The organism is uncultured Winogradskyella sp. (assembly GCF_947498345.1).
Lineage (GTDB): Bacteria > Bacteroidota > Bacteroidia > Flavobacteriales > Flavobacteriaceae > Winogradskyella.
This window is the reverse complement of the sequence record NZ_CANMJY010000013.1, coordinates 57,672-109,488: the sequence shown is the minus strand read 5'-3', so window position 1 is coordinate 109,488 and position 51,817 is coordinate 57,672. Positions and strand designations below refer to the sequence as shown.

Sequence of the window (51,817 nt, the reverse complement as noted above, 5' to 3'; positions counted from 1 at the left end):
CTGAATTGCCAGAAAACCTAACGGTTGGCGGTTCTCTTTACCTACGAGGGACACAGATATCTGAATTGCCAGAAAACAACAAATTTGAAAATCAAGATGTTTCTATTTTAAGCTGGAAGAAAGGTAAATATATAAAGGTTGATGATATGTTTTGTGAAGTAATAAATAAGCGCGGGAAGGTATGGAAGTGTAAAAAAATAAATAAAAAGCAACACTTTTATATTGTTACAGACGGTAACGGAAAGTATTCTCATGGGGAAACAGTAAAAGAAGCTAAAGATGACTTACTATACAAAATCAGTAACCGTAATAAAGATGACTTCAAACACCTAAGTTTTAATAGTGTGCTTTCATTTGAAAAGATGATTGAATGTTATCGAGTTATTACAGGGGCTTGTGGTTTTGGTGTAAAAGACTTTGTAGAAAATAATAAAATTGAGAAAAGAGATTACTCTATTCGAGAAATTATAACCATAACTAAAGATAGTTATGGTGGATCTTCTTTTTCAAACTTCTTTAGTTTATAAATCCTGTAGAATTAAGAGGTTGATTTTTAAATATAGATCGGAGCTAAGTCGGCAAATCGTTTTAGACGACTTCATCAACCTCTCTTTTTAAATAACCGTCAAATAAAAGAGTAATATAAATTATCATGAACGAAATAATAAAACGATTACTTAAGAAATGGGTTATTAAAAATTTCAAGGAAGAAATTAGATCTGAAACTAAAATTATTAACAAAGTAAAACATGTTAAAACCATTTTAGTTAAAAAAGGCAAAATTCGTGAGTGGAGAAGTTACGATGAAAATCATAATAGGATAGACCTTATTAAATAACTGTAGTATATATGTCATCATTAACTAAAAAGCATTTAGAATTAGCGCAAACCCTTTTTGAAGAAGTAAGGGTGAAAACAAAAAAAGATTTAGGTATTGATTTAAGCAATCATTTTAAAGAAGCTTTTATATCTGGCTCAGTATATACAAGCTTACACCTAGAAAAGTAATTTAATACTGTAGTAAAGATGAAAAGAGAATTAGAACTTTTGTTAGAGTCATGGACTGATGAAGCAAGGGAATTAGAGAGTAAAAACCGAGGGCTATATGAGGAAGGAAAATTGATAGGGTTGCTCGGTTGCATTAGAAATTTAAAAGACTTGTTAAATCAGTAAACCTGTAGTTTAAAGATGAAGATATTAGAATTATTTGCAGGTGATAGGTCAATTGGAAAAGAGGCTGAAAAACAAGGTTATAAGGTTTTTTCAGTTGACTGGCAAAAGTTTGATGACATAGATTTAACTATGGATATAGAATGGATGCGCCCTAGCGATGTACCTTTCATTCCTGATGTAGTTTGGTCTTCTTTTGATTGCACTACCTACACAATAGCAGCAATATCTCATCATAGAAATAACAGAATTGAGCCTAAATCTGATTATGCTTGGAAGTGTGACAGGGTTAATCAGCATGTAATTGCTATGATTGATTACTGGTTAGAGATAAATCCAAACTTAATCTTTTGGTTTGAAAACCCAAGAGGTGTGTTAAGACACATGCCTTTTATGCAAAGATTTAATAGAGAAACGGTTTGGTATTGTAAGTATGGTGATGATAGAGCAAAGCCAACTGATATTTGGACTAATTGTGTTACCTGGATTCCAAGGCCAATGTGTCGTAATTATAAATACAATAAGGAAACAGGCGAAATAATTGATAAGCATTGCCATCATGCAAGCGCAAGACGTGGAGCAAAAACAGGAACACAAGGTAGAAAAGGAAGTTTTGAACGCTCTAAAATTCCTAATCAATTATGTACTGAGATCATAAAAGCAACAAACGAACAACTAACAATAGCTCAGGCTATTTAATCTGTAGTGAACGTGAACTTGACAAATGGCAGTCTTTTTAGTGGTGCAGGAGGATTTGAATTAGGTGCTGAGTGGAATGGAATTGAAACTATTTGGAATTGTGAAATAATTGAAGAAAGAAGGAAGCTCTTAAAATTAAGGTTTCCAAAAGCAAAACAATATGAAGACATTATTCAACTTAGAGAGCCAGAATACGCAGATATCATCTGCGGAGGATTCCCTTGCCAAGACATTTCCATCGCTCAACAAACTAATGGAGGCGCAAAAGGAATTAAGGGAAACAGATCTGGGTTGTGGTCTGAAATGTATCGCATTTGTGGGTTACTTAGACCAAAATACATACTCGCTGAAAACAGCTCAATGCTCGTTAATAGAGGACTTGAACAAGTCTTATGCGACCTTTCCAAAATCGGGTATGATGCAGAGTGGAGATGTTTACGAGGTTTCGACTTCGGATTACCGGATAAAAGGGAACGAATTTACATTATTGCCTACCCCAAGCAAGAGCGATGGACTCGTAATAATGAAATCACTCGCTGCTTTCGAGAAATATTACCGAAACGATCACCAGGACAAATTGCTTTATCAATGCCAATTAAACGGTTTCAGCGCAGAGAAAACTTGTCAGGTATACGAATGGATAATGAGTTTTCCAAAGAATTGGACAAAAATAGAATAGAAGCTATGGGAAATGCAGTTAAGCCAATTATAGCGAGCTATTTATATAAATGTATAATCGAACATTACCGTTCACAATTAGTGTAGTTATGGCAACAAAAAAAGAACACGAAATAGCAGAAAAAATCATAAAGACCCTAAAAGACGCTGGATATTCCTATGATGAAATGATACCGGTAATCCGATTGGCAAGGGAAAAATTTAGAAGATTAAAACAACTTAATAAACTGTAGTAACCATGAATAAAATTGATAAGATCATACTGAAGATAGTTATTTGGATTTATTGGTTTGAGTGTGTGACAAACAATTTTATTGATGAAGCTATGGAGAAAATTAAAAAGAAATTAAACCTATAGGATATGGACGCAATATTTTATTTAAGCCAATTAAATTTTTGCATGCTTATATATATAATTTGGAAACTAAATAAGAAATCTAAATAGACTGTAGTTATGCCAATATTATTTTCAGCAGATAAGTCAGTAGAAAAAGACCTAAATCATTTTGAAGGGAAACCAACAATATTGATTTACATAGCAGGTAACACTAAATCAGAAAAAACGGAGATTGAAGTGCAAATGCCTATTAATTGGAAAATGAAAGATTTAATAGAAGTGATTAAAGAGTCATTGCATCAAGTCGATGGTATTGTTTCATCAGTTCATGTTAAGTCGGCTAAACTAGATTACTCTAAGTTAAATTAAACTGTAGCTAAAAATGACTGAAGGAAAATTAATATTAGATGCTTGCTGTGGAAGTAAAATGTTTTGGTTTGATAAAAACAACCAGGACGTGCTTTTTATTGATAAGAGATTTGAAACTCTCTCGGCTAAGGATAGAGATAAAACTAGAATCATTGAAGTTAAGCCAGATGTAGTGGCCGACTTTACAGATTTACCAATTAGTGATAAAACTTTCTACATGGTTGTATTTGATCCACCACATTTAAAGACTTTGGGTAAAACCTCATGGATGGCTAAAAAGTATGGTAAGCTAGAAGGAAATTGGAAAGAAATGTTGGCTAAAGGCTTTGATGAATGTATGAGAGTTCTTAAACCAAATGGAACATTAATATTTAAGTGGAATGAATCTGAAGTAAAAGCAAATGAAGTTTTGAGTTTGATTCCTTATAAACCACTTTTTGGACACACAACAGGTCGTCAAAGTAAAACGATTTGGATGGCATTTATGAAAACAACAAGTACAAAATTAGTGTAAATAACGAAAACTATGGCGAAAATTATAAAATCACCTAACGGTGTTGAATTTGAAAAGGGACAAAAAGTATTCTCTTTTGGTGATCCTACAACTTTTGGTTTTGTTGAAAGTTGGGATTTGGTAAATAAATGTTGGAGGCTAGAAAAAGAAAAAAATGTTGAAGGTGCTTATTTCTGGTTGACAGAAGATGAGCCACAAGCAAAAGCAACTGTCTAAAATTAGTGTAGCTAAAAAGCCCTCACCGAAATGAGAGCTTAATACATAAAGTCCTAGCATAAGAGCTAGTCTTTAAACGTGGAAATTCAAAGATATAAAATCTGAGTTAGGACTTATTAAAATAGAGGAAGCTGAAAATCTTAAGAGTAGGCATATTTTAATAAAGTCGTCGAAAGACGCATAAGTATTATGAAAAAAGTATTTGGATTACTAATGATTTTTGCAATTGCACTTAGCTCTTGTAGTAAAGATGAGCCTATTGAAGAGCAAAACATGAGTGAATTTAAAATTGACGAAAACCAATCATTTGAAATTTACTATCAAGATTCAGTTGAGGGTTATTCTGGTTCATCTGTTTTGTGTGCAAACAAAGATTTTTCTGAAGGCAGAAGCGTAGTAGATGGAAAATATTACAAAGTAGTAGAAGTTAATGGAACTCTTCTTGTGTTCCCTACGTCTAAAACAGAGGCTTTGATTTGGTGTGAAAAAAATGGGGTACATTTTTAATTATCTGATGAATGCTTTTATTCATTTAAAAGCATTCTTTTAAACTGTAGTTATCAAAACCGTATTAAAGTATAGTTAAGGTAGTTTTTCGAGTAAAAGATTCATAGCTTTAGCGTTTTGATTTAAAAACCTTGTTATAAAAAATAGTCCTATAGCAAGCAGTATTCCAACACCTATAAATCCATATAATATAATTGAACTGTCAAACTCTTCTGTTTTTTCTCTGTCCTTAGATTTTATCACTTCTTCTGTCATGCGTTCTAAACGCTCTGTAACTTCAATTAAGGAACTTATACAATCTATCTGCTCTATCTGACCTGAATTGTCGTAAACAGTTCTTAAAGTTGTCCCTTGTCGATTTACAGTGTATATAGTAGTGTCTTTGTAGGTTATTTTAGGGACAGTGTATCTTACCGTATCGCCTGCACGTTTTATTGTTCGCTCCTCAACTTCTGAGATCGTTCTATCCTCTTTATTCTTTATAGCTTTTTTTTGTATATCACAACTATTGAATAGTAGTATTATTGCTAATGGTAGCCAAGTTGGAACTCTTTTACTCATAATTTAAATAAACCCAGTAAAGTATCTTTATATATACGCCAATTATATGCACTTACATAATTTCCGTGTGGTGCTTGAAACCTTCCTATTGTTTTGTCTATTCCTTTTAGAAGCTTAGTTATCTTATAAATCTTTTCTTTAGTTTCTTCTGAAGGATTTAAAACATAGGATGCTCTAAGTTCTTTTAGTTTTTTAGAATATTTATAATATGTTGTTTCTTTCATATTGGTATTTTACGGTTCAAAATAAATAAATTTGCAGAACCGCTATTACAATAAAAATAATAATCATATCTACATATGAATAACGCTTCTTTGTGATTCTATTTATCAGATTTTTCATCATTCGAATAATTAGATATTAGTGTGTTTAAATCATTAGATATTTCTGGTTTACGTATATAACAGTATCCAGAAAACTCAATTAATATTTTTTCTTTATCTGTCATAAATTAATCCCAATCTGAGCCGTTTCTTGATATAATGTCTTTTTTCATAATACTTCTTTTAAGGTTTTATTTCCAACTTTATACCCATTTTCTTTTTTCCATTTAAAAACAAAAGCCTCATATAAATTAGGGTAATTTTCTAATATCATATCAAAAATTACTTTATCGTTTGGCTCGTCAGTAAATATATCACCGTTAGTGTTTGTAAAGCAATATATTTCATCTTCAAAATAATGCTCCGAATAAGGCTTAGAACAATTACCACAAATACAACTTTTATTAGCTTTTACCATACAATAAATATACAAAATAAAAACGTCAAAACCCTTGTTTTATATAGGTATTTTGGTTATTTTTATAGTCCTTGCAAGGAAGCCTTAAACATTCGAAGAATAAGCAATGAAGCCCTTTTAATTAAGGGTTTTATTTTTTAACTACAATTACAGCTCTCACTATCTGTTATTACAAGTTCTGCTCTTTTTTCTTTTCCTAATGCTAAATGAAAAGCTTTCATAGTATTTCTACTATTAGTTATATCATTATAACCATCATTATTAAGGTCTTTTAATTTTAATCCTAACGCAATGCAACCGTTAAGTTGATACCAGAAGTTAGAAGCATGAAACTTACACTCAGCTCTATTGGGTACATTTTTAAGTTCCCATAAATCTTTTTGAAATCTAGGTGACCATTCTAAAACAACAGGATAGCGCCCTTTAGGCACACAACTTACATTACTTTGATTATTTCGCCATCCGCGCTCTAAACTAATAGCTGAAAACAAAGGTTTATTATTTTCATCGTACACAGTGCATTTACCTAATGTTTGGTTTCGGTCTTGCCAATCCCTAACAATTTTAATTGTTTTCATTTTGTCCTTCTTTAAAAACTGCATCCCATCCTTTTTTAAACTTTGGATGCCATACAACCATTATTACTGTATCTTTCTCAAACTCACAAGAATGCACAACACCCTCTGGTATGACTATTGAATTTGGGTATTCTACATCAAATGTTCCATAATCTTCTATATGCACTCGCATTTTACCACCTTCATTCATTATAGTCATATGCTCTTTGCGCTTTTTGTGATAATGAGGGTCAAAAACACTATTTTCTTTTGCTTTGTAAAGACAAGCTGAAGAGTTTTCTGATTCGGGCATATTAATAATACACCATTCATCTTCCCCTTTTGGAAATTTTGTCCAATTTTTTGGTATCTCATCTATTTCAACTTCTTGAAACCCTTTCATACCAGCCATCATTCTAAGTTTCAAATTAGTTCTATAAACATATATTTTACTTTGTGATCTCATTTGCCCATTCCTAGTAATTTTTGCTGAATTACACTATATAGATTATTAAGTTTGGAATTACTATCTGTTACTGTTTCTTTAATATTAGTAACACCTACCTTTACCTCCTTGTCATGTTCTTGCTTGTCCTTTAAAGTATTAGTTAACTCTAATAGAATTTTAAGTGTTTCCTTATCTTGCTCTCTTATGTAAGTTTCTCGGGCTTCAATTTTTTTATCCTTTAGATTTATATAGTAAATAAGTACTACAATTATTGCTAATAGTACACCTATTATTGTTATGTCTCTAGCTGTTAATAAATCTTTCGCAATCTCTGCCTGTGCTGTGTTTAACATTGTTTATTGTTTTTAAACATTACCACCCTCATAGTATTGTTTAATAGCAAGTTATTTTTTATTTTCTGTTCCTTTATACTGAAATAAATAATAAACAGCACCACCTACAGCTGTTCCCATTAGTCCAACTACATATGTCATTAATTGCTGGTTTTCTTGTGGTACAGGAAACGTAAATAATGCAACTCCAAATAAAAAAAAGCATATCAAAATAATCAACGCCACTACATTAGATGTCTTTGCATGATACCATTTTATTGTATCTTTATTTTTTTCTTCCATATTTATTAATCAAAAGGAAATACATTACTAACTTTATTTTCTGTACTTATTCCGTTGTCTATATCATTAACAGCTCTTTTGTCTTCATCATCTCTTTTTGGTAATGAAGCACCAACATGTGTTTTTAGGTTTTCCCATATATCTGTAGCTTCCCACAACTGTATTCCATCTGTTATAATAGGCGTATTATTAACACTATAACTTCTTAGGTTTTCGGGTATTAATTTGTTTCTATCCGCTTGACCACCTCCGTTTTGCCCTATTTCCCATTGATCGTAACTTTCGCTAGGTCTATAAGGTGTAATGTTGCCCTCAACATAGATTTTCATACCATTACCAACCGTTTTAGCCCTTAACCATCTACGGCTTTTTAATTCTGTGTTTTCTACATTTGGGTTTACTATACCACCTGAAGTAGTGTTTTCTATAGCTATATTATTAATCACATTAACATGATAGATACCTGCATCTGGGCTAGGGTCATTATTTGTATAAGATGGCCCATTAGTAAAATCATAATGAATATTATTAATATGCTCGTAATAACAATCCCATGTAGGTGCTTCATTAACAGGTGTAGATACTGAAGGGTTACGTTGTGCTGTACCTATCCAAGCATTTCTAAACCAACTAATGTCTGTTGCGCCTCTTGAAACTAAAACAGTTTTATTACTTCCACCATAAGAGTTTGTAAACAAGCAGTTTTGAATCGTTACGTTAGAAATTTCTATTCTTGGTGGTCTTCCTGGTTGTCCGTCATAATTTGCTAAATCTAAATTACCATCCGATGACCATGCAAAAGAGCAGTGATCGAAAACAATATTTTTACCGCTATTAACCCATACATTATCTTGATTATTTCCGCTTCTGTAGCTTGTAGAGCGTCTAAATCTAATATGCTGTATAATAACTTCATCGGTGTCTATTTCTAATATGGGCCTATCTCTTGTTTCTCTACTTAGTATTATACCGTTACCAGGTGCGGTTTGACCTAATATGGTAATGTAAGGATCTGTTATTTTTATTGTAGTGCCAACTATGTCTATTCTACCACTTACCTCGAAAACCACTTGTCGTTTTCCTGTTGACTCTAAAGCTTCTCTAAGAGAACCTTCTCCACTATCATTAAGATTTGTAACTGGTATTAATCTACCACCTGTCCCACCAACTGTATTTTTCCCATAACCATATATAACTAAATCTGGACCTATAATAGGGTCATCCTTTACGGGGTCGTCTACAATAGTATCATTGTTTTCAATGGCTTTTAAACGCAACTTGATAGAATCCAACTCTATCTTTAATAAGTCATACTTTTGAAGCTGTAGTTTTAAATTATTTATCTCTAATTGTTGAGAAGCTAATTTTTTATTAATAACTACTAAGGCTTCGGAATAATCGTTAGTTTCAGAAAAAAGTTTACTAAATAACTCTACCTCGTATTGTTTGAGTTTTGACAACTCTTCTAATACTTCTTTGTTTTGTGCTGGAACTACATATAAAAATGCAATTGCTAAAATTGTTATTAGTTTTTTCATTACTCTTTTTTTTTATTAGTATATCCAATTTGTGCCATTGTAAGTTACTTTTGCGTATGTTGAACCACCACCTGACGCGGTTGCTCCATATGTCGGGGAACTTGCATCTGTTATGGCTGCTACTGTACCAGATTGTATGCCTGTTGGTAGGTTTGAAAATGTATATTCGGGTACTTTTACAAAATCTGTTTGTTCTGTTAAACTTCCAGTACCTTGATAAACTTCTAACTCAATAGTTTTTAGCATCTGTGTACTTGGCTCTAAGGATGATGTAATACGTGGTATGGTTGCGTGGTTTATGTATAGCATCTTAGTGCCTTTTGATGTTTGGCTTAATCGATTTAACTTCATAAACTCATTTCCTGTCCCTGTTGATATTTGCATATCTATTTCTGATCCTGCTTCGTTAAAGAAGTTTATTTTAATAGTACCTGAATCATCATAAACTCTAAACTTTAAATAAAACTTATCTACACTATCAGAGTCTTCAAATGTAAAGGTGTATTTATACCAAGTTTCAGCAGTTGGATTATTGTTTACACCGAATCTAATATCACCAGAGTTTAATGATGTAAGCTTGAAAATACCTTCTTTCAAAACAAAATCTCCTCTATCTGCAAAAAAGTAGTTGCCTGATAAAGTTGTTCTATAATTGTTGTTGTATGAATTAATGATATCTGTCTTTAAATCGTAGAATAAAGCTTGTAATTGACCATTAATTGAGTTCCCTGTCAATTCTAGGTTTTCACATAGTATATTTTCTATAAAATACTTTATAGAAGGATTTTCACATAAAAGAGTGTTATTATTTATTTGAAGCTTATTAAGCCATTTTATAGAGTTACCTAATGTTAGGAATGAGCTTTCTACTGTTAACGGGTCGCTCTTAATAGTGATGTTATTATTGTTTAAAAATGAATCAGTATCGTATTGATTGTTATAATTGAATGAGAATAAAGAGCCAACTTGTTTAATATAATCAAATGTAAAATCATTATTCCTTATACTAATTTTATTTGTGATCTGCGCTGAAGAGTTTGGTACTAACCCGTATATGTCAATAGTATTGTTTTCAAATATAAAATCTGAGTTAGCTGCTATTTCATAAAAGTTATTCCATGTATCACTAGATGTTTTACTTACCGCTGTTAAAAAATCTGATTCTATAACCCAAATATTGTTTTTGTATATTCTGGTTGGGTTATTATAGGTTGTTGAGTTGTTGTCTTTTGATTTAATCAAATGATTATTTACTACATCCGTTGTATCAAAACAAACGTTGTTATACCATCTGTTATTAGTATAAGTTACATTGGTACAGCTTAAATAAGCATCATATATTGCTTGAGTTTGTAATGTTTTTAATCCTCTAACCTCATTGTTATTGTAAAGCACATTGTAACTTTCAATAACAGCCAAAGAAAAATATGTTGCTGGCACATCATTTGGAATTAAAGACACATCATTTGTTAAAGTATTATTTTGGATATTTACTTTCACTCTTGCGTCACTTATTGCTGCTACATTTGTAGAGGAATTATCTAAGGCTGAAAAATAAAATGTACCCTGTAGGTTATTTATCTTATTATTTTCTACTACCTCTTCTTGTGATGGGGAATCTCTAATAAAAAATACATTTCCTGTTACATCTTCAAAATTGTTATTTATTACTTTTATGTTTTTAATTCCGAAGTTTGTAGTCTCAGGGTCAAAATCACCAGACACACAATGTATAACCCTAGTATGACCAGATATATTGCAATTTTTAATAGTAACGTTTTGGTAATAATCACCTGATAGTATACTAAATATCCTAGATTCTGTAGCTGTAGGATCGCTTGTATAAGTAATTTTTATATTGTCAAGTTCAAAAGTATTTCCTACAGTAGCTCCATTAAATAGGTTGCTAGAGTTTACTATATTAAATCCTGCATCTTTTGTATTTCCTAATAGTTTAAAATTTGCGCTTAACTCTATTACATCTTCACCTAGTTTATCTATGTCGTAAAATCCATTTACTGTTAAAGAATCGTTTTCCGCAACCGCTGCTGCTAACGCAATGTAATTTTCATTTGCTGTATTAGTTGTAGATACACCGTACTTTTCTACAGAAGGTAAGCCAACTTCTTCTTTTATCGCTTGCCAAACAGCTTGATTTTCAGTGTTGTCAATGCATATAAAAGAAGTATTATCTGTAGTGTTTACCCATAATGATAATATACTATACCCCTCTGACGTATCATTTGTAGAAGTTGGATTAGTTGTTGCTGTATCATTATTTTTGGTTGGCTTAGGTAAGTTCTCCCAATCAAACTTTAATATTTTATTTAATGTTGGACTATATAAATAAAATAACATACCATTTCCTCCTTGTGAAACAGCTTCTAAATCAGTAATTCTTTTAGAGTTATTTAGAAATGATATTACATCATCAAGTGTAGTCATAAAATTCCACTTAAATATTAATTTAAGTAGACCCTATTAGCAAATATACTAATTTTATTCTTATTTAGACTAAATTAAAATTATTAATAATCATTCTAAATAATTTATTTTTGTTTAATTTTAATAGCTATGATAGTATTTGTTATTCTTTGCTCTCTACCCTTTATAGGTTGGTATGTGTTTACTTCACTTTTTGATATTCTTTTTAAAAGCAAAGAGCAATCAGATACGTATATTATTCATAATCACTATCACTATGACAACAGGCAGGTTCATTTCTATAATACTAACCATTTAGAAGAATACCATCACCAGATTGAAGACTAAGCCCATCGCCTGTAATATCTAAATCCGATTGGACACCTTCTGTGTTGCTGTAAACATAATCGGCTTTTGTTAAAGTACCTTTTACCTTATATAAATTTGTTGTACCCAACGATTCAGTGTCTAACTCACCAATTTTAAGATAACCTATATCATTTATAAATAATCTATCTTGTGATGTTACTAATGCTAATTTTTCAGCCATTGCAGTCGGTAAAGGTCTTAAATTAAAATCGTTAAAACGTCTTATTCTAGTATCTAACAATACAGTATTGTTATCATCTACATAAACATCTTGCTCTTCATTTGGTTTATATTTTAAATTAAGTACATATGGCACTCTTAGTATTCCCCTAAACCCATAAGAAAAATTGATCTCGTTTAGTTCTGTATGGTAATATTTTATAACATGACAATTTTCATGGCATTCTCTTAAATCAATCCATTCACTTAAATATTGCTTCGTGCCAAATGTATCATCTTGTAAATCAATTTGTACTTGGTAATTACCCTCTGTAAAATTCGAGAAATCTACCGCGAACTCATGCCTTTCGTAATCTTGAATATTATAATAAGAGGTTACTATTATATTTTGTGGAGGTGCGCCAAATCCTGAATTTGCATAAAGTTCATCTAATACTACTCTTCCGCCATTTGTACCACTTATTATATCTAAAACCCTAAACCAACCAAAACCTTGTATATTTACATATTCATCAATATCTATCCAACTAGGTAAACCCGAATTATATGTACCGTTCTGTTGTAATGTTATTGGGTCATATGTGTTACCTGGTGGAAAGAATAATCCTAAGTACCCATCATAGCCGTTAGAATTATTTATTTCAATACTTGTTACAGTTGCATCTCTTACGTCTGTTTGGTCGATAAAATCTGTTTTCTTTTCTACTGTTAAAGCTGTTTCTGTTCCATTACAATCAATTATCTTAGCTGTCACAGTTTTATAATTTGTTTTTATTTGGGTTGGAGGCGTGTCACATAATTGAAATTTTTGTTTAAAGTCTCTTCTATTTAGCCACACTTCTTCTTCATAGCTTAAAGTATTATCTACATTTTTTTGTACTCCGCAGTTAGTCCAATTAACAACTTCTTTGTACCTAATAGGATTTAAGTTAGAAACTTCTGCTATTGCTGAATAGTTATTGATAGTTGGTGAAAAACTGGTAACACTAAAAGATTTAGTTATACTGCAACCTATATTATCTCTAATATGCATTGTATAATCACCTACTTCTAGGTTCGGGAAATTACTGCTTGATTGCCAAGTAGATCCGTCCAAAGAATATTCAAATATTAAAAGACCTGCACTTGTGTTTCTAGTAACATTTACTGTTGCTGTAGTTGGTGTGTTTGCAACGTTTACATCAAAATCTACAGCTAATAAACGAGGTACTAAACTAGAATTTGTATCTACTACAGTATCTTTATTCATGGTTATCTTTGTGGCAACATCAGATCTGGTATGGTCAAACACAAAAGGGTTGGTGCTTACTGCTTGACTTATAGGTGTAGTTATGTTTGTTGCTGTCTCGCTTGTATTAACTGTAAATTTAACATTATCACATGGGCTTGAATCCGCTTCACTTATTGTAACGGAATCTATTGTAAATGTATTTATGGTTGAGTTATTAATTACTGCTGAAATAGCACCTGATGTTGTATTAGTGCTAAGTGTAAATTGGCTTTGAGCATTATTAGCTGTTATAAAAACTATCCAATCAGAGTCTACATCAGCGAAATAAGATATTTGATATAAATTATTGATGTTGTAATCTAAATTTAAGGCATTTCTATAATTATTTGTCGTTAGCTGAAGGCTAGATGAATCTCTTAAGGATTCACCAATACCAGTCCTAGCATCTTTGAATGTTTCCGTTATGGTCATTCCTGTTAATGAGTCTGTAAATGCAAATACTGTGTCTAATGCAGGTACACTGCTAAATGTGATTTCTATTGTTGAGTTCATATTATAACGCTTTTAAAACTTTCCATTTACCTTCCTTATTAGGTTTTAGTTCAAATAAATAGCCGTATTCTTTATTATTGTTTTCGTTAATAAATTCTATTTTAAAATAGTAGTTTGGTATATTTCTGCCGTTTACATCTGTTGTTCCGTAAACCTGTTCATTTACAAAGAAATCTACTTCATAATCAAATTCTATCCATTGTGGATAAAACCTTGCTTGCTCTAAGTCACTAACATTAATATCGCCACTTTCATATTGTATTTCCTCTCCTGTTTTCTTAGTAGCTAAATCTGAGTTTCCTGAACTATTTGAATATCTTACTTTTTCATTTTGAAACTTTTGCAAAGAAGCCCCATAAAACCATTGCCATCTGTTATTTATCTCTCTTGGTGTAAGTCTTAAGTTAGAAGCAGTTTCAGGACTGAATACACCAAGCGGTTCGGTCTCGAAATCATCTTGCCATTTCCTTTCCTCTAAAGACATTCCTAAACCTACTTTTAAATCTAATATATGTATATCTCTATCATATCTTGTATCTTGCTCAGGAAAGTTTAGCTTTGGTTTTCGTCTTGCAAACTCTTGGCCATACTTATCTGCTCTGGCATCACTTTCTTTTTTAAAAGTTGTTTCAACTCTAGTTAATCCTGTTGTGTAACTGGATTTTGTATTAAACTCATCTAAACCCATTGCTTCGTCATATTGCCTGTCTTTTTCGGGTTTCTTATAACCAAAGGTTAATGTTGAATTATAAAATTCTTTTGCTGGTTTTCTTTTAATATTACTTACTTGATTTGGTAACCTTATTGCAACTTGATCTTGAAAAAAGTATTTAAGATCTTCGTGTACTAAAGTCTCTAATCCATTAATCTTTTCAATTCCATATCCTGTAGCGTGAATAACATTAGATGTATTTAAAAAGTTTTCTAATGAAAAAGAGAGTTTTTTATCAAAAAATTGTCTTATATAAAATCCATTTGTTAAAGCTGTCCTAGAAAACTCACCATCTTGCTCGTAACCTATTTCTACGCGTCCATAAAAAGATGAATAATATCTATTAGTTTCTCCTGTTATTATTTGCATTAACCTGTCACCTGCTTCATGCTCTAATATAGCTTTACTTTGGCTCTGTTCTCTTGAGGATTCTTCAGTAATGGTAACGCTACACTCAATATCATCGTATTTGAATATTCTTACTACATCTGTAGATAGATTAGTAGAAAGTATATCCTGTTCTACTGAAAGAAATAAACTATCACTTTGATCTAGTGAAACACTTACAGTGTTTTCATATGTATGTAGCTTTTCTTCTGTAGTTTGGTCTGCGGTATCTTCAAATACTAATGTTTCATCTTCATAATTATGAGATGACCCATTCCAACTATACCTTCTAATTGATACTTTAAAACCTTTGTTAGTAGTGGAATTTAATATATGTGTATCGTTATATGTTTTAGTTATACCCTTGACCGTTATTTGAAGTGTTTTAGCTACATCTGATTGTAGATAAAAAGCTTTTGAAGATTCAGGTGTGTATGAGAAATACGATATATTAATTTGATCTTCTACAGATTCGCTAATCGGATTTAAAACTACTTGGTTTATATTTCCTGAATCTCTATTAGATGTTATTTCTAACTCTGGAGTAAAACCCCTTTGAACTCTAAAATCTAGGTTCTGCACTAATTCGCTAAAATCTTTTTTTCTTTCTGAAGAGGTTTCTAGTTTACTTACCAAAAATATATCTCTACCATCTAATACAACATCTTTTAATTGTAATTCCTCTAAAGTTTTTCCATTTATAGATTCTGTTCTTTGTAATTCAAATTCTTCTTTTAAATAGGCTTGTATTGTAGAGTTTAATCCACCGCTCTTAAAAGGTGCTTTAAATGTGTTTTTTTCATAACTATAACCACTTAAATCAAATGTCCCAGTACTATGAACATACCAATACTCTAATGTGGGATGTAACTTGTATTCTTCTAAAGTTACATCTGCTTCAATATCTTTATTAGATAAAGCATTTAATAAGAATGTTTTTCCTTTTTTAGTGAACTCTAAGTTTTTAGAAAGCTCTGTGTAGACACCAAATGTCTTTGTACTTCTTTTTAATGTTTGCTCTGCATTATCCCAATTCTTAGGTGCTGGGTTATTTGAGTGCGCACCATCTGAAAGCCAAAGAATTTCGCCAGTATCATTATTAATTAATTTATATTTTACTTTCTCTTGTGCCATTAAAGGGTGTTTTGCTTACGTGTTAAAAACTCTAAATCTTCTGAAATTGTGTTGTTGTTATAAACATTGAATTTTGTTTTTTTACTTTTATTTACCTTAATCAACTCATCTAGCTTCGATTCAATTCTATTATTGGATTCCTTGATTTTTAAAGCTCTTTCTATATTGTATGATTGATTAACCATATTAGCATTATAAATATGCCTATGTAGATTCTTCATTATGTCATCTCTGCTTAAGTTGTTTAAATAGGATTCTGCATCTGTTGCCTTTACAATCTTATCCCCACGTTTCATATCAATGACTTGATTACGCCCATTAAACACTTCTAAAGCACCACTCTTTCTATGTACTAACTCTTTGTAAATACTTCCATTAGCGTCATTAATTATTGCTTTACCTTCATGTGTTCCCTCTAAGTGACCTTCCGCATATCTTGGAATAGGTGTTGCTGCAATTGCCGCCGATTGAGCTACTCCTATTCCTAGCACCAAAGGTATTTGCGCTAGTGCTTTTGCTGCTAATGGTGCGGTAATTGGATTTGCTGCTAACACCCCAGCTTGTGCCTTTATTTGAGCAACTGCCTTTATGGTTGCAATAGTGATTTCTGCAATAGCTGATAATTTGTTAAATATTGCTGCTTTTCGCTCAGTATCTCTTTTCTTTTTTTCTAATTCTGCATTTTTTCTATCTCTCTCCGCTTCCAGTGATTGCCTTTGTTCTTCTGTCAGGGATTCATTATCTAATAATGCAGCATAGTAATCATTATTTCGTTGTATATCCTCTTCATATCGCATGATTTTTGCATCAAACATTGAATTAGAGATACTTATAACACTTCTTGTTAACTCTTCTTCTAGTTGTTTTTTATATTCTGCTGTTTGTTCTGCAATTTCTTTTTCTTTTTCGGCATTATATTTTTTAATATTTAGCTTTTGCTGTTCTAACTTTTTAAATTGATCTAAACCACTATTTAATAAGTCATAATCTAAATATTCAATTGGTTCTTTTTCTGACGTTAATATTTTTTTTATTCTTTCAAAAGAACTTTCAAAATCACCTACTTTTAATCCACTTAAATCTAATCCTTCTAGTTCTATTCTAAAGTTTTTTAATGCACGTTTTGCTTCATCTATTTTCTTTTTATAATGCCTCCATTCTCTTCCATTTTTAGCTAATCTTGATTGCTCGTCCTCTAGTTTGGAAATTAACTTTTCATAAGAGGCAATTGAACCCTCTATGGTGATTTTACTTTCTTTCCTTGCTTTGTTTGTGCCTAAAATGGCATCTATCTCATCTTGGTACTTTTTAATTAAAACTTGCTTTTGTTTTATCATCTCAGAAGCTCCTTCTGATTCTAAATCAATGTTCTCAATATTATCACGTTCAGCTTTGATTAATTCTCTTAATCTTTTTATAGTTTTGTTTATGACTTCCTGGGCTTCTTTATCAGTTTTGGTTTTGTCTTTTTGGGTTTCATCGGTTTTTGCTATTTGATCTTCATGCACTTTTAATGTTGCTGTATAAAAACCTAGTGACTTAGTAAGATCTTCAATCTTCTTTTTATTCGTGTCTGCCTCTCTTTGGTCTGATTTCTCAAATAATACTGCACCAGTTACTATTTCTAATGCACTTGGAAGACCTTCATCAAAATCTAGCTCTTTGTTTCTTTCTTTGAGTTTGTCAATTTCTGTTTGAATGTTGTCTACCTTTTCCCTAGCAATATCTGCTTGTTTTATAGCTTGCTCTTCTGTTATTCCGCCATTCTCTTCTATAGCCTTTTTAATTTCTTTGTATTTTTCTGTAATTATATCATTCTTAAGACTTTCGTTATATTCTTCTGTAGTTAAGTTCAATAATTTCAGTCCCTTTAAGATATTGTTTATAACATCTAAACCACCTTTTAAAGCGTTACTAAAAGCACCTTCACCATTCTCTAGGCTAAGTATAAAATCTTCCCATGTAGATGTAGTTATTTTTAACTTTGCATCTAATGATTCTAATTGTTGTCCCACTAAATCGTCTAAAGCACCTGCTGACTGGCGTATTTTTGTTTCGTATTCTTCTAATCTATCTTGTTGTGTAGCAAGTATAACCCCTATCTTTGCTGCCTGCTTTCCAAAGCTCTTATTAGCTATTTCTAATAATTCCGTACCTTCTTTACCCTCTTTGTAAGCTTCATTTAATTCGTCTAACGCCTCTTGAAGTGTTCTGCCCTGTGTAGCTAATTTTATTTGTGATGTTGCCAATAATCTACCTGCGCTCTCCGCTTTTAAACCATTATCAGCTAAAACACCTACTACTGCACCAGTATATTCTAAGTCTTTATTTAATATCTTTGATATGGGTGTTATGTACTGGAATGAATCTCGCATTCTTTGAAAATCTAAAGAAGTTGAAGTTCTTATTGCAGCAATAGTATCGGCATATTTTTCTGCCTCGTCACTTCCCGCACCAAAGGCATTTAATGTTTGAACTAAAAATTCTGCTGTTTCATCACTTGTAGCCTGTAAAGCAATAGATAAGTTGTTTGCAGGCTCTATTAAGTTTAGTAAATCATCCCCTCTTTTACCTAAAACAGCCAATGATGTTGCCATTTTAGCAACATCGTTAGAAGTTTTTATTGAAACAGAAGCTACACTTTTAATCCTATCCTCTACTGCTTTTAATTGAGGTCTTGTAGTTCTTAGAACACCAGCCATATTCTGCATTTCTTTATCAAACTCTCTTACTCTATTGAATGCATCTTTTATAACTCTAGCTACTAAGAATGTACCACCTAAGAACCCCATAGCACCAGCCATTTGCCTTGCAGCTCTACTTGCTGACTTCATGGCTTTTCCATAATTCCCAACACTTCTTTGATACTGACCTACATTAGCATCAACACGCTTTAAAGCCTTATCTAACCTATCTATTTGTTTTTTTAACCTCTTCGCTTCTTTGCTATTTTCACCTTGGGTTAGGGCAACGTCCTTATATTTTCTTCTTAATTGAGTTAACCTTACTGATTGTTTTTGGTATTCTGTCGCTAGAGTAGAACTTAAAATAGCAGCTTCTTTTGCTTTTTTATTTAACTCTTGGGTTTCAAAACGTGTTTTAATTAATGCATCCGAACGACCTTCTTCAGCTAATTTTTGTTTGTTAACAGCTCTTGATAATGCTTCTTCTAGTGATTTTCTTTCTTTTTGGTAAGCGTTTAATTGAAGAGTGTATTTAGAAGTTTGGCTTAATCTTTCATTGAGTTGGCTAGGTGATTTAATATTATGGAAATTCTCACTAGCTTTACGTGCATTTCTTGATATTTCAACTATATTTTTATCTGTAACAACGAGCTTGCCGTTAACTTTATCTATTAACGATTCTATTTCTTGAAGTATGGTAATTTGATTACTCATTAGTTCTTAATGGTTTTAAATTCTGTAATTCATTACAATATGCTAGCCACTCTGTTGCACTTGTTTTTTTAATTCTAATACTTACCCCTAAAGCTCTTTCTAACCTTACCTTTTGCTGTTGAAGTGTCATTGGCTTAACATCCTTTTTGTTCAGCTCTTCATAATCATCTAGCTTCATATTTAGCTTACTTTCAGTAGCTCTCAATTGATGTCCTAACCTTTCTATTTCGCTTATAATATCTTTTTCTTTATCAATTATAAATCGCCATGATCTTAACTCTTCTATAACTTCGTTTTCGTTGTTACATCCTTTAATCAATTGCATCATAAGTACAGGAACAAATGCCATTAGATTTTTTAAATAATCTATCTCACATGCTAAAGTGTATACTTGTGCGCTTTCTAAATCACCTGTTAATACGCACCACTTATCGTATAGCTTATCCCATACTATTTTAGTTTCTATAGGGTATAATTTTTGTATACCATATTCATATGATGCAATCATATATTTAAGATGGCCGTGCATACACTTATCAAACCTATAAATGCTAATGTCATCCAGGCTTTCAAAAAGTGTTATAGTTTTATCTTCGACAATACCCATTCTATTAGTTTAGGCATTAATATTTTTTGATTTATTATTTCGTTGTTTTCCTTGCTCAAATCAAGGTTAGGTAAGTACTCGTTTAATTCCTTAGCCTTGTACTCTGGCGTGAAAATATCATATGTCATTGCGTCTTTAAATAGCAACTTCATTGTGTCAAAAAATTCACCAGTAGCCTCGTAGTTAAATGGCTCACCTTCTCGCTTGGGTTTGCGTGGTGTCGGCTTTTCAAACAGGCTTATTATTTCCGTAGCTCTTGAATAAGTCCCTGTTAGATTTCCTTCTGCGTCCAGTCCTTTAGCAAGTTGTGTTTCTTGCAGAAGTAGAATTATCTCGTTTTCACTCTCTTTTAATATTTGCCTCGCTACCTTTGGTAATTCTTTTTTTACCATTGTCAACTGGTCTATATACTGCGCTGCTATTGTTGACATTATACATAGGTCTTAGATTTTGTTATTTCTATTTCAACATGCCTTGAAATATCCATACCACAAGTCAATTCATATTCCTCTAGGTTTCCTGAACGTATAATAATACCTGTTACTATCCTTTTTAACTGATCTTCATCAGTAGTTAAGTATACTAATTGACCTATTTTATATTTATCATCTATAACCATTTAAAAATTACCCTTCTCTTATTGAAAATCAATCCAATAAGAAAAGGGATTTAAATTTAGGCTGTGACTGTATAAGCTAATGTATTTGATTTAACCAAACCAAAACCAGCAATATCTACAACTGAACTATTACCACTATTGTCATAAAGACTTATAGTGCCGGTATCATTTGTGCTTAGTGCAGCAACAGTTAAAGGATAAGTTCCTGCTGTTGTACTATCATCACCTGCTGTTGGATTAGATGTAGAGCCATTAACTTTATTTAACCATTGTCCGAATAATGCTCCGCTCAATGCTGTTTTTCTACCTCTATCAACTACTGCCTTAACTGAAATAGTAGTATCTGTGTCAGACGGTACGGCAGTCAGAGATAAAAATATCTGTGTTACAGGCGCGATGTTTCTAGGATCAAAACCTAAGTTTTCTCGCTTCCATAATACATAGTTATCGTCTGTTTCAAAACGATTAGCTAATTGTACTCGTAACATACGTTTTGCTGAAGCTGCGCTTTTAGCAACCTGTTGTTTACCTCTTTTAATCTCATTGGTAGCAAAACCTCTTACACCACCACTTGCTCCTTCTGTTAAAAGCATATTACCTTTAATATCGATTCTTACCATACGGTAATTACCAAATCCTTCAATAGAGCCTAATGCTTTATTAAAGTACATGCTATGGTTGTATGTCATTTCAAAACGATATTTTCCCTCTGTAGTTGTTACTATAGTATCGTCTTCTTGTGTTTCTGTGGTGTCATCACTTCCTATATCTGTTAGGTTTGACATTCTAGGTACAATGATAAGTTTACCACTTGACTGTAGGCTTTTTATATATGTCTCATTAATTTCCTGGGTTGAAGGAATCTCTAAAGAAGTATCTAAAAACCATGTAGTATAGTCTTTTTTAAAATCTTCAGGACATCCATTATCAACATTGAAACCCATCGCATTACCTGCTCCACAAACACCTAAGTTTGTTAATTCTTGTGCTGTCATTTTATAATATTATTTAATTTCCAATTATCTCTTTTTTCTGCGTTTACCTTAGATGGTTTACCTTTTGGATGTTTAGGTTTTCCACTTTTAAAGCATCCAACATCTATTAATGGTATTACCTCAAAAAGTTCCTCTTTGAGTAATTCCTTTTTTGTGTCTTTTTCTTTTGCCATGATTTAACATTTTTCTGTTATGTAATAGTTTAATGTACCTGTTAAAGCGAATACATGTAATGGTTGCATGTCATTCTCAGTTTTTTTAATACTGTCAAACTCAAACCCTTGAAAAACCTTTTCAATAGTCTTTTCGTAGCCGTCAATATCAAAAATGCCTTTATATCTTCTTAAAAAAACCTCTGCATCACGCTTTACGTCTGCATCTGCTCTTTCAGTAATAGTTTTTATATCTTTTAAATTGAGCATAAAAACTATCTTTAAAGGGGCTTGAAATACGATTTGATCTTCTGAAGTGTGTCTATCACCATCTATAAAGAAATAACACGATCGATTGTTATACCTTACGTCTTTATATTGCTTTACATCAGATTTATAAACTTCTGGTATATATTTACCATCACGATTGTTTTTGTAAACCCTACCATAACCGTCTATTTCACTAGAATCCCATACACTTACTAACTCATTATACAAGGCAGTTTGAATTTCTTGTATTTCTGAGTCAATATTATATGTGTTTGTTATGATGTGGTTCATATCGTAGTTACTTCAATTTCATAATCATTGTCATCTAATTCTGTATCAAAGGTTAACTGCAATTGCTTAATTGCTTTCTTCTTCTCAGAATTATATCTTCTAACCACAGTATCACTTTGTAAACTTTTTAACTCCATTAAAAGAACTTCGTCTTTCATTTGGATTCGTTGAGCCCTGTTACTTTGATTATTAGAGTTATGGTAATATGTTTGAAATACTACATACTCAAATAGTGCTCTTACATAGTTCCCAAAGGATTCTATATTGTTTTCGATATAATTACTAGAGTCCAGATAACATGATATATTAAAACCTAATCCGTTTCCGTTTGTTGAATAAGAGTATTTAGCCGTCTCTGGCGAATCACCTGTTCCAACTGCTGTAGAGACTACAAAACCATTAAAACTTAAAGGGTCAATATTATAATCCCCTACTAAAACATCTTGAGCGTCTATAACAAAATACCAACTTCCCTTTCCTTTAAAAGTATAGTTCAAATCTTTAAATTCTACTATACCGTTTGAAGGTGTTATTTGTAAAGTATCAATTAAAACACCTTGATTTACTACATATAAATTAACAGGTGTTGTTGATTTTTTGGTAAATGCTACTTGATTTATTTTAATAGTTACATAATCAGATCCTTTTGGCTCAAATACCCATGCTGCATAATCATTAGGTAATGTTATTTCGTGTTTACCTATATCATATATTTCTTGACTATCAACCAATCTTTTGGTTAATCTTAAGTCTGCATAGGCTTTATCAAGAACACTAAAAATTAAGTGTTTAAGGCGTAATGATTCAATATTAGTTTCTAACCATTCATTAGTACTCGTATCAGGTTGATTTCCTGTGTTCGCAGTTACTAATGATTGATATATTTTATTATTGTAAACTACTAAATCACTTTTATTTCTAGTATTCTCAAATTTGCCATAAGTCTTATCAGAATCATAATCTTTTTCAACTGTATATTCGCTTGGTAGGAAAGCTAGTAGATTCTCTAAAGTAATACTAGGGTGTACACCGCTATTTAAAAACAGTCCGCTATCAGATGGACTCGTTAATTGCGTGTCTAAACTTATATTACTTGTAAAATCTTCTGCTATTCCTAAAATCATGTTAGACCGATGTTAGTGTTATTGCACCTGAAGAAACACCGCTTCCACTTACGTAAAAGTTTGTTCCATCACTCGTCAAATTAACATAGTCACCTATTGATTCTGCTGTAGCTACAAAACTAATTGTGTTTTCATCTGAACCAGCAACATGAGCACCAGCGACTAAAACATTTCCTTGTATAACACTTGTAGAAGAAACAATAGTCCAGTTGGTAGTAGCAAAAGCCGAACCTACTATAAATCTGTAATTTAATCCACTTGCTAAAGCTGGTAGTGTTATTTCTGCACCAGCTGCTGCGTCTAAAATAAATGTCTTACCACTGTCCTCTACTTTTAAAGTTTTGGCAGCAGTAATTGTCTCTACAAAATTAAGCTCACCACTTTCTGCAAATGGTATTCTGCTTCCGTCTGCTTTTGATATATAATATCCCATTTTTTTAGTTTTAAGAAGTTAGACCTTTAATTTTCACAATATCGTTTGAACGTGTCGCCAAATCTGAGTTATAAGGATGAACTATATAAAATCTTAACCATATAGCCATTTCTTTGAAGTGCGTCATAATTAAGTTTGAATCAGTACCAGCACCTACTAACGCTGTTGCATCAGTTGCTTCGTTATTAACGTATACGTTTGCTCTCATTCTAGAAAAAGGTAATTCAACATCTGTTATTGACCATTCTTTTCCAGCGAACTTTGTCCCGTTTCTAAAGTCATAAGGGAAGTTTTCATAAACCCCAATAGAACCATCTCTTAAGAACCATCCGTTAAACACATCTGATCCTGCTGCTATGTTTCCTGACTCGTGCATGCGACTTGCATCAAGCATACCCAAAGCTTGTAGGTTCTTATCATTAGAAGCACCGTATTTTGCTGCTTCAGATTTTTGAACAGATAAACCTGCTCGGTTTGTTGCTATTCGGTAATTCCCTGGCAATTCATTCGCGGCCATTAACTGCTCTAAATTGTAAAACATAGTTTCTTTTTGAGCTGCTTTACTAACACTTAATGTATCTGTTGAAGCATTGAATGTAAATGTTCCATCGCCTTGAGATACTTGTGTTGTATTAGCTAATACTTGTGTTTTACGTGTCTCTAGTGTAGTAGATAATAAGCTTTCTACAGAGTTACCTAAAGCATAGGCAACATTTTTCATAACTTCCGTCTTAGCCCATTCACCGTCAACCATATTGTTGTCGTATTGAGCGTCATAATGTCTAAATCCTGAGAATAAATCTACAGCCGTAAAACTGTATTTATCTGATTCAGGTAAGTTAGACGGAATATTAGCAAATCCTGGTGTTGTTACAACAGTTACTTGCTGATCTTTTAATACTGGAATTTCCAGTTGTCTTAGTGACGAGCTTTTTCGCAATTGTTCAACTGCGCTAGGTGGAATATAATCCACACCTCTCGTCGATTCTTTGACTGCATCAACTATTCCTAATTCTGAAAAACGTTTGTCGTTTGTAGCATCAGAAATCTGAATGTTGTTCCAATCAGTTGCATCTAATAATGGCATTTTCGTTTATTTTAAAATTAATACTATGCAAGTCCTTTTGCTACTTTGTTTTTTTTGCCTTTTTGGCTTTATTTAGGCAGACTTCTTTGTCTGTGTAATTTTAGCATTTAACTCTGCAAACTTAGAGCCATAATCAGGGCTAGTTACTGATATGTTTATAGTTGCTAAATACTCTTTTATTAATGTTGACACTTCTTTAATGGTAGCATTTTCAGGAACTTTAAAAGGTACGCCCTCAACTACATGTAACTTTTTTGGTTCTGCACCTGTTCCTTTTTGTTGTCTACCCTCTAAAAGCCCTTGTATTTCATCATTTTTAGACAATAAATCTGATAAATCTACTCTTCTATGTTCGTTTTCTTTATCTATTGCAATAGCTTTATTATCTACAAACTCTATAGTGTACTTTTCTTTAATTTCATTCTTAAAAGCATTCCATTTTGCGTCTGCTTCATATGGATTTACTGTCTCTGGAAATAATGGTTTAACAGAATTGAAACTCACTTCTTCTTTTAAGGTTCTATATTTAGGTATTAGATCTTCATAGTTTTTAGCCTTATCTGCTATCTCATCATAATTAGCATACTTCTGTAAAGCTTGATCTAACTTTTCTTTTGCTGCGTCTAACTCACCTTTAAGAGCGTCACCCCCTTTAAAGTCTTTCATTTTTGTTTCATACTCACCTTTTAAACGGTCTATTTCTTGTTGTTTAGTCTCAAAATGACTTCCTGTGATACGCTCTATATAATCTGCGTACTTTTCACCTTGTTCCCTTTCTATATTAAGTCCAAACTTTTCTTGTGTTGACTTAATAACACCGTTTAAAATTCCTTCTGCGTTTTGATTTGCTTTTCCATCCCAGTCTTTTTTTAGGGTTGCAATATGGTCTGTTGCTAATGTTGTAATTCCTTTTACTTGTTCTTCGCTTAATCCGTTTTGTTCAATAAATTCTGGTGTAAATTCCATAGTCTTTTATGTTTAATTATTCTACTTTTTTTCTGGTGCTGTTGTTTTAGGTTTGTTAGTTGATTTTTTCGGTTTAGACAAAGCCTCGATCTTAGCTTCTAATTCTGCTATTTTCTTTTGCTCTGGTGTTAATTCTACTTCTTTATTTCCTGAGAAAGCTTGTTCAACTTCTACAGTAATTGATTTTAAAACATCACCTTTTACTTCTGTTGTTTTAGGATCTTCTAAATTTGCTTCATCAATTAAATAAGCACCTTCTACGTCAACTTTGATATATCCTAAAAACCTTATGTTTTTTAGATAGTTAGTCCACTCTAAAGAGTTGTGTTGTAGTTTTACTAAGGTGTTTTCATTTTGGACTTTTCGGTTCTCATCATAGCTAACCTTATTACCCATGCCATTACTCTTGTACACTCTCAAGTGTACTATTGGCTTCTTTACTGTTTTTGCCATAATCTTCTTTTATTATAGTTGTTATTAAATTATTTATTAATACTGTTTTTTCGCTATCAGTACCCTCTATTAAGTCCCAAAAGAATACTAAGTCACCGTATGTTGACTCGAACTTGTCTATCCAATATGTAAATCGTGTTTGGTACTCAAATACAATATCATTTACTGTAGACCTTGTTAATGCCTTGTCAAAATCTTTATCTGTAGAATAAGGCATAAGAGTATACATTATAGATTCTCTTTTTGCTTTGTTTGGATTGAATTTATTTCTATTCCTGGATAATCTCTGCAATAGATTTTTTCGCTCTATTGCATTTGGAGATTTTCCTAGTAAATTATATATATCTTCTTGCGACTCTATGAAGAAATCTGAACCTTGAAAACAATCCACTGTAATAGATTCAGGACTGTATTTTAGAGCTAACAATGACCAATCGGAACGATTACGTATACGCGTTAGATTAGATGCAAATGCCCTTAATTTATCCTGTTTGTTTTCGTAGCTTTTTTGTACTTGTATTTCATTTTTAGCACTCTCGCTGGCTTCAGAATAGTCGCCTAATATAGAAACAATGATGTTTTTTTCTACCTCACTAATACGTTTGTTTATAAATTCTAAGATATCAACAGGCACATAGAAAAAGTTAAGGAAATTTTTAACTGCATCCATGTCTAATGACCCATCTTGCTTCTTTATCATTGGTACTTTCACCCTACTACCAGCCTGTAATGGTGAATCATTAGTTTTACCAATTACTTCAGATGTTAATTCTGGCTTTTGACTAGATATGGTATTAGCACTCATCGGTGTGTTGTCACCGCTTTTAGCTTTGTTTTTATTTTTTACTGAAGTGTTTAACTGTGTTACTATTGGTATTGCCCCATTAGGTTCTGTCATCCTTTGAAGTGTCTTTAAAAAGACATATTCCTCTAAGGATTCAATATTATAAGAGAATATACATTTTCTGACTATATCGTTTTCACTACTAAAAGGGTCTTTAGAAATATATTCTGCTGGACATCTGTTTAAATCGTGTTCAACGTCTAATAACGGCTCAAAACTATTGTTAAAGAACATATACCGTTCTTTATCCATATATAGATAACCAAATGTTTCTTTATCCTCAATTATCACTGATGCGGAATATGCGATTTGATGTATTTCGCTTCTAAAAGACTTAATAGCTACTACATTTTCTATTGATACTATCTCCCTGTATGGTGTGTTAACTTCTTTTAGATCATGTACTATAATATCATTGTAATTAAAAAGTAAAGCATTGAAAATAATGTCTTGGAATTTCTCAACTTCTAGCTCTTCTGGTCGTTCAACCTCTTGTCCTCTAATAATATACTTGAAGTATGAGTCTTCTGCGTGGAAAACACGCTCTAACTGAGGTTTTATTTTATCATTGATTAATCTTGCAGAAGATAAGGGATGCCTGAAATATTTGAAAAATGTTAGAAAATTATCTGTTTTGAATATAGCCTTTACCCAATTTAAAAAGTAATCTTGGCTTATATAGTTGCGCTGTGCAAATTGCTCTAGATATGTAACATTAATTTCCTCTTGAACTTTTGATTCAGTTAGATAAGACAGTTGCTTTTGTTGCCTTGTTGCCAAAGCAAGATAACTACTACCTGTTTTATTTTTAATAAAATCTACTACTGACATAAATAAAAAAAATCCAACTCAGCCTTACAGGGCTTACATTGGACTTGTTCTTGGGTTCACTTAAATATGTTACAATAAAAAAGTCCACTGATTGACCTTATACAAGGTTAATAAGTGAACTGTAGCAAATATAGTGAATTAATTCTTATTTAGACTAAATTAAATTAATTATTTTTAAATCTTTTAAATTTAGGTTTAATGATGGAACTTACTTTTGTTTTCAGGGAATTGTGAGGTTTTTTGTTTACTCATTGCTTCTGAGAGTTGTTTAACTGACATACCTGCGGATTTAGAAAACTCACTTATCATCTTACCTACTTCGTCCCATTTGTTGTTTTTCGGTTGTTTCATCTTTTTAGTTCTTCTCCTGATAATGCGAAATAAAAATCCTGTAGTTGGTGGACATATTTAATTCTAGGTATATATAGACCTTCACCAATTCTAAAACCATCTAAACTATTCCCAATGAGATTGTTTGTGTTTATGTTAAAACCGAAAAACTTATTTTTTTCATAATCGTATACAGAAAAGCTTTCGTCTTTATAAATTAATACAAATCCAAAAGCCATTGTTCTGTTAGTGAGATAGGTGAAATATCATAATTATATGGGCTGGTTAACACATCTATTAAAATCTCTTTAGTCATTAAAAAGTCTTTAGTAGTTGTTATGGTGGTAGGCTTATCTCTTTCTTGAATAATCAAACCTTCTGAGTGATAATACCTGTCTATTCTAAGTTCTTTTGGATTAATCATTTTTTAATATTACTTCTCGTTTATCTGTGTTTCCTACCATAGATAAACCGCCTTTTGGATAATTAGGTAAAGGTTGTCTGGATAATTTATAATGAGCTTTCAATATAAACACAATATCTTTAGCCTTATTGAATGCTTCTTTTGGTGTTTTAGGAGGTGAATTTTTTAATAGTAATATCTCACATATCATTAGACCTCTTAATATTCCAAGCTTTCTTTCTTTTTGTTGTTTAATATTCATGAATTAAAGATAAGGTTTTTTTAAGTTTTAAGCTGCATAAGTTAATCAAAAAAGTATCGCTGTAGGTTCAGTATTTTAATATTTGTCTCATTTTTTACGGTGTCTAGACTAAAAATATGTCGTTTGAGGTTCTGTATGTATTAAAAATAATTCTTATTCCCACTCTACTTCTAAATCCAAATTATCGTTCCATGCCATGTGACCATATCTTCCCATATCCCAAATATGATTGTACTTGTCAGCTGGTTGGTTTATAGCTATCCCATTAATCTCTTTAAACTTATAGTTTTGTTGCTCTTTTTTAGCGTATCGCCATAGTGGTATACCTTCGTATGTATATTCATTTTTAACTATATGTATTTTCTTTTTCTTCATAGAACCAAGCCAATACATTACAGACATATTCTTTCTTATCTTAAAAGCATTTACATAGCCTAAATCATTAATACCGCTAACCATTTCTACAGTTCCTTTGTTTTCTCCTGTATACTTATCTGAACTATCGCAAGCTATTTGCTTATAATCCTCGACTTCTAAAAACTCATAGTGTTCTGCTAAAGCTTCTGGTGTATCAATTGGCTGATATATTAAAGGCTCAATAAATATTTCAGTTTCTGTTTCTGTGTACCTTCCAAAAGCGTTAGGATCATTTGTAAACCCAAAGTCATTAGCATAAATATAATCTAATTGCGGAAACTCATCTATGTATGTTACGTTAGGAAATATAACACCTTCCATAGCACCTCTAAGCCCTAATCCGTATACTTTCCAATCAAATAAACTTGCAGTTCCTTGTGTTACATTCTTAGGATGTGGTGGTGGTTGGTTTTTATCTGATATAGGTTTTCCATTATACAATATATCATCTTCAGTTACTTCGTAACTACCAGGTAAAAAAGGTTCGTAGCCTAATATTTCATTTAGCTCGTTTGGTGATATAAAAGGATTATCTTTAAAGGTTGTTCTTAAATATGCTACATCTGTTCTATGTATCACTTTATTAAATACCCAATGATCTGTGAAGCAAGGGTTAAAATCCATCCACCAAAAATAACGACAACGCATTTTAACTTGTTTAAATACTTCAAAATCTATAAACATAACTTCATTTAAGAAAGCGTAATCGCAACCACCACCCAATTTACCATTGCCTAAGAAGTTAATTACTGATCTACCTATTTTAAAGCTTGTTACGTCTTTAGCTCTATGAAATATATTATCTAACCCAAACATGTCTAAAACACGCTTAAAATCATCGTAAAGCGTTGTCTTAAATTCGTTGTAAGTTTCTCTATAGATGTTTATCGTACAACCCTTATCTTTGTGTTTTATTGTTGTTAGATATATTATAATAAACACACTAGCCCAAGTTTTAGTACTTCTTGAGCTACCTTCTAATACTGCACCTGTATAGCCAGATAATAATTTTGGTTTGCCTTTTTTATTATATCCCCACTTTTGCGAGGTTATAGAGTTGTAAAGTAATTTGTAATTAGGTGAAGTTTTATTATTAAAGATCTCTAAACCTTCAAAAAGATTATCTCTTTTTTCTAGATTAAGTAATTCTTTTAATCTTAATATCTGCCTATCAGTTAGACTCATCAATTAAAGCTTTAAGTTGTGCTAACTCCGCCTTTCTTTGTTCAGGTGTTAAGTTGGTAACAACCTCTAAATCTTTCTTTTCAGCAAGCCCTAATTCTCTTGCAATTATATTTGGATTTAACAAGTCTGCTGCTGCTCCTGTGAACTTTTGAGTATATATAACATCATGTATGCGCGTTATGATTCCCGAAAAGTCTTTATGTTTAATTTGATTAAATTCAGTAAAATAATCTTTATTAACACCTAAAAATAAACATAGCTCTTTAAATGTATAAGCTCTCATTTTGTTAATTGACGCCTTAGTGATGTTTCCTTGATGATGAAATATTTTTTCTTCTTTGAATGGATTTTCATCACACCACTTAAAGTAATCACAAGCTCTTTTCCATAATTCTTCTGGTGTTTTAAACTCTAATGGTCTTCCTATTTTAGTTGGGTCAGCCATTTCCCAAAACTTATTTCCTATTGGTGCACTCATATATAATTAGTTTGGATGCCAAATAACTTTTCCTTCTATTATATTAAAAAGAAGTTTTACGTTTCTTAAATATAAAGATAACATCTCTTTACTTCTTTTTTCTACAAACTTCAATTGGTTATACGACTTTAATTTTAGTAATTCGGTTTCTGCCCAAAGAACATATTTTTGTTGCTTAGTCAATCTTCCGCTTTGTATATTGCTTAGATTTTCCTTAAAGTTATTTATTAGGTAAGATTCTATTTTATAGGATTCCGTTTCTGTTAAGTTATTTTCTATAACTGCAATACTAGGCTTTAAGCCAACACTGATTAATTGTTGAATAATAAAGTGTTTTTTGTGATTAACTATATTGCCTTTTTTAACTTCTGATAGATGTCTTTTTGCCCTCTTATTTTTCCCTTTTCCTATGTAAAAAGGTTTATTATCCATAGGGTTAATTAAAGCATAAACGTAATATTTTAAATTCGGTTTAGTAAATCCATTCCAACCATTTACAAACCATTCGTCAATTACTAACTTATGTTTATCAAGAGTCTTTTCTGTTGGCATTATTATTTAGAATTAGTCTAAGTAAAGATAGTGATTTTTATTCAATATCTATAATTTGTTATTAAATAATTTATTAGCTTTTTGTTTTTTTATTATATATTGTCTTTGGGTTTGTACACAACTTCTTGAACAAAATCTTGTTTTAGAGTTTTTGGGTTTAAACTTCTTTTTACAATACTCGCATTCTTTTGGAATGTATTTAGAAACACCTTTATTGTTTTTTGGTTGTTTGTTGTAGCATTCTCTAGAACAATATTTTCTATTGCTATCTGGGTATGCCATAAAACCTTTACTACATTGGTTACATTTTATGATTTTCTTTTTGGTTATCCCTTTATTGTGTGCTGTTTTTCCATACAAATGATGATCCTTCCCTTTTTTTATTATCTTTAGTTTAGTTTTTATGGCGTGCAAACTATTTTCTGAAAACGTACACCATTCTAAGTTAATTACTCTATTGTCTGATTTTATTCCGTTTTTGTGGTTTACACATGGTTTATTTTCTGGATTAGGTATAAACGTTTTAGCAACTAATCTGTGTACTAATGATACATATTTTATTTTTTCTTTACATAATGTTACAGTTTGATACCAATCTTTTTTACCAATCAGTGATAAGTATTTATTGCTAACAAAAGAATATACTTCACCTTTCTTATTTACTGCGTACAATCCTTCAAAACCTTTAATATCAACCATGGTTTTCTATGAATATTAAATTAGCTTTTATAATTGCTTGTTTTCGGGCTTCTGGTCTTGTTCTATATATTTGATTAGATGTAAAGTGTTCTATTTTCCAATGATGCACACTAAAATTATACAGCTTACTTGTTATCGCCTCAATGTCTACACCTATTCCTTGTTCGTCGAAGAAGTCTACATATACACCATATTGCATAGAAAAGGGAAGTTGATAGAAGCTAGTTAATATCATTCCGTTTCTAAGTGATAACACGCCTAAACTTATTTCTAAATAATTTTGTTTTATTGCCCAATTTTTAAAAGCCTCTTTACACTTACCTGTTAATAGATTATTCATTGTTATTTTTTTTAATAATCACATCTAGGGCAATGGTCGTGTGAATTTAAATAAGATCCACAGTCTAAACACTTTTCCTTTTCTTCGTTATAATCTTTTTTTTGTTGTTGGTCTTTTAAACGATTATTCATCAGTTCTTCTTCCCATTTTAATTGTTCTATTGATTTCATTTCGATATTATTTAATACTTTAGTTTTGTTTAGTTAGTTCTTTTAGATCAGTATTTACTTTGTCTAAGTACTCATAGTTATTTTATTAGTTGTATTTGGTTTTTCCATTGCGTTTACGTTTTTAATAGATTTGTTTATTGGTTAATCTCTTTTCTTAAAAGTTCAATATTGTATTTATTAATCTTTTTGTACTCGTTTTCCCAATACTCTGAGTTTTTCATTTCTTTTAGTAGAAAATTTGTTAATACTATAACTGATATTATTAAACCAAATGTGATAAATATTATAATTATTGCTAGTGTTTCCTTACTATAATTTACGATTTTTTACCCTATTTTACAAGGTTATTTTATTGATTTTTAGTGTTTTACAACTGTTGATAACAGTCAATATATTCCATTAAAACGAAACATATTTTGGTGTTATGCACAATAATTTTAAAAAACCGCCACTCACTCTTGCGTGAATAAACTCGGCTCATTAATAATTTTATTTATCTTATCGCAATAATCAGCAGATAACTCACTACCTACAAAATTTCGTTTTAATGCTTTAGCACTTATTAAAGTTGAGCCACTACCAGCAAAAGCATCATAAACAACTTCATTTTCGTTTGTGCTATTTTCTATTAATATTTTTAGTAATTCAGTAGGCTTTTGGTGAGGATGTATAGAATCCTTTGCCCTTTTTACAGTTATTACATTGCCTACGTTTCTTAAATTGAAAGTATTTGCTAATCCTTTACTAAATACAAGAAAATACTCGCTTTGGCTTCTATAACCTGCACCAGTTCCAAAATGCCCTTTATTCCAACAAACTATATTTACTATTTTAAATCCTGCTAATTCTATACAGTCCGCCATATTTCTTAATTGTTTCCAATCGGTAAAGCAGTACAAATGGCTACCCATTTTTAAAACTCTATACATTTCTCTAAATATTGGTTTCATAAATAACAAAAATGCTCTTTCGCTCATATCATCCATTTCAATATGGCAATTATTCGAGAATCTTCCGTTTTTACTTTTAGAAGTTAAACCACTATAAGGTGGGTCTGTTATTACACAATCAATACTTTCGTCTTTCATTCTATTTAAAGTTTCAAGACAATCTTCGTTATATATTTTATTTAATTCCATTCTTTATGTTTTATTTGCCCTCGTACCTCACGCAGGCGGTTTTTTAAAATTACAGATGCATAACACCGTATATAATGCATTTTCGTACCTCAAACGCACCATATACAATACGTTATAAACAATTACCTTGTCTTACTGTATTGGTTTAGTGCTAGGTTTATCTACTTTTTAATTCTTCTTCAAGTATTTCTACATACATCTTCATATCGTTCCTTTTTGACCATGTTTTAATCAAATTTTCTAAGGATTCTTTTGATGATGTTTTGACATCTTTTTTCAATCTGTCTATAAACTCTTCTTGTGTTTTTTCCATTTTATTTTTTAGTCTTGTTCCTAATCCATTTTTGTAATCTATTCTATGATCTACTTTCTCTTTACCTACATCCTTAAATATAATTTCTGATACTTTTGGGTGTATCTTTGTAGTATTTAAATTTAACTTATCTCTTCCTAGGTCTTGGTAATTTTCTGCCATTTTACAACGTTCATCATAGTATTTAGCCATCCATTGCATAATCTTTTCTGAGCTTAATTTTTCGTAATATTCACCGTAAACACCTTCTTTTACATTTTTAAAAAACAGTACTAAATCAGCTATTCTCAAACTGTATGTTTCATAAATACTGTGTGCTGTAAATTCCATTTGTGAGTCACTCATCTTGTTTTTTACACTTGAGGAATCATTTAATTCAATAAGCCAAACAGATATCAAACCAATAACAAAATCTAAATCAAATTCTCGATTTAATTGACCTAGAGTTTTGGATTGTGATTTAAACACATCTTTGAACGTTCTAACTTTTGGTAGAGTGTTACTTGTTGGAGTGAGTACCTGAAACTCGCTCAAACGTTCTTCTTCTAAAGTCGTTACTTGCTCCGTTTTTTTCATTGTTATTTGTGTCATTTTTCTTTTTTATTTCAATTTTTAGCCACCTATTGAAGTGCTTTTTTGTGTCTTGTATAGTTTTATATTCTTCCCCATCTGATGAAATCAATTTTATAAATTGTTCTAAATAGCTGTTAAAAACATTCTCATCAAAATCTTTATTAACTTCTCGGTAATTTTTAATTATATTTTCACGCCATGTAAATTCATTTTTTAGATTTTTTTCTATTTCTTTTATGGTTATTATGGTTTCATGGTCTATTACGTTGAATAACGAAACACTACTTCGGAATATATTTTGCTCATTGACTTTTAAAAAATTGCAAAACTCTATTGTTTTATTGTTTATTTGTTTTATTGTTTTATTGTTTAATTGGTTTATTTGTTTTATTATACTATCAATGCTTTGTTGAGTGATACGACAATGCTTTGTTGAGTGATTTATCAATGCTTTATCTAGTGCTTTATCTAGTGCTTTGTTAAATTTTGATATAGCAATAATGTTAGATGAGTATTGATTTTTACTTTTCTCTATAAGTTTTATAAACTTCCATTCTACTAAATCGTTAAAGCATTTTATATAGGTATTGTAGGATTTTATTCCCAATGCTTCCATAGCCATCGTTGTAGGTAGTCCAAAACGCTCTTTCCATCCTAATCTATTACAATGCTCTATTATAAAAAAGTAGATTGCAGTATGGTTAGGTTTTACTTTCTCTGGATTCTCAAAAGAAAAATCAAACCATTGTCTTGAAAGTTCGTAACTATTTAACATAAGGCGTTTATTTCTTCAATTAGTCCATTTGAATCTGTGTTGTATGACATTGAATTAAGTTTTTTAAGAAATGAGTCAACCCAACTTATATCATCTTCTGTATTTCCAGAGGTAACTCTAATAAATATCGTTCCTAAAGCATGCAATTCGTTGTCATTAAAATTTCGACCAAATTTGCCCCAAAACAACCCTTTTAGTCTATTTATGAAATAGCCTTTAGTGTCATTCTCTCGCATCCAACATGACTTTGCTATACTCTTGAATTTAATAGGTAGTTGATTATAAGAATAGCTTCTATCTATCATAACATCTATAGCTTCTTTGCAATATTTAAATCCATATTTGATTAAAGTAGATTTCAAAAAAGCACCAGAATCTGAATCAGCATCTAACATATCTTCGTAATACTCTCTCAAAGATTCAAACTCATTGTTTATAGCCCTAATATTCTTAGTAGCATCTTTATACTCTTTATTGTCCAATGTGTCGGTATCTTGTATTTTTGATATATCCATTTTGAAATTAAAACCACATTCAATTTTTAGATCCATCAAGTCATCATGTTTTAACTCAAACCACTCTCCTCTACTTCTTCTGCTTAAGTAATACTTATGTAACCACCTTTCGTATTCTTGAGCGTTATCTGTTTTTAAAGTTGCGCATATCCTAACATCTAAAGGATTATGGGTTTGAATTGTTTTTCTTCTTGCTTCAGGATTCTTACTATATCCTATTTTATAGAAGTTTGCGCATTTAATTACATATACGTACATCAATTATTGTTTTTTAATTTACTAGGAAACATTTTTTTTATTTCATTAACTTCTTTTATCATTGTTTTATCATGCTGTAAATAGCCTTCAATTTTAGTTATACTATGCATTACTGTTGCATGACTCCATTTGTTACCTGTAACATCCGAATAATAATCCCCTATGCTCTGAAGGCTTATATGATTTTTATTTAAAGTCCTTGATAGATAATGAAATAATTGTCTAATGTATATTGATTCACTCTTTTTACTGTCTTTAAAAGGTGTTAGATAATCAACATTATAATAGTTGACTAATTTTTCATGTATAAGCCAAAGCGGTGTCATTCTAAGCCAATACATAAGAATTACACATAGATTTAGCTCTAGTACATTTTCTTTGCTCTAAAACTTCTATCTTACCACTTCTAACAAGCTCTTTTAAGCGTCTTGAAACCTTATTAGGGTCATACTTCCAAGCAAATGCCTTTGTTTTGGTTTCAATATTTAAAAGAAGTTTCTTGTATACTGCATAACCTATTTCTTTATATGTAAATCCTTGTTTTTTTGATAATACACTTAGTATTAGATCATGGTCTCTTGGTATAGTAGGTTTTTTGTTTTCGTATGCTAAATGTGATGTGTTCATAATAATTTTATTTGCTGTGGTTTGTTTTGTTCTACTTTTAAAAGAGGGTTTTTTGTCTGTTCTCGTAATTAGTAATAAGTATTTCTGTACGCCTGTTTTTTAAGTTTTGACGTTCACCTATAATATTTATATTATGCTTTTTTTAATTGTTTGATTTTATACTGTGAAAATTATTTTACTTTCTTGTTTTCTGATTCCAGGTATAACAATGCATCTTTAAATGATAGCTTGTTTAAAAATGCTGTTTTATGCTCAACCGTTTTTCCATTTATGGTTACTTTGGTTTTTCTACCTTCTAGTGTTAACATTACTATCATTGAATTGTAGATTTAATCCGTCTTGTTTTTGGTGGTGTACCCTACCTATTATTCTCATGTTGTTTATATCCCAACAGAGTTCTGATCTTCCTGTTTCCTTAGCTTCTTTTACACTTATAATATGTGCGCAATCCAAAGGCTTACAGTCGTTTCTTTCACATTCTGTACAAAAATTATAGCCATGCTCTTGTAGTTGCTTATCTATTAGTATTCCTTTAGCATAATTCATTTTACGTTCTATCTGAGAGGTTGTAAATCGCTCTCCTTCTGATGTGCTATAAGTTGGTTTCATATATGCCTCCACGTTTTGTTGCTTCTTATAAGACTTATAGTTGAATAATGAACACCTAGTCTATCAGCCCAATAGTTATTAGATAAGGTCTTTATTGTGCCTCTAATTGATTTTACACTATCTTCTGATAGCTTGTTGCAATGGTGATCTTTCCCTTTTTTAAATGCCATTATAAATACTGTCTATGATTATTAATTTCTTTATCTATCTAATTCAATTTAATTTCATATCCCATTGCTATTGAAACACCTTTTGCGGTCTCTATTATTTTTCTACACATATAAAGCTCAGGTACTAACTTGTCACATTCACGCTCTTTACCTGCATTAGTTTTTTCTTCTGACTTATAGTATTGAGCATTCCATTTTTGATGAGCTTTTACTTGCTCTTTGGATAAATAATAGATATTAGCTGTTAGTTCTCTATGCATTACATACAAGTCTTTAAAAGCACCGCTTTCATAAGTCTCTATAATATCATATATCCTTGATAAAACTATATCAAAAGGTTTATCAGTTAAATCTTTTAACTCTATCTTACTACCTTTATCAATAAGTTTTGATAGATAGGTATAAGCCTTTTTTATGTCTATATTGTTGGATAGGTCTAGGTGCATTAGAATTGGGTGTTTTCTTGTATTTTTTTTATATAAGCCAACTTTATTTCTGTCGCTTCTTCAATTCTTTCTTTTATAAGAGAAATCATATCCTTGTCTCTTGGCACTATTAGTTCATGCCAATGCTGAATACCGTTATCTATATAATAGTTTAAAAAGTAAGCCTGCCCTGTGTCTGTGCACATCATTTGCATTTGCATTTGTGCTATATATGATTTATCAACTTCACTTATGCCATTAGCAACTAGCTTATAGAACTTATTTCTTCTTGGGCACTTTATTTCTAAAACAGAATTATCACTTGTTAATCCATCGGGACTTGCACCTGCGTGTTTACCATGTTTGTGAAACCCTGTTTGGTTTACATCTACAAACTCATAACCTTTAAGGTCTTTGAAAAGTTTGAATGCTAGAGGTTCTAATGTAATACCTCGTTGCATATCGTTGGAAATATAATCCTCTTCCTCTCTTCCATAAATAGTTTCTACTGCTTTTTCAAAAGCATAACTATCCATAGAATCTATAGTTCTTTTAAGCCCTTCTTTCCCAAGTAACCTTGATATTTGAGATGCTGTAAATCTACCCTCTCTTACCTTGTACCAATCTTCGGTTCTTTGTTCTAAGCTATGCAACATATTCTAAATACTTTTCTTCCATTTCTGGCGTTAATGAATATGACTTTTTTATCATTTCTATAGTTGCATTAGCCTTTTTAGCAGGTTCAAAATTTGCCTCAGTAAATGGTTTTTTTATCGCTTCTTTAGGTTGCATAGGATTTATTCGCACTCCTCCTACAACTTCTCCCTTCATTTTCACATTAGGATCTATATAGAGTTGTATCTTGGTATTAGACCAATCCTCTACGAATGGACTACCTTTTGGGTTTTCTTTTGTTGGGTTAAATGTGCTTACTATTTTTGCGTTAGTCACATTTAATACTAATGGCTTTACATTAACTTTTTGTCCTTTTTCATCAATGATGTTTTGAATAAAATATGCGATATTGAAATCACCTGTTCTACCTGCAACTTTTACCTTTAATTCTTGCTTAACTTCTTTAATAGTGAATACTAAAGGAATGTTTTTTTCGTTGAAGTCTTCTAAGTCTGCCACACCTAAGTGGTCGCTCTTAGCAATATTCCTGTAATGTGTTTTGGTTTCCATTATTATCGGTTTTATTTAAAATCTTTTATATTGATATACACATATAAGCTTATGCATACTATTAGGGTTATTATTGAGTATAGTAGTGTCATTTTGTTAGTATTGCTATGATTACTAAAACAACTAATATCACTATTGATAATGCGCTTATTTTAGTAGATGATTCTTTGCTCATTTCTTCTTAGTTTTTACAATAGCATATATAGATATTGCTATTAGTATTATTCCTGTTATTAGGACTATGTTGTCTATCATTTAATCTGTTTTCAAGAACTTTATATTCTTAGTGTTTCCTGTTAATTTTGAGTGCTCTAATTCTAATTGCGCTGATTTTAACATCGCGTTTGAAGTCGCTACTAATGTTTTTCCTTGTGTAGTATCCATTTCGCCAGATTTTACTTTTGAAAAAACATCTACTAATTCGTTTCTAAGTTCTTTTACGTTTCTCATCTTGTTATTTTATTTAATAATATTGAAAATTTAAATGCTTCTATTAAGTAGGGATGTTTTGAAATGTCCCATCTTGTTAATTTTGTATATCTTCTACTAACCATTGTTTGCATTGCTGCTTTCGTTGAATATTTAAGCACATCATTTTGATATTTTTCGCACTCATTACAAATGTGTCTCCTACCATCTGGGAAACTTGGAAAAGACTCAAACTCGAAAATATGTTTGGTCTGTTCACAGCTTATGCAAAACTTTGTTTGTATCTGCCAATCTTCCCCATAAACCCTTTTATATCTGTTAATTTTTTCTTTTTCCCTTTGGTCTGGTCGCCTGCAATATTCTGCGTGTTTTGCTCTTGCTTCATCATTATCTTTTTTAACACGATTCCTTTTGTATATTTCTTTTGCATTAGCATCATAATAAGCCTTCTTTTTAGCCTTTAATTTTTCAAGATTATTTTCTCTATATTTTTTGTCATATAATCGCTTTTCTTCTTTTAGTTGTTCTTTGGATTTACCGTTTCTTCTTCCTAATCCTGAGCACTTACGATTACAATAAATATTATTCCCGTTTTTTATAGCTCGGTTTACATGACCTGTTTGTTTTTCAATATCCTTATTGCAGTATGAGCATTTTACAATCATCTATTTATTCTTAAAAAAGAGACTAAGACTATTACTAACTAATCAATCAATTAAAACTTCCTTGGGGATTGTCTTAGCCTCTTTAGTTGCTACTAACCAGTATGTTAAATATGTTTATGATTCCAATTCGTTGGGTTACAATCAATACTTATAGTTTGGTTTTTATTGATGAAGTCCTCTATATTTTCTGTAAGACTATTTGAAATTTGTTTAAGCTGGTTACTAATGCTTTTAGTAAGTCTTGCTATAGCTTTATCTTTCAATATCTCAATTGGTAAAACTTCATCTCCAAATCGTGCTATAAGATGTTGCGTCTCGTTATACTGACCTTCGTTTTTCATATAACCAACAACTAATGGATCTGGGGATATATCATCGTACCATATCTTAATAGCGTCAAAGTAATTTTTCTCTTTACATATTGCTATCTCTTTTAATACTTCATAAGGAATAGTAGACTTATTGTATTGTGTATAATCAACTACACTAGGACATAGAATGGAAAATATTTTTAGCATTGAGCTATTCATAAACAGATAAGGGCTTGGCGAAGATTCTTTGTTAGGCAACATTTCTATTTGCCCTTTTAAATCTAATGTTTCGCACATTTTCTTCCACTCTTCGGTTAACTCTTGGTTTTGAGTTAACTCTTGTAATTCTGGTTCTAAGTATATTTCTACTGCCATTTTTAATATGTTTTAGTTTATATGTTTTGGCGTCCATGATAATGATGCTGATTCTATCGAATGTTGATACAATGTCTTTTTCTGCTTCCTTGTTAACTTCTCTGTAGTGAGCCTGTCATGTTCGCTCTTTGGTATAGCTACATAATCATCGTCTCCTATTTTCATTGGTATTATGCTCATTGTCCTAGTGCTTTATAATGAACTATCGTTTTGCCGTTTAATCTTTGAAGTATTTTTTCGGTCTTTTCAAATTTGTTCCCAAACCTTGTGACTACAATTTGTCTACCTTTTTTATTACTAAAAACTCTTTGCGGTTTTCTTCTTCTATGACTTCTGTTTCCAGAAAATTGTAATTTATGTTCTAATTCTTCCTTTGTTCCTTTAAATTCTTTCATTCCGATATAGAGTTTATTTGATTAAACATTTCGCTTACTTCTTCTGATACTTCTTTAGAGTGTTTTTTAACACATTCTATTATCGATTTAATCTTTTCTTCGTCCTTATAATTAGGATGCTTTCTTATGTATTCTATCATTTGTTGAGAATACTCTTCAAAAACTCTTGTTTTAACTCCGAACTCTGATAAGTCCCATATCTGTACTAATTGTTGATGTGCCGTCATTTATATTGTTGGGTTTATATCTTTAGTAAATAGCTTGTTTAATACTTGGTCAATTGATTTACTGTAAGCCTCGTCTTTATCGTATTGCTCTGAATCAATATTGATAGTGGTCTTAACTTTACAATTGTGTTCGGTGGTTTTTAATCCTCTTTGCTCGTTATACATAATATTCTGTTTTATGCGTCTTGCGCTACGTAATTGATTAATTGTTGTTGCTGTGTCTCATTGAGTTTAAATTCTACTCTGTCAATCATTGCAACTTCTTCTATTCTCTCAACTTGTTCTGTCCTTGTGTTTAACTCACAAACTATACCCACACCATCTTGTGCTATAATTGAACGGTCATCTACTTCAATGCATAGTGATTTTAGGTAGTTGTTAAATTCTAAATTACTTAGTGTTAGCATAATTTTTGTACATTTGGTTTGTTGTATATAACAAATATACTAACTTATCTAACTAAAACAATAACATATCTAACTTATTTTAGATAAATTCTAACATTTAGAACTATTCTAAATAAGCTATGTTTTAGTGATTTTTTAATAACATTTTATATGTTTGAAGAATGCTAACAATGGTAAATACTGACAAAATATATCAGTGGTTAAGAGAGTTAAAAGCCTCAGAACGCTTGTCATTTGGGAAACTAGGAAGTTTTATTGATTATTCTGATGTAGGTTTTTCTAAGGCAATGAGAAACGAAACCCTATCTTATGAACAAGTAAAAATTATTGCTAAAAAGGTTAATAAATTGAAAGAGTTTGAAGATTTTGTTTCAAACTATTCTAACTTTGATGATTTGTCTCTAGAAGAAAACTCTAAAGCCTACGAAGCAGAAAAAGAACAGTATAAGGTTAAAGATTACAAAGAGCTTTTAGATTTAGGATTAAAAGTAGTGGCTAACTACGAAGAGTTAAAAAAATTAGATATAGTAAAAAATCTATTTAAGATAGATATATTAGAAGAACGTATACGACAACAAGAAGAAGAAGGATGAAAAGTGAATTAAAAGCTATTATTTTATTGGTGGCTGTTATAATTTTAGCTGCAATGTGTTCTGATAATTCAGACAAATCTAATAAGGATTACACCCCAACAAGCTGGGATGCTTTAAGATATTCTCAAGAAAAAATTAAAGGCTTATTAAAATCTCCTTCTACAGCAGAATTTCCAAGTATTTCTGAAAAAGCTAAACATGTGTCAGGTAGTTATCCAACATTTACTATAAATTCTTGGGTAGATAGTGAAAATGGTTTCGGCGCAATGATAAGATCCAATTATAGTTGTGAGGTTTATTATGTAGATGATAAAGTGGGTATAAGAAATATTAAGATTGACTAACAAGTGTCTTAATATATTTTTTAAGACTAATATTAATAAGTAAGTGTATATATAGTTTTAATTAAAATGTACATTACAGCAAAAGGATTAGAACAAATACATAACCAGGAAGAGTTAGAATACCATGAGCGTATTGTTAGACAGTTTAAAAATGAATATGACTACGCTTTTAAATACGAATTTCCTAGAACACCAAATATTGATGTTGTATTTATTTATGATTTAGAAACCTGTAAATTTAGATTGGTAAGTATAAGCTCTCTTAAGTTTGTGCATAATAGGATTGTATCAACAGATCCTAAAATAAAGAAGTGGTTTAGCTAGCACTTTTATTAAGGCTTTTTTTTAAAAGGTTTATTTGATTTTCCTGTAGGTTTTTCATTTTCTCATGCCTATGCTTTTCCCTTGCTAGCTCCAATATCAGTTCTTCGTCCTGTATTAGTCCTTGCTCTCTTATCCCTTTTATTATGTCTTCTAAACGACTCACTTTGTAATATTTCCCTTCTCTGCTGTTTTAAAAAAATCTTCTGAATAATCCATTCTCTTATCAAATGGTATTTCCCTTCTCCATCTTAAACAAAACTTTAATAAACCTTCTAATGCATTTCGTAGTTTGTGCTCTGTTTCTATAATCATATTATGAAACTTTATCAGTAAATGTCCTGAAGCAATAGAAAGTGCAATCATTATCGTATAATAAATAATTGGTGGAAAGTCTCTTACTTCAATATTACCACCTAAAAACTCTGGTAGATATAATAAACAGAATTTTATCATTTGTACTTTAGGAACAAAAATAGCTATCAACTCAAAAGCACCTATAGCTACAACTATATGTGATACTTTACGTAGATTTTTTTTGTATTTAGGATAGACCCTATTTGCAGCATATAACAGAATAAGCCCTAAAGCTAAAGTTGATATTTCGTTACCTAAAGCATATAAAAAAGAGGACATATAAAGATAACCAAATACACCCTCTTCATTACTAATACCATATATTACATCTGCAAACTTACCTAAGAAACAGATAAATATTAATACACCTATATAAAAACTATTCGCACGGCTCTTGATCGTCGGGGCATCCGTCGCAGTTTCTATCGTTTGGTGGGCATGCTTTGACTGGGTCTGTTTCTGATGTTTGCGTTCCATTGTCTTTTAATTGTTCTGGTGTACAACTCGCAAAAAGTCCTAAAGCAAATACTACTAATACTAATTTTTTCATGTCTAAATATTTTAAAGGTTTATAATTCCTATAAAATAATTATAGACGTGTTTAGTCTGCTCTAGTCTTGTCTAAAGTTTTACAATTATTGTTAACTATTATTAATTAAGGGTTAGAAATTTAATAGTTAATACTAAAAAAGAGTATTAAATATACGTTTTAATAAGATCATTCTTTTATCATATTCCCTCTATTCGTTATATCGCAAATATTATAGTTTATTGTTTAATAACATGGCAAATATAAATATATTTAATTTTATACACAATAAATAGTTATTTTTTTTACTATTTATTTGTTTTTACTAGCATTTTGTTTAACTTCGCCATATGATACTACCACAAATTGACGATATACGCACCTGGTTTAAATCCCAAAAGGAACTTAACAAATGGAACTTTGACGAGCTTTCTAAGATATCCGGCTATACCACTATGAACGGTTTTAGGCTAGCCTACAACTCAGATAGACTTTCTTACGAGTCTATTATAAAGATCATAGAGCACTACAAGTTAGAAGAAGAATATCTAAAAACTTTTAGGGCTAAAACAAGATTAGACCTTTTAGAAGAACGCTTAACAAATATGCAAACTACACTTAAAGAGGTGAAGTCTAACTTAAAAACAAATAGCGAAATGATAGGCGTGCTTCAAAAAGATAAAATGCTACGTGACAAAGAACGTTTATCAAAAAAAAACTCTAATTCCGCCTAATCCTATAATATCCTACTGTACTTAGATTGATATAAAACAGATCAATAAGAACTTCCAAAGCCTTGCATTTGATATTTATTTTTTCTAATCGCTTTAAATTTGATATTCCATAATCTTTAAGGGTTTTTAAGTCTTCTTCTATTGAAATAGTATTTAAGTTAAATAGATTAGAGTAATACATCTTTAATTCTATAATTAAAGATTTGTTTTCGCTTTCTACTTCTTCTGTTAGTCTATCCAGTTGAAACAAAAAAGCATCTAAGTCTTTAAAGGATTTTACAATCCTATTAAAGTTTTTTTCTTTTAATGTCATGTTAACTTTAAGTTGATGGTCAATTAATATAGTTAAATTATGACATTATCTCTTAACATATGTTAATAATGGCTATTTATTGATGTATGTTAATTTTTTAAATTCCTTTAATATGCTTTGAATAATCTTCGTTAAGCTCTGGTACAACCATTCTTAAATAAGGCATAACCTCTCTAGTTGTACTATGATGCGTATACTTTATTATCTCTTTTAAAGCTTCTTCTTGAGGATGCGGTATACCTTTTTCTACATTACTATCATAGGCTGTTTTGTAAAAATTTCCTATCCCATTATGTCTAAACGATTTTAAAGTATGCTCACTATCCCCACCTACCTTATCGATATAGTGTCTTATCATTTCCCCTTTTATAGTTGCCTTGCGCCTATCTGATACTTTCCATCTTTCACAAAATCCCTTACGTCCAAATATATAAGCTTCTGGGTCGCTTAAATCTAATTCTTTGTATACTTTATAGAGAGGATCTACTATATGTCTTATAAAATTCCATTTACCTCTATTAGTCTTATCTTCTAAATTAAACTTTCTGTTTTCTAAGTCTATGTGTTTAACTTGTAATAAAGCTGCTGCTGTTGGTCGCATTAAACCACAATAAATATGATTTACATAAAACCTCATGTATTCATCTGGCTTTAACAACACTGATAATTTCTTAATTTGCTTAGGGTTAAATGGCTTGTTTTTAGTGTTGGTATACTTACGGGTATCTATCAAGTCCATAAAATCCTCTTTTATATAACCTAATTTTCTAAGTTCTTTAAGCATAGACCCTAAACGACCCCTTATAAAATTATAAGTAGTCCCACTTACCGTTTTTCCTTTTTGATTTAAATAATTTTCTACAAGCTCTCTATTAAACTCTGTTACATGAAGATTCTTTTTGTCGCCTATATCATGTAAAAAACCGTTCCATTTACTTAAGTACTCATTTTTACTGCTTAAGCTTATAGAGTTGTTGTTTTTAATCTTATCGTAAACCTCTTTAAAAGCATCTTCAATTGAAACAAAATTTAGACTTTCTTTTGATGGGGCAATTTCAAATACATGAGGATATATTTCTTTAGCTTTGTCCGTTCCATACATAAACCCTATTATAATGCGTTCATGGTTTAGTAAATCGTATTTAATAGTGTCTCTTAAAAGTTCGGCTATATATATTCGCTTATCGTGGTCTTTTTCCTGGTTTAAATTTACCATTTCACCATTTATCTTAATACGCTTGAATACAAACTTCTTTCTTTTATCCTCCAAAGGCCTAAAAACCCTAAAACAAACAATCCATTGTTTATCCATTGACTTTAACTTCTTATAAGTCTTGGGATAAATCGATAAAGATTTAATTGTTTTATCTATATTTAGCTTGTATTTTCTAAGGATTTCGCCCTTTTCCATAAATGGTAATATTTTTGTACACAACAAATTTATGGTTTTTTTTGGTAGTAACCAAATTATACCCTATATTTGCTAATGAAGAAGGGCTTTAATAATGAATTAATTTAGATTTTTATAACAAAACTCGTTATTTTTACAATCCACAAAAATTATTCGCAATGTCAGTAGCAAAAAAAGAATACAAAAGAATTACCGTAAAAACTTTGGTGGATATGAAGTCTAAGGGCGAAAAAATATCTATGCTTACCGCTTATGACTACACTATGGCAAAAATCGTAGATGGTGCTGGTGTAGATGTAATTTTGGTTGGTGATTCTGCAAGTAATGTAATGGCAGGTCACGAAACGACTTTACCAATTACTTTAGACCAAATGATTTATCATGCGTCTTCGGTAGTAAGAGCTATAGATAGAGCTTTGGTTGTTGTAGATTTACCGTTCGGAACGTATCAAAGTGATCCTAAAGAAGCTTTGCGTTCTGCCATACGTATTATGAAAGAGTCTGGCGGACATGCTGTAAAACTAGAAGGCGGAAAGGAAATTAAAGATTCTATAAAACGTATTCTCAATGCTGGAGTTCCCGTAATGGGACATTTGGGTCTAACGCCACAATCTATATATAAATTTGGAACATACACAGTGAGAGCCAAAGAAGAACAAGAAGCGCAACAACTTAAAGATGATGCTATTATGCTAGAAAAAGCTGGTTGCTTTGCTATTGTACTAGAAAAAATCCCAGCAGCTTTAGCTAAAGAAGTAGCAGAAAGTGTATCGATTCCTGTAATTGGTATAGGTGCTGGAGATGGCGTTGACGGGCAGGTTTTAGTGCTTCATGATATGATTGGTATGACTCACGAGTTTAACCCTAGATTTTTACGTCGTTATATGAATCTATATGAGGATATGACTAAAGCCATTGGACAATATGTTGATGATGTAAAATCAAAAGACTTCCCAAATGACAAGGAACAGTATTAGATGATCATACTTACTAAAGTGTATTCAAAATTTTAATTGTGATATATAAAAACTGGTCATTTAAACTATTCATTTACTCTATAATTTTAATCATACTTTCATTTATTATAGATCATAGTTTAGTAACACTACTATTTCACTTTTTACTTTTAATAGGTTTAATTTTTGGTATAATATCTATTATCAAAAAAGAAAACAACGATTATAAAAAGTACATAGGTATTATTGGTAATCTTTGCCTGTTTTTAATTTATACATTCCTTAGTGTATTTGTATTAAAATTTTTAGGGTATGTCTAAAACATTATCAAATAAATCTAATTTACAAGTTCTTTACGAAGACAATCACGTTATAATGGTTAATAAACGTGCTGGAGATATTGTGCAAGGTGATAAAACCGGAGATAAACCTTTGAGCGATGTTGTAAAGGATTATATAAAAGATAAATATAACAAACCAGGGAATGTGTATCTTGGTGTAGTACATCGTTTAGATAGACCTACTACAGGTATTGTACTCTTCTCTAAAACCAGCAAAGCCTTACCAAGACTTAACAAGTTGTTTGCTGAAAAAAAAGCTAAAAAAACCTATTGGGCTCTAGTAAAAAATGAGCCACCAAAAACTTCAGACAGATTAATACATTGGTTAAAAAAGAATCCTAAGAACAATAAATCAATGGCATATAATAAAGAGGTAGCAGGCAGTAAAAAAGCAGTACTAAATTATAGTTTGATTAAAAAGTTAGACAATTTTTATTTGTTAGAAATAAACTTAGAAACTGGTAGGCATCATCAAATACGTTGTCAATTATCTAAAATTGGATGTCCTATAAAAGGTGATTTAAAGTATGGTTTTAATCGTAGTAATAAAGACGCTAGTATAAGTCTGCATGCTAAAATATTAGAGTTTGTACATCCTGTAAAAAAAGAAAATCTTAGCATTACTGCTCCTTTACCCAAAAACGCAATTTGGGAGGCATGCGAAACTTAATCCGTTCTGTAAGGATACTTTAAATTAAGTATGGTTCCGCTTTCTGGTTGAGAGTTTAATTGAAATCCTGTATTAATCAATTCTGCACGTTTTTTCATATTGGTCATACCAGAACCTTGTTCTGCTTCAGTCATATCGAAACCGATACCATCATCTTCAAGTTTAATTTTCAAGAATTCTTTACCATAGTTTATAGTTACACTTAGATTTTCGGCATTAGCATACTTTATGGTGTTAGAGATAAATTCCTGCAGGATTCTAAACAAAATGATCTCATCTTTTTTGTTTTCAAAGTTTAGTTTTTCGCCTTTAATAATTAGGTTGGCTTCAATAAAACCAGACTTATTTAAACGATCTATCTCATTTTTAACCGAGGCATCAAAACCCAGATTAAAAATAACATCGCTATTTAAAGATTTTGATAAGGCTCGTACCTCTGAAAGGCTTTCTTTAAGAGCTTCTGAGGCATTATTGACCTTAGGTTTTACATCATCACTTACCACTTTACCAGCAGCATTCATTTGCATTGTAGCAAAAGATAAAAGTTGCCCAACATTATCGTGTAGTTCTCTGCCAACATGTTTTAAGGTTTCTTCCTGAATCTCTTGTTGTGCCTCAGACAACTCCTCTTCAAACTTTTGCTGTTGCTTTAATTTATCTATTAATAATTGGTTTTTTCGTTTTTGAAAAGTCAGAAAAAAAATCACAAAAACTACAACTATAGTGAATACAAAAAAGGCTACATATGCTAGAAGCGCAAGTTCTTCATCACTTATTGGCTTTTGTAGCGAATTGTATATAGAAAGGCAAAGGTATAACATGAATATAGAAAGATATTAACTATAAAAAGATAAATGTGTCTAAATTGAATAAAATTTTGATTAGCTTCATAAATATATCCATTAAAAATAAATAAGGGCGTTACACACAAGTACCATAAAAGTAAACTAGAACTAATATAGAATATGGGTAATCGATAAAAGTGCAAAATTTTATCACTTTTTAATAATTGTCTATAATATAACATCACAAAAATGAACACTATAAATGTTTCTAATAAAACATCATAAGGTAAAGACTTAGAAAAGAATGTGCCGCTAATTATAAAGTATGAAATTGAAAATACTACATAAATGATAACCGCAAATTTTATAATAATTTTTGAAAATTTATCATCTAGTATCTGCGAATAAAATTTTCCAAATATTAAAATAGATACAAAAGAATATATATTGTAAAGCCATATGTTGGAACAGAAAACACTATTCTTCACCCAAATAAACCATTTATTATCGTAATTATTTTGAAACAAAAGACCATACATTCCAACGGTTTCGATAAAAACGACAAACCACAGATACCAAATGAAAATTTTCATTTGGTTATCCATAGTTTTTAAATAGTAATAAGTACCAGCTAATGCAGCTATTAGCTCTATAATATGTATAGCTAATATGTAGTTAGACATATACTCTATTGAGGGTAGTTAGCACCTGGTGGATCTCCTTGGCTTCCTTTGTTCAAAGCATTAGCATTCTGGATATCACTACTCCCCCCTTGTGGCATAGGAAGTATACTTCCCTCAGAGGTGTTCTTTATTCCAGTTGGTACAAAAAACATTGTGGTTAAACCATTCTCGGTCTTAGAGCTAGGGTATGCACCCAAATACAAACGCAAACCATCCATAGTATAGCCCAGTTCGCCTGCTTGGTTCTCTGCATAGTTGATATAGTTTTGAATATCTTCAATAGACCACCACGACGATCTGTTATCACCACCAGTAGTAGACTTTTTAAATAAAGAGTCATTGATAATTCTATGCTTTATGCTATACGCTTTATCTAAAGCTCTCGCTTCCTCTGGTGAAATTAAACCATAAGGCTCCTCAATATCTGGTGGTTGAGGGTCTGTAATACCAGAGTCTTTGCAACAATAAAAGTACATAATCAAGGCACCTAATATGATGCCAAGAATTAGTAATCCAAAATTTTTCATAATTAGTTAATTTAAATTAGTTAATGCTAATACAGAAGTCTTACTGTGGATAATTGGCATTAGGTGGGTCGCCTTGACTACCTTTATTCAAACCGCTTGCTCCTTGGATGTCATGGCTTTGGCCATAACCTCCCTCTTCGCCTTCTTTGTTAGATGAAGTTGGTACAATAAACGATGTAGAATAGCCTGCTCCACTTCCATCATCAGGATAAGCACCGCAATAAATGCGTATGCCATCCATTTCGTAACCGAGTTTTTTTGCTTCTTCTTTAGCATAGCTAAGAAAGTTTTCAATCTCTTCAAGAGAGTACCAGGAAGATCTGTTGTCTGGTCGTTTTGTAACGTCTTTGCTCACAAGTACGCATCGCGGCGTGTAAGCGTCATTTAAGCTTTTCGCCTCGTCAGGAGAAATTAAGCCTTTAGGTTTGCTCATTTTTCAGTTAGTTTAGAAGTTAATTATTAGTATTGAGTTTACTAATTAAGGGTTTTAGGAATTATTAGGATTGACCTAAATTTATACAATTTATTGCAGATTACAAGTTTTTATTACAATTTTTCTTACGCCACTAATCTTTTAGTCTGATTTTTAAGCTATTTCCTGCAGCTTTTTGACTCAAAATATTAATTGATTTTTCTGTTAGTTGCAATACCCTTGGATAACCTCCAGTGGTTTGGCAATCTCTCATAAGAATTATTAAATTGCCTTTTGGTGTTAATTGCACTGTTCCAGGTAACACAGGTGAAGTTACTATAGAATTTAAATTGTTATTACATAAGGGTTCTAACTGATAAGCCATTCTATTATTATACTTCGAAACTTTAAACTCACTATTTATTAAGAACTCTTTTAAGTGTTTAGAAAGTTGATTAAATTCCGGACCAGCAAAAGCTTCTAAAGTACTATCTGATAAAATTGAGGCTTCATATTTAACAGAAGCATTTGGTCTTAGAAATTTGCCATAATGAGGTTTATATTTAAGTATGTTCCCT

The 51,817-nt window shown here is 31.2% G+C and carries 76 protein-coding genes (1 of these 76 running past the window's edge); 15 read left to right on the top strand and 61 right to left on the bottom strand.

Going from position 1 to position 51,817, the window contains the following annotated elements:
• The 9 genes from Q0912_RS16030 to Q0912_RS15990 all read left to right on the top strand — a co-directional run.
• Positions 1–527 (top strand): hypothetical protein (locus tag Q0912_RS16030; RefSeq protein WP_299116982.1); only part of this gene is annotated, 527 nt, incomplete at its 5' end.
• Positions 528–652: 125 nt separating this feature from the next.
• Positions 653–838: a hypothetical protein gene (locus Q0912_RS16025; RefSeq protein WP_299116981.1), complete on the top strand. Its 186-nt coding sequence runs from the start codon at positions 653–655 to the stop codon at positions 836–838.
• 11 nt (positions 839–849) lie between these two features.
• Positions 850–1,008, top strand: coding sequence for a hypothetical protein (locus Q0912_RS16020; RefSeq protein WP_299116979.1), 159 nt, complete (start codon positions 850–852; stop codon positions 1,006–1,008).
• A gap of 180 nt (positions 1,009–1,188) precedes the next feature.
• Positions 1,189–1,869, top strand: coding sequence for a hypothetical protein (locus tag Q0912_RS16015; protein ID WP_299116977.1), 681 nt, complete (start codon positions 1,189–1,191; stop codon positions 1,867–1,869).
• 12 nt (positions 1,870–1,881) lie between these two features.
• Positions 1,882–2,634 (top strand): DNA (cytosine-5-)-methyltransferase, encoded by a 753-nt coding sequence (gene dcm, locus Q0912_RS16010; RefSeq protein WP_299116974.1) that lies wholly within the window; start codon positions 1,882–1,884, stop codon positions 2,632–2,634.
• 367 nt (positions 2,635–3,001) lie between these two features.
• Complete coding sequence (locus tag Q0912_RS16005) at positions 3,002–3,253, top strand: hypothetical protein (protein ID WP_299116972.1); 252 nt, start codon at positions 3,002–3,004, stop codon at positions 3,251–3,253.
• Between the two features lie 13 nt (positions 3,254–3,266).
• Positions 3,267–3,767: a class I SAM-dependent methyltransferase gene (locus tag Q0912_RS16000; RefSeq protein ID WP_299116970.1), complete on the top strand. Its 501-nt coding sequence runs from the start codon at positions 3,267–3,269 to the stop codon at positions 3,765–3,767.
• A gap of 12 nt (positions 3,768–3,779) precedes the next feature.
• Complete coding sequence (locus Q0912_RS15995) at positions 3,780–3,983, top strand: hypothetical protein (RefSeq protein ID WP_299116968.1); 204 nt, start codon at positions 3,780–3,782, stop codon at positions 3,981–3,983.
• A gap of 189 nt (positions 3,984–4,172) precedes the next feature.
• Positions 4,173–4,490 carry a hypothetical protein gene (locus Q0912_RS15990; RefSeq protein WP_299116967.1) on the top strand — a complete coding sequence of 106 codons (318 nt, stop codon included), beginning with the start codon at positions 4,173–4,175 and terminating at the stop codon, positions 4,488–4,490.
• A 75-nt stretch (positions 4,491–4,565) separates the two neighbouring features.
• Here Q0912_RS15990 and Q0912_RS15985 read toward each other — a convergent pair whose 3' ends face one another.
• The 54 genes from Q0912_RS15985 to Q0912_RS15720 all read right to left on the bottom strand — a co-directional run bounded on the left by Q0912_RS15985 (position 4,566) and on the right by Q0912_RS15720 (position 42,263).
• On the bottom strand, positions 4,566–5,051 hold the full coding sequence (locus Q0912_RS15985) for a hypothetical protein (RefSeq protein WP_299116966.1): 486 nt from the start codon (positions 5,049–5,051) through the stop codon (positions 4,566–4,568).
• Positions 5,048–5,275, bottom strand: a complete 228-nt coding sequence (locus Q0912_RS15980; protein WP_299116964.1) for a hypothetical protein — start codon at positions 5,273–5,275, stop codon at positions 5,048–5,050. The genes Q0912_RS15985 and Q0912_RS15980 overlap by 4 nt, the downstream gene beginning before the upstream one ends.
• Positions 5,276–5,543: 268 nt before the next feature.
• The gene (locus Q0912_RS15975; protein ID WP_299116962.1) at positions 5,544–5,792 is read right to left on the bottom strand and encodes a hypothetical protein; all 249 of its coding nucleotides are present in this window, start codon (positions 5,790–5,792) and stop codon (positions 5,544–5,546) included.
• 137 nt (positions 5,793–5,929) lie between these two features.
• Complete coding sequence (locus tag Q0912_RS15970) at positions 5,930–6,370, bottom strand: DUF5675 family protein (RefSeq protein ID WP_299116960.1); 441 nt, start codon at positions 6,368–6,370, stop codon at positions 5,930–5,932.
• Complete coding sequence (locus Q0912_RS15965; RefSeq protein WP_299116958.1) at positions 6,357–6,815, bottom strand: hypothetical protein; 459 nt, start codon at positions 6,813–6,815, stop codon at positions 6,357–6,359. The genes Q0912_RS15970 and Q0912_RS15965 overlap by 14 nt, the downstream gene beginning before the upstream one ends.
• A complete protein-coding gene (locus Q0912_RS15960) occupies positions 6,812–7,150 on the bottom strand; it encodes a hypothetical protein (protein WP_299116956.1) in 339 nt (112 codons plus the stop codon). Before Q0912_RS15960 ends, Q0912_RS15965 begins: the two co-directional genes overlap by 4 nt.
• A gap of 51 nt (positions 7,151–7,201) precedes the next feature.
• Complete coding sequence (locus Q0912_RS15955; RefSeq protein WP_299116954.1) at positions 7,202–7,432, bottom strand: hypothetical protein; 231 nt, start codon at positions 7,430–7,432, stop codon at positions 7,202–7,204.
• Between the two features lie 5 nt (positions 7,433–7,437).
• Positions 7,438–8,970 carry a hypothetical protein gene (locus tag Q0912_RS15950; RefSeq protein ID WP_299116952.1) on the bottom strand — a complete coding sequence of 511 codons (1,533 nt, stop codon included), beginning with the start codon at positions 8,968–8,970 and terminating at the stop codon, positions 7,438–7,440.
• 15 nt (positions 8,971–8,985) lie between these two features.
• Positions 8,986–11,415 (bottom strand): hypothetical protein, encoded by a 2,430-nt coding sequence (locus Q0912_RS15945; RefSeq protein ID WP_299116950.1) that lies wholly within the window; start codon positions 11,413–11,415, stop codon positions 8,986–8,988.
• A gap of 286 nt (positions 11,416–11,701) precedes the next feature.
• Positions 11,702–13,726, bottom strand: coding sequence for a hypothetical protein (locus Q0912_RS15940; protein WP_299116948.1), 2,025 nt, complete (start codon positions 13,724–13,726; stop codon positions 11,702–11,704).
• 1 nt (position 13,727) lies between these two features.
• Positions 13,728–15,959, bottom strand: coding sequence for a hypothetical protein (locus Q0912_RS15935; RefSeq protein WP_299116946.1), 2,232 nt, complete (start codon positions 15,957–15,959; stop codon positions 13,728–13,730).
• Complete coding sequence (locus Q0912_RS15930) at positions 15,959–19,357, bottom strand: phage tail tape measure protein (protein ID WP_299116944.1); 3,399 nt, start codon at positions 19,355–19,357, stop codon at positions 15,959–15,961. Before Q0912_RS15930 ends, Q0912_RS15935 begins: the two co-directional genes overlap by 1 nt.
• Positions 19,350–19,964, bottom strand: coding sequence for a hypothetical protein (locus Q0912_RS15925; RefSeq protein ID WP_299116942.1), 615 nt, complete (start codon positions 19,962–19,964; stop codon positions 19,350–19,352). Before Q0912_RS15925 ends, Q0912_RS15930 begins: the two co-directional genes overlap by 8 nt.
• Positions 19,937–20,395, bottom strand: coding sequence for a hypothetical protein (locus Q0912_RS15920; protein ID WP_299116940.1), 459 nt, complete (start codon positions 20,393–20,395; stop codon positions 19,937–19,939). Before Q0912_RS15920 ends, Q0912_RS15925 begins: the two co-directional genes overlap by 28 nt.
• Positions 20,395–20,583 carry a hypothetical protein gene (locus tag Q0912_RS15915; protein WP_299116938.1) on the bottom strand — a complete coding sequence of 63 codons (189 nt, stop codon included), beginning with the start codon at positions 20,581–20,583 and terminating at the stop codon, positions 20,395–20,397. The genes Q0912_RS15920 and Q0912_RS15915 overlap by 1 nt, the downstream gene beginning before the upstream one ends.
• 56 nt (positions 20,584–20,639) lie before the next feature.
• Positions 20,640–21,578, bottom strand: a complete 939-nt coding sequence (locus tag Q0912_RS15910) for a hypothetical protein (RefSeq protein WP_299116936.1) — start codon at positions 21,576–21,578, stop codon at positions 20,640–20,642.
• Positions 21,575–21,751 (bottom strand): hypothetical protein, encoded by a 177-nt coding sequence (locus Q0912_RS15905; protein WP_299116934.1) that lies wholly within the window; start codon positions 21,749–21,751, stop codon positions 21,575–21,577. Before Q0912_RS15905 ends, Q0912_RS15910 begins: the two co-directional genes overlap by 4 nt.
• Before the next feature lie 3 nt (positions 21,752–21,754).
• Positions 21,755–22,291: a hypothetical protein gene (locus tag Q0912_RS15900; RefSeq protein ID WP_299116932.1), complete on the bottom strand. Its 537-nt coding sequence runs from the start codon at positions 22,289–22,291 to the stop codon at positions 21,755–21,757.
• Positions 22,288–23,415, bottom strand: coding sequence for a hypothetical protein (locus Q0912_RS15895; RefSeq protein WP_299116930.1), 1,128 nt, complete (start codon positions 23,413–23,415; stop codon positions 22,288–22,290). The genes Q0912_RS15900 and Q0912_RS15895 overlap by 4 nt, the downstream gene beginning before the upstream one ends.
• Position 23,416: 1 nt before the next feature.
• Positions 23,417–23,848 (bottom strand): hypothetical protein, encoded by a 432-nt coding sequence (locus Q0912_RS15890; RefSeq protein ID WP_299116928.1) that lies wholly within the window; start codon positions 23,846–23,848, stop codon positions 23,417–23,419.
• Between the two features lie 10 nt (positions 23,849–23,858).
• Entirely contained in the window at positions 23,859–24,935 is a 1,077-nt protein-coding gene (locus Q0912_RS15885) for a hypothetical protein (RefSeq protein WP_299116925.1), read from the bottom strand.
• Positions 24,936–25,007: 72 nt separating this feature from the next.
• Positions 25,008–25,901 carry a hypothetical protein gene (locus Q0912_RS15880; RefSeq protein ID WP_299116923.1) on the bottom strand — a complete coding sequence of 298 codons (894 nt, stop codon included), beginning with the start codon at positions 25,899–25,901 and terminating at the stop codon, positions 25,008–25,010.
• A 21-nt stretch (positions 25,902–25,922) separates the two neighbouring features.
• Entirely contained in the window at positions 25,923–26,354 is a 432-nt protein-coding gene (locus tag Q0912_RS15875) for a hypothetical protein (protein ID WP_299116921.1), read from the bottom strand.
• Positions 26,302–28,029, bottom strand: a complete 1,728-nt coding sequence (locus Q0912_RS15870; RefSeq protein WP_299116919.1) for a hypothetical protein — start codon at positions 28,027–28,029, stop codon at positions 26,302–26,304. The genes Q0912_RS15875 and Q0912_RS15870 overlap by 53 nt, the downstream gene beginning before the upstream one ends.
• A 195-nt stretch (positions 28,030–28,224) precedes the next feature.
• The gene (locus tag Q0912_RS15865; protein ID WP_299116918.1) at positions 28,225–28,380 is read right to left on the bottom strand and encodes a hypothetical protein; all 156 of its coding nucleotides are present in this window, start codon (positions 28,378–28,380) and stop codon (positions 28,225–28,227) included.
• Positions 28,377–28,598, bottom strand: a complete 222-nt coding sequence (locus tag Q0912_RS15860; RefSeq protein WP_299116915.1) for a hypothetical protein — start codon at positions 28,596–28,598, stop codon at positions 28,377–28,379. The genes Q0912_RS15865 and Q0912_RS15860 overlap by 4 nt, the downstream gene beginning before the upstream one ends.
• Entirely contained in the window at positions 28,577–28,783 is a 207-nt protein-coding gene (locus tag Q0912_RS15855; RefSeq protein WP_299116912.1) for a hypothetical protein, read from the bottom strand. The genes Q0912_RS15860 and Q0912_RS15855 overlap by 22 nt, the downstream gene beginning before the upstream one ends.
• The gene (locus Q0912_RS15850; protein ID WP_299116910.1) at positions 28,776–29,024 is read right to left on the bottom strand and encodes a hypothetical protein; all 249 of its coding nucleotides are present in this window, start codon (positions 29,022–29,024) and stop codon (positions 28,776–28,778) included. The genes Q0912_RS15855 and Q0912_RS15850 overlap by 8 nt, the downstream gene beginning before the upstream one ends.
• Before the next feature lie 153 nt (positions 29,025–29,177).
• Complete coding sequence (locus Q0912_RS15845) at positions 29,178–30,626, bottom strand: phage terminase large subunit (RefSeq protein ID WP_299116908.1); 1,449 nt, start codon at positions 30,624–30,626, stop codon at positions 29,178–29,180.
• Positions 30,613–31,104: a terminase small subunit gene (locus tag Q0912_RS15840; protein WP_299116906.1), complete on the bottom strand. Its 492-nt coding sequence runs from the start codon at positions 31,102–31,104 to the stop codon at positions 30,613–30,615. Before Q0912_RS15840 ends, Q0912_RS15845 begins: the two co-directional genes overlap by 14 nt.
• Before the next feature lie 6 nt (positions 31,105–31,110).
• On the bottom strand, positions 31,111–31,656 hold the full coding sequence (locus Q0912_RS15835) for a GIY-YIG nuclease family protein (protein ID WP_299116904.1): 546 nt from the start codon (positions 31,654–31,656) through the stop codon (positions 31,111–31,113).
• A 48-nt stretch (positions 31,657–31,704) separates the two neighbouring features.
• Entirely contained in the window at positions 31,705–32,355 is a 651-nt protein-coding gene (locus Q0912_RS15830) for an HNH endonuclease (protein ID WP_299116901.1), read from the bottom strand.
• Complete coding sequence (locus tag Q0912_RS15825) at positions 32,348–32,695, bottom strand: hypothetical protein (protein ID WP_299116899.1); 348 nt, start codon at positions 32,693–32,695, stop codon at positions 32,348–32,350. The genes Q0912_RS15830 and Q0912_RS15825 overlap by 8 nt, the downstream gene beginning before the upstream one ends.
• Positions 32,696–32,706: 11 nt before the next feature.
• On the bottom strand, positions 32,707–32,865 hold the full coding sequence (locus tag Q0912_RS15820) for a hypothetical protein (protein ID WP_299116897.1): 159 nt from the start codon (positions 32,863–32,865) through the stop codon (positions 32,707–32,709).
• Between the two features lie 452 nt (positions 32,866–33,317).
• Complete coding sequence (locus tag Q0912_RS15815) at positions 33,318–34,004, bottom strand: site-specific DNA-methyltransferase (protein WP_299116895.1); 687 nt, start codon at positions 34,002–34,004, stop codon at positions 33,318–33,320.
• 157 nt (positions 34,005–34,161) lie between these two features.
• Positions 34,162–34,893 carry a hypothetical protein gene (locus Q0912_RS15810; protein WP_299116893.1) on the bottom strand — a complete coding sequence of 244 codons (732 nt, stop codon included), beginning with the start codon at positions 34,891–34,893 and terminating at the stop codon, positions 34,162–34,164.
• Complete coding sequence (locus tag Q0912_RS15805) at positions 34,817–35,665, bottom strand: hypothetical protein (RefSeq protein WP_299116891.1); 849 nt, start codon at positions 35,663–35,665, stop codon at positions 34,817–34,819. Before Q0912_RS15805 ends, Q0912_RS15810 begins: the two co-directional genes overlap by 77 nt.
• Positions 35,659–36,438, bottom strand: a complete 780-nt coding sequence (locus tag Q0912_RS15800; protein WP_299116889.1) for a GIY-YIG nuclease family protein — start codon at positions 36,436–36,438, stop codon at positions 35,659–35,661. The genes Q0912_RS15805 and Q0912_RS15800 overlap by 7 nt, the downstream gene beginning before the upstream one ends.
• Positions 36,438–36,779 carry a helix-turn-helix domain-containing protein gene (locus tag Q0912_RS15795; protein ID WP_299116887.1) on the bottom strand — a complete coding sequence of 114 codons (342 nt, stop codon included), beginning with the start codon at positions 36,777–36,779 and terminating at the stop codon, positions 36,438–36,440. The genes Q0912_RS15800 and Q0912_RS15795 overlap by 1 nt, the downstream gene beginning before the upstream one ends.
• On the bottom strand, positions 36,766–37,065 hold the full coding sequence (locus Q0912_RS15790) for a hypothetical protein (protein ID WP_299116885.1): 300 nt from the start codon (positions 37,063–37,065) through the stop codon (positions 36,766–36,768). The genes Q0912_RS15795 and Q0912_RS15790 overlap by 14 nt, the downstream gene beginning before the upstream one ends.
• A gap of 170 nt (positions 37,066–37,235) precedes the next feature.
• Positions 37,236–37,382, bottom strand: a complete 147-nt coding sequence (locus Q0912_RS15785; RefSeq protein WP_299116883.1) for a hypothetical protein — start codon at positions 37,380–37,382, stop codon at positions 37,236–37,238.
• Positions 37,354–37,674, bottom strand: a complete 321-nt coding sequence (locus Q0912_RS15780; RefSeq protein WP_299116881.1) for a hypothetical protein — start codon at positions 37,672–37,674, stop codon at positions 37,354–37,356. Before Q0912_RS15780 ends, Q0912_RS15785 begins: the two co-directional genes overlap by 29 nt.
• Positions 37,671–37,844 carry a hypothetical protein gene (locus tag Q0912_RS15775; RefSeq protein ID WP_299116879.1) on the bottom strand — a complete coding sequence of 58 codons (174 nt, stop codon included), beginning with the start codon at positions 37,842–37,844 and terminating at the stop codon, positions 37,671–37,673. The genes Q0912_RS15780 and Q0912_RS15775 overlap by 4 nt, the downstream gene beginning before the upstream one ends.
• A 38-nt stretch (positions 37,845–37,882) precedes the next feature.
• Positions 37,883–38,290, bottom strand: coding sequence for a hypothetical protein (locus Q0912_RS15770; protein ID WP_299116877.1), 408 nt, complete (start codon positions 38,288–38,290; stop codon positions 37,883–37,885).
• Entirely contained in the window at positions 38,290–38,925 is a 636-nt protein-coding gene (locus Q0912_RS15765; protein WP_299116875.1) for a lambda exonuclease family protein, read from the bottom strand. Before Q0912_RS15765 ends, Q0912_RS15770 begins: the two co-directional genes overlap by 1 nt.
• The gene (locus Q0912_RS15760) at positions 38,915–39,454 is read right to left on the bottom strand and encodes a hypothetical protein (RefSeq protein ID WP_299116873.1); all 540 of its coding nucleotides are present in this window, start codon (positions 39,452–39,454) and stop codon (positions 38,915–38,917) included. Before Q0912_RS15760 ends, Q0912_RS15765 begins: the two co-directional genes overlap by 11 nt.
• 255 nt (positions 39,455–39,709) lie before the next feature.
• A complete protein-coding gene (locus tag Q0912_RS15755) occupies positions 39,710–39,904 on the bottom strand; it encodes a hypothetical protein (protein WP_299116871.1) in 195 nt (64 codons plus the stop codon).
• A complete protein-coding gene (locus Q0912_RS15750; protein ID WP_299116869.1) occupies positions 39,901–40,548 on the bottom strand; it encodes a hypothetical protein in 648 nt (215 codons plus the stop codon). Before Q0912_RS15750 ends, Q0912_RS15755 begins: the two co-directional genes overlap by 4 nt.
• 104 nt (positions 40,549–40,652) lie before the next feature.
• On the bottom strand, positions 40,653–41,234 hold the full coding sequence (locus Q0912_RS15745; RefSeq protein ID WP_299116867.1) for a hypothetical protein: 582 nt from the start codon (positions 41,232–41,234) through the stop codon (positions 40,653–40,655).
• A 12-nt stretch (positions 41,235–41,246) separates the two neighbouring features.
• Positions 41,247–41,414 (bottom strand): hypothetical protein, encoded by a 168-nt coding sequence (locus Q0912_RS15740; protein WP_299116865.1) that lies wholly within the window; start codon positions 41,412–41,414, stop codon positions 41,247–41,249.
• Positions 41,411–41,629 (bottom strand): hypothetical protein, encoded by a 219-nt coding sequence (locus Q0912_RS15735; protein ID WP_299116863.1) that lies wholly within the window; start codon positions 41,627–41,629, stop codon positions 41,411–41,413. Before Q0912_RS15735 ends, Q0912_RS15740 begins: the two co-directional genes overlap by 4 nt.
• Positions 41,626–41,856 carry a hypothetical protein gene (locus Q0912_RS15730; protein ID WP_299116861.1) on the bottom strand — a complete coding sequence of 77 codons (231 nt, stop codon included), beginning with the start codon at positions 41,854–41,856 and terminating at the stop codon, positions 41,626–41,628. Before Q0912_RS15730 ends, Q0912_RS15735 begins: the two co-directional genes overlap by 4 nt.
• Entirely contained in the window at positions 41,857–42,021 is a 165-nt protein-coding gene (locus Q0912_RS15725; RefSeq protein ID WP_299116859.1) for a hypothetical protein, read from the bottom strand. It abuts the gene before it with no gap.
• Between the two features lie 11 nt (positions 42,022–42,032).
• Positions 42,033–42,263 carry a hypothetical protein gene (locus tag Q0912_RS15720; protein WP_299116857.1) on the bottom strand — a complete coding sequence of 77 codons (231 nt, stop codon included), beginning with the start codon at positions 42,261–42,263 and terminating at the stop codon, positions 42,033–42,035.
• A gap of 170 nt (positions 42,264–42,433) precedes the next feature.
• Here Q0912_RS15720 and Q0912_RS15715 point away from each other — a divergent pair, with 170 nt between their 5' ends.
• From Q0912_RS15715 to Q0912_RS15705, 3 genes are all read left to right on the top strand, one after another.
• Positions 42,434–42,856 carry a hypothetical protein gene (locus Q0912_RS15715; protein WP_299116855.1) on the top strand — a complete coding sequence of 141 codons (423 nt, stop codon included), beginning with the start codon at positions 42,434–42,436 and terminating at the stop codon, positions 42,854–42,856.
• Positions 42,853–43,200 (top strand): hypothetical protein, encoded by a 348-nt coding sequence (locus tag Q0912_RS15710; RefSeq protein ID WP_299116853.1) that lies wholly within the window; start codon positions 42,853–42,855, stop codon positions 43,198–43,200. The genes Q0912_RS15715 and Q0912_RS15710 overlap by 4 nt, the downstream gene beginning before the upstream one ends.
• Before the next feature lie 66 nt (positions 43,201–43,266).
• Entirely contained in the window at positions 43,267–43,524 is a 258-nt protein-coding gene (locus tag Q0912_RS15705) for a hypothetical protein (RefSeq protein WP_299116851.1), read from the top strand.
• A 159-nt stretch (positions 43,525–43,683) separates the two neighbouring features.
• On the opposite strand, the gene Q0912_RS15700 is transcribed toward Q0912_RS15705, so the two are convergent.
• On the bottom strand, positions 43,684–44,355 hold the full coding sequence (locus tag Q0912_RS15700; protein ID WP_299116849.1) for a hypothetical protein: 672 nt from the start codon (positions 44,353–44,355) through the stop codon (positions 43,684–43,686).
• Between the two features lie 402 nt (positions 44,356–44,757).
• On the opposite strand from Q0912_RS15700, the gene Q0912_RS15695 reads away from it, so the two are divergent.
• Entirely contained in the window at positions 44,758–45,141 is a 384-nt protein-coding gene (locus tag Q0912_RS15695) for a hypothetical protein (RefSeq protein ID WP_299116847.1), read from the top strand.
• On the opposite strand, the gene Q0912_RS15690 is transcribed toward Q0912_RS15695, so the two are convergent.
• Positions 45,128–45,454, bottom strand: coding sequence for a hypothetical protein (locus Q0912_RS15690; protein WP_299116846.1), 327 nt, complete (start codon positions 45,452–45,454; stop codon positions 45,128–45,130). The two genes, Q0912_RS15695 and Q0912_RS15690, sit on opposite strands and share 14 nt — an antisense overlap.
• A gap of 97 nt (positions 45,455–45,551) precedes the next feature.
• Positions 45,552–46,865 (bottom strand): hypothetical protein, encoded by a 1,314-nt coding sequence (locus Q0912_RS15685; protein ID WP_299116844.1) that lies wholly within the window; start codon positions 46,863–46,865, stop codon positions 45,552–45,554.
• Between the two features lie 158 nt (positions 46,866–47,023).
• Between Q0912_RS15685 and panB the strand changes: the two genes are divergently transcribed.
• Together panB and Q0912_RS15675 are read left to right on the top strand one after the other, a co-directional pair.
• Positions 47,024–47,842, top strand: a complete 819-nt coding sequence (gene panB / locus Q0912_RS15680; RefSeq protein WP_299116842.1) for a 3-methyl-2-oxobutanoate hydroxymethyltransferase — start codon at positions 47,024–47,026, stop codon at positions 47,840–47,842.
• Between the two features lie 291 nt (positions 47,843–48,133).
• Positions 48,134–48,832 carry an RluA family pseudouridine synthase gene (locus Q0912_RS15675; RefSeq protein ID WP_299116840.1) on the top strand — a complete coding sequence of 233 codons (699 nt, stop codon included), beginning with the start codon at positions 48,134–48,136 and terminating at the stop codon, positions 48,830–48,832.
• Here Q0912_RS15675 and Q0912_RS15670 read toward each other — a convergent pair.
• The 4 genes from Q0912_RS15670 to Q0912_RS15655 all read right to left on the bottom strand — a co-directional run.
• The gene (locus Q0912_RS15670) at positions 48,829–49,653 is read right to left on the bottom strand and encodes a histidine kinase (protein WP_299116838.1); all 825 of its coding nucleotides are present in this window, start codon (positions 49,651–49,653) and stop codon (positions 48,829–48,831) included. The genes Q0912_RS15675 and Q0912_RS15670 overlap by 4 nt on opposite strands.
• Positions 49,654–50,305: 652 nt before the next feature.
• Positions 50,306–50,827, bottom strand: coding sequence for a hypothetical protein (locus tag Q0912_RS15665; RefSeq protein WP_299116836.1), 522 nt, complete (start codon positions 50,825–50,827; stop codon positions 50,306–50,308).
• Positions 50,828–50,867: 40 nt separating this feature from the next.
• Complete coding sequence (locus tag Q0912_RS15660; RefSeq protein ID WP_299116834.1) at positions 50,868–51,182, bottom strand: hypothetical protein; 315 nt, start codon at positions 51,180–51,182, stop codon at positions 50,868–50,870.
• 211 nt (positions 51,183–51,393) lie between these two features.
• On the bottom strand, positions 51,394–51,817 hold the 3' portion of the coding sequence (locus tag Q0912_RS15655; protein ID WP_299116832.1) for a biotin-dependent carboxyltransferase family protein. The gene runs 425 nt beyond the window's last position; the window shows 424 of its 849 coding nt (coding positions 426–849); its start codon lies off the right edge, out of view — the gene reads right to left on this strand; its stop codon occupies positions 51,394–51,396.

Bases quoted from the DNA above. Each gene is read 5' to 3' on its own strand.
- Q0912_RS16025 (WP_299116981.1), top strand. From the start codon at position 653: ATGAACGAAATAATAAAACGATTACTTAAGAAATGGGTTATTAAAAAT.
- Q0912_RS16020 (WP_299116979.1), top strand. From the start codon at position 850: ATGTCATCATTAACTAAAAAGCATTTAGAATTAGCGCAAACCCTTTTT.
- Q0912_RS16015 (WP_299116977.1), top strand. From the start codon at position 1,189: ATGAAGATATTAGAATTATTTGCAGGTGATAGGTCAATTGGAAAAGAG.
- Q0912_RS16005 (WP_299116972.1), top strand. From the start codon at position 3,002: ATGCCAATATTATTTTCAGCAGATAAGTCAGTAGAAAAAGACCTAAAT.
- Q0912_RS16000 (WP_299116970.1), top strand. From the start codon at position 3,267: ATGACTGAAGGAAAATTAATATTAGATGCTTGCTGTGGAAGTAAAATG.
- Q0912_RS15995 (WP_299116968.1), top strand. From the start codon at position 3,780: ATGGCGAAAATTATAAAATCACCTAACGGTGTTGAATTTGAAAAGGGA.
- Q0912_RS15990 (WP_299116967.1), top strand. From the start codon at position 4,173: ATGAAAAAAGTATTTGGATTACTAATGATTTTTGCAATTGCACTTAGC.
- Q0912_RS15985 (WP_299116966.1), bottom strand. From the start codon at position 5,051: ATGAGTAAAAGAGTTCCAACTTGGCTACCATTAGCAATAATACTACTA.
- Q0912_RS15980 (WP_299116964.1), bottom strand. From the start codon at position 5,275: ATGAAAGAAACAACATATTATAAATATTCTAAAAAACTAAAAGAACTT.
- Q0912_RS15975 (WP_299116962.1), bottom strand. From the start codon at position 5,792: ATGGTAAAAGCTAATAAAAGTTGTATTTGTGGTAATTGTTCTAAGCCT.
- Q0912_RS15970 (WP_299116960.1), bottom strand. From the start codon at position 6,370: ATGAAAACAATTAAAATTGTTAGGGATTGGCAAGACCGAAACCAAACA.
- Q0912_RS15965 (WP_299116958.1), bottom strand. From the start codon at position 6,815: ATGAGATCACAAAGTAAAATATATGTTTATAGAACTAATTTGAAACTT.
- Q0912_RS15960 (WP_299116956.1), bottom strand. From the start codon at position 7,150: ATGTTAAACACAGCACAGGCAGAGATTGCGAAAGATTTATTAACAGCT.
- Q0912_RS15955 (WP_299116954.1), bottom strand. From the start codon at position 7,432: ATGGAAGAAAAAAATAAAGATACAATAAAATGGTATCATGCAAAGACA.
- Q0912_RS15950 (WP_299116952.1), bottom strand. From the start codon at position 8,970: ATGAAAAAACTAATAACAATTTTAGCAATTGCATTTTTATATGTAGTT.
- Q0912_RS15945 (WP_299116950.1), bottom strand. From the start codon at position 11,415: ATGACTACACTTGATGATGTAATATCATTTCTAAATAACTCTAAAAGA.
- Q0912_RS15940 (WP_299116948.1), bottom strand. From the start codon at position 13,726: ATGAACTCAACAATAGAAATCACATTTAGCAGTGTACCTGCATTAGAC.
- Q0912_RS15935 (WP_299116946.1), bottom strand. From the start codon at position 15,959: ATGGCACAAGAGAAAGTAAAATATAAATTAATTAATAATGATACTGGC.
- Q0912_RS15930 (WP_299116944.1), bottom strand. From the start codon at position 19,357: ATGAGTAATCAAATTACCATACTTCAAGAAATAGAATCGTTAATAGAT.
- Q0912_RS15925 (WP_299116942.1), bottom strand. From the start codon at position 19,964: ATGGGTATTGTCGAAGATAAAACTATAACACTTTTTGAAAGCCTGGAT.
- Q0912_RS15920 (WP_299116940.1), bottom strand. From the start codon at position 20,395: ATGTCAACAATAGCAGCGCAGTATATAGACCAGTTGACAATGGTAAAA.
- Q0912_RS15915 (WP_299116938.1), bottom strand. From the start codon at position 20,583: ATGGTTATAGATGATAAATATAAAATAGGTCAATTAGTATACTTAACT.
- Q0912_RS15910 (WP_299116936.1), bottom strand. From the start codon at position 21,578: ATGACAGCACAAGAATTAACAAACTTAGGTGTTTGTGGAGCAGGTAAT.
- Q0912_RS15905 (WP_299116934.1), bottom strand. From the start codon at position 21,751: ATGGCAAAAGAAAAAGACACAAAAAAGGAATTACTCAAAGAGGAACTT.
- Q0912_RS15900 (WP_299116932.1), bottom strand. From the start codon at position 22,291: ATGAACCACATCATAACAAACACATATAATATTGACTCAGAAATACAA.
- Q0912_RS15895 (WP_299116930.1), bottom strand. From the start codon at position 23,415: ATGATTTTAGGAATAGCAGAAGATTTTACAAGTAATATAAGTTTAGAC.
- Q0912_RS15890 (WP_299116928.1), bottom strand. From the start codon at position 23,848: ATGGGATATTATATATCAAAAGCAGACGGAAGCAGAATACCATTTGCA.
- Q0912_RS15885 (WP_299116925.1), bottom strand. From the start codon at position 24,935: ATGCCATTATTAGATGCAACTGATTGGAACAACATTCAGATTTCTGAT.
- Q0912_RS15880 (WP_299116923.1), bottom strand. From the start codon at position 25,901: ATGGAATTTACACCAGAATTTATTGAACAAAACGGATTAAGCGAAGAA.
- Q0912_RS15875 (WP_299116921.1), bottom strand. From the start codon at position 26,354: ATGGCAAAAACAGTAAAGAAGCCAATAGTACACTTGAGAGTGTACAAG.
- Q0912_RS15870 (WP_299116919.1), bottom strand. From the start codon at position 28,029: ATGTCAGTAGTAGATTTTATTAAAAATAAAACAGGTAGTAGTTATCTT.
- Q0912_RS15865 (WP_299116918.1), bottom strand. From the start codon at position 28,380: ATGAAACAACCGAAAAACAACAAATGGGACGAAGTAGGTAAGATGATA.
- Q0912_RS15860 (WP_299116915.1), bottom strand. From the start codon at position 28,598: ATGGCTTTTGGATTTGTATTAATTTATAAAGACGAAAGCTTTTCTGTA.
- Q0912_RS15855 (WP_299116912.1), bottom strand. From the start codon at position 28,783: ATGATTAATCCAAAAGAACTTAGAATAGACAGGTATTATCACTCAGAA.
- Q0912_RS15850 (WP_299116910.1), bottom strand. From the start codon at position 29,024: ATGAATATTAAACAACAAAAAGAAAGAAAGCTTGGAATATTAAGAGGT.
- Q0912_RS15845 (WP_299116908.1), bottom strand. From the start codon at position 30,626: ATGAGTCTAACTGATAGGCAGATATTAAGATTAAAAGAATTACTTAAT.
- Q0912_RS15840 (WP_299116906.1), bottom strand. From the start codon at position 31,104: ATGAGTGCACCAATAGGAAATAAGTTTTGGGAAATGGCTGACCCAACT.
- Q0912_RS15835 (WP_299116904.1), bottom strand. From the start codon at position 31,656: ATGCCAACAGAAAAGACTCTTGATAAACATAAGTTAGTAATTGACGAA.
- Q0912_RS15830 (WP_299116901.1), bottom strand. From the start codon at position 32,355: ATGGTTGATATTAAAGGTTTTGAAGGATTGTACGCAGTAAATAAGAAA.
- Q0912_RS15825 (WP_299116899.1), bottom strand. From the start codon at position 32,695: ATGAATAATCTATTAACAGGTAAGTGTAAAGAGGCTTTTAAAAATTGG.
- Q0912_RS15820 (WP_299116897.1), bottom strand. From the start codon at position 32,865: ATGAAATCAATAGAACAATTAAAATGGGAAGAAGAACTGATGAATAAT.
- Q0912_RS15815 (WP_299116895.1), bottom strand. From the start codon at position 34,004: ATGGAATTAAATAAAATATATAACGAAGATTGTCTTGAAACTTTAAAT.
- Q0912_RS15810 (WP_299116893.1), bottom strand. From the start codon at position 34,893: ATGAAAAAAACGGAGCAAGTAACGACTTTAGAAGAAGAACGTTTGAGC.
- Q0912_RS15805 (WP_299116891.1), bottom strand. From the start codon at position 35,665: ATGTTAAATAGTTACGAACTTTCAAGACAATGGTTTGATTTTTCTTTT.
- Q0912_RS15800 (WP_299116889.1), bottom strand. From the start codon at position 36,438: ATGTACGTATATGTAATTAAATGCGCAAACTTCTATAAAATAGGATAT.
- Q0912_RS15795 (WP_299116887.1), bottom strand. From the start codon at position 36,779: ATGTATTGGCTTAGAATGACACCGCTTTGGCTTATACATGAAAAATTA.
- Q0912_RS15790 (WP_299116885.1), bottom strand. From the start codon at position 37,065: ATGAACACATCACATTTAGCATACGAAAACAAAAAACCTACTATACCA.
- Q0912_RS15785 (WP_299116883.1), bottom strand. From the start codon at position 37,382: ATGATAGTAATGTTAACACTAGAAGGTAGAAAAACCAAAGTAACCATA.
- Q0912_RS15780 (WP_299116881.1), bottom strand. From the start codon at position 37,674: ATGAAACCAACTTATAGCACATCAGAAGGAGAGCGATTTACAACCTCT.
- Q0912_RS15775 (WP_299116879.1), bottom strand. From the start codon at position 37,844: ATGGCATTTAAAAAAGGGAAAGATCACCATTGCAACAAGCTATCAGAA.
- Q0912_RS15770 (WP_299116877.1), bottom strand. From the start codon at position 38,290: ATGCACCTAGACCTATCCAACAATATAGACATAAAAAAGGCTTATACC.
- Q0912_RS15765 (WP_299116875.1), bottom strand. From the start codon at position 38,925: ATGTTGCATAGCTTAGAACAAAGAACCGAAGATTGGTACAAGGTAAGA.
- Q0912_RS15760 (WP_299116873.1), bottom strand. From the start codon at position 39,454: ATGGAAACCAAAACACATTACAGGAATATTGCTAAGAGCGACCACTTA.
- Q0912_RS15755 (WP_299116871.1), bottom strand. From the start codon at position 39,904: ATGAGAAACGTAAAAGAACTTAGAAACGAATTAGTAGATGTTTTTTCA.
- Q0912_RS15750 (WP_299116869.1), bottom strand. From the start codon at position 40,548: ATGATTGTAAAATGCTCATACTGCAATAAGGATATTGAAAAACAAACA.
- Q0912_RS15745 (WP_299116867.1), bottom strand. From the start codon at position 41,234: ATGGCAGTAGAAATATACTTAGAACCAGAATTACAAGAGTTAACTCAA.
- Q0912_RS15740 (WP_299116865.1), bottom strand. From the start codon at position 41,414: ATGAGCATAATACCAATGAAAATAGGAGACGATGATTATGTAGCTATA.
- Q0912_RS15735 (WP_299116863.1), bottom strand. From the start codon at position 41,629: ATGAAAGAATTTAAAGGAACAAAGGAAGAATTAGAACATAAATTACAA.
- Q0912_RS15730 (WP_299116861.1), bottom strand. From the start codon at position 41,856: ATGACGGCACATCAACAATTAGTACAGATATGGGACTTATCAGAGTTC.
- Q0912_RS15725 (WP_299116859.1), bottom strand. From the start codon at position 42,021: ATGTATAACGAGCAAAGAGGATTAAAAACCACCGAACACAATTGTAAA.
- Q0912_RS15720 (WP_299116857.1), bottom strand. From the start codon at position 42,263: ATGCTAACACTAAGTAATTTAGAATTTAACAACTACCTAAAATCACTA.
- Q0912_RS15715 (WP_299116855.1), top strand. From the start codon at position 42,434: ATGGTAAATACTGACAAAATATATCAGTGGTTAAGAGAGTTAAAAGCC.
- Q0912_RS15710 (WP_299116853.1), top strand. From the start codon at position 42,853: ATGAAAAGTGAATTAAAAGCTATTATTTTATTGGTGGCTGTTATAATT.
- Q0912_RS15705 (WP_299116851.1), top strand. From the start codon at position 43,267: ATGTACATTACAGCAAAAGGATTAGAACAAATACATAACCAGGAAGAG.
- Q0912_RS15700 (WP_299116849.1), bottom strand. From the start codon at position 44,355: ATGGAACGCAAACATCAGAAACAGACCCAGTCAAAGCATGCCCACCAA.
- Q0912_RS15695 (WP_299116847.1), top strand. From the start codon at position 44,758: ATGATACTACCACAAATTGACGATATACGCACCTGGTTTAAATCCCAA.
- Q0912_RS15690 (WP_299116846.1), bottom strand. From the start codon at position 45,454: ATGACATTAAAAGAAAAAAACTTTAATAGGATTGTAAAATCCTTTAAA.
- Q0912_RS15685 (WP_299116844.1), bottom strand. From the start codon at position 46,865: ATGGAAAAGGGCGAAATCCTTAGAAAATACAAGCTAAATATAGATAAA.
- panB (WP_299116842.1), top strand. From the start codon at position 47,024: ATGTCAGTAGCAAAAAAAGAATACAAAAGAATTACCGTAAAAACTTTG.
- Q0912_RS15675 (WP_299116840.1), top strand. From the start codon at position 48,134: ATGTCTAAAACATTATCAAATAAATCTAATTTACAAGTTCTTTACGAA.
- Q0912_RS15670 (WP_299116838.1), bottom strand. From the start codon at position 49,653: ATGTTATACCTTTGCCTTTCTATATACAATTCGCTACAAAAGCCAATA.
- Q0912_RS15665 (WP_299116836.1), bottom strand. From the start codon at position 50,827: ATGAAAAATTTTGGATTACTAATTCTTGGCATCATATTAGGTGCCTTG.